Annotated in this window: 51 protein-coding genes, 2 tRNA genes and 1 pseudogene (2 of these 54 only partly in view); 29 read left to right on the top strand and 25 right to left on the bottom strand. The window is 67.2% G+C overall.

What is annotated here, in order from left to right; translation table 11 throughout:
• The 10 genes from ABDJ40_RS03755 to ABDJ40_RS03800 form a co-directional block, all read left to right on the top strand.
• On the top strand, positions 1-790 hold the 3' portion of the coding sequence (locus ABDJ40_RS03755; protein ID WP_347606254.1) for a PilW family protein. It extends 338 nt beyond the left edge of the window; the window shows 790 of its 1,128 coding nt (coding positions 339-1,128); its start codon lies off the left edge, out of view; the stop codon is at positions 788-790.
• Positions 791-866: 76 nt separating this feature from the next.
• On the top strand, positions 867-1,502 hold the full coding sequence (locus ABDJ40_RS03760) for a pilus assembly PilX family protein (protein ID WP_347606257.1): 636 nt from the start codon (positions 867-869) through the stop codon (positions 1,500-1,502).
• A gap of 51 nt (positions 1,503-1,553) precedes the next feature.
• Complete coding sequence (locus tag ABDJ40_RS03765) at positions 1,554-5,837, top strand: pilus assembly protein (protein WP_347606260.1); 4,284 nt, start codon at positions 1,554-1,556, stop codon at positions 5,835-5,837.
• 259 nt (positions 5,838-6,096) lie between these two features.
• Entirely contained in the window at positions 6,097-6,495 is a 399-nt protein-coding gene (locus ABDJ40_RS03770) for an energy transducer TonB (protein ID WP_347606263.1), read from the top strand.
• Between the two features lie 105 nt (positions 6,496-6,600).
• Positions 6,601-7,440 carry an ABC transporter ATP-binding protein gene (locus ABDJ40_RS03775; protein ID WP_347606266.1) on the top strand — a complete coding sequence of 280 codons (840 nt, stop codon included), beginning with the start codon at positions 6,601-6,603 and terminating at the stop codon, positions 7,438-7,440.
• The gene (gene mlaE / locus ABDJ40_RS03780) at positions 7,437-8,216 is read left to right on the top strand and encodes a lipid asymmetry maintenance ABC transporter permease subunit MlaE (protein ID WP_347606269.1); all 780 of its coding nucleotides are present in this window, start codon (positions 7,437-7,439) and stop codon (positions 8,214-8,216) included. Before ABDJ40_RS03775 ends, mlaE begins: the two co-directional genes overlap by 4 nt.
• Before the next feature lie 12 nt (positions 8,217-8,228).
• On the top strand, positions 8,229-8,705 hold the full coding sequence (gene mlaD / locus ABDJ40_RS03785) for an outer membrane lipid asymmetry maintenance protein MlaD (protein ID WP_183103636.1): 477 nt from the start codon (positions 8,229-8,231) through the stop codon (positions 8,703-8,705).
• Complete coding sequence (locus tag ABDJ40_RS03790; RefSeq protein WP_347606272.1) at positions 8,702-9,436, top strand: MlaA family lipoprotein; 735 nt, start codon at positions 8,702-8,704, stop codon at positions 9,434-9,436. The genes mlaD and ABDJ40_RS03790 overlap by 4 nt, the downstream gene beginning before the upstream one ends.
• A gap of 84 nt (positions 9,437-9,520) precedes the next feature.
• Complete coding sequence (locus ABDJ40_RS03795; RefSeq protein WP_347606275.1) at positions 9,521-10,162, top strand: MlaC/ttg2D family ABC transporter substrate-binding protein; 642 nt, start codon at positions 9,521-9,523, stop codon at positions 10,160-10,162.
• A gap of 17 nt (positions 10,163-10,179) precedes the next feature.
• Positions 10,180-10,485: an STAS domain-containing protein gene (locus ABDJ40_RS03800; protein WP_269631757.1), complete on the top strand. Its 306-nt coding sequence runs from the start codon at positions 10,180-10,182 to the stop codon at positions 10,483-10,485.
• Positions 10,486-10,560: 75 nt separating this feature from the next.
• Here ABDJ40_RS03800 and ABDJ40_RS03805 read toward each other — a convergent pair whose 3' ends face one another.
• Both ABDJ40_RS03805 and zwf read right to left on the bottom strand, forming a co-directional pair.
• Positions 10,561-11,421, bottom strand: coding sequence for a MurR/RpiR family transcriptional regulator (locus ABDJ40_RS03805; protein ID WP_269632127.1), 861 nt, complete (start codon positions 11,419-11,421; stop codon positions 10,561-10,563).
• 8 nt (positions 11,422-11,429) lie between these two features.
• The gene (gene zwf, locus ABDJ40_RS03810; protein ID WP_347606279.1) at positions 11,430-12,875 is read right to left on the bottom strand and encodes a glucose-6-phosphate dehydrogenase; all 1,446 of its coding nucleotides are present in this window, start codon (positions 12,873-12,875) and stop codon (positions 11,430-11,432) included.
• Between the two features lie 235 nt (positions 12,876-13,110).
• Here zwf and tal point away from each other — a divergent pair, with 235 nt between their 5' ends.
• The 3 genes from tal to ABDJ40_RS03825 are packed head-to-tail and all read left to right on the top strand — an operon-like array spanning position 13,111 to position 16,309.
• A complete protein-coding gene (tal, locus tag ABDJ40_RS03815; protein ID WP_347606283.1) occupies positions 13,111-14,061 on the top strand; it encodes a transaldolase in 951 nt (316 codons plus the stop codon).
• The gene (pgi, locus tag ABDJ40_RS03820; protein ID WP_347606286.1) at positions 14,061-15,686 is read left to right on the top strand and encodes a glucose-6-phosphate isomerase; all 1,626 of its coding nucleotides are present in this window, start codon (positions 14,061-14,063) and stop codon (positions 15,684-15,686) included. The genes tal and pgi overlap by 1 nt, the downstream gene beginning before the upstream one ends.
• 5 nt (positions 15,687-15,691) lie before the next feature.
• Positions 15,692-16,309: an HAD family hydrolase gene (locus ABDJ40_RS03825; protein WP_347606289.1), complete on the top strand. Its 618-nt coding sequence runs from the start codon at positions 15,692-15,694 to the stop codon at positions 16,307-16,309.
• Positions 16,310-16,329: 20 nt separating this feature from the next.
• Here the strand turns inward: ABDJ40_RS03825 and ABDJ40_RS03830 are convergent, their stop codons facing one another.
• From ABDJ40_RS03830 to ispB, 8 genes are all read right to left on the bottom strand, one after another.
• Positions 16,330-16,536 (bottom strand): DNA gyrase inhibitor YacG, encoded by a 207-nt coding sequence (locus tag ABDJ40_RS03830; protein WP_347606292.1) that lies wholly within the window; start codon positions 16,534-16,536, stop codon positions 16,330-16,332.
• A gap of 5 nt (positions 16,537-16,541) precedes the next feature.
• Positions 16,542-17,297 carry a cell division protein ZapD gene (gene zapD, locus ABDJ40_RS03835; protein ID WP_347607355.1) on the bottom strand — a complete coding sequence of 252 codons (756 nt, stop codon included), beginning with the start codon at positions 17,295-17,297 and terminating at the stop codon, positions 16,542-16,544.
• Positions 17,298-17,443: 146 nt separating this feature from the next.
• On the bottom strand, positions 17,444-18,034 hold the full coding sequence (gene coaE / locus ABDJ40_RS03840) for a dephospho-CoA kinase (RefSeq protein ID WP_347606295.1): 591 nt from the start codon (positions 18,032-18,034) through the stop codon (positions 17,444-17,446).
• Between the two features lie 22 nt (positions 18,035-18,056).
• Positions 18,057-19,001, bottom strand: a complete 945-nt coding sequence (locus tag ABDJ40_RS03845; RefSeq protein ID WP_347606297.1) for a prepilin peptidase — start codon at positions 18,999-19,001, stop codon at positions 18,057-18,059.
• A 3-nt stretch (positions 19,002-19,004) separates the two neighbouring features.
• Positions 19,005-20,234, bottom strand: a complete 1,230-nt coding sequence (locus ABDJ40_RS03850; RefSeq protein ID WP_347606300.1) for a type II secretion system F family protein — start codon at positions 20,232-20,234, stop codon at positions 19,005-19,007.
• An 82-nt stretch (positions 20,235-20,316) separates the two neighbouring features.
• The gene (gene pilB / locus ABDJ40_RS03855; RefSeq protein ID WP_430765588.1) at positions 20,317-22,005 is read right to left on the bottom strand and encodes a type IV-A pilus assembly ATPase PilB; all 1,689 of its coding nucleotides are present in this window, start codon (positions 22,003-22,005) and stop codon (positions 20,317-20,319) included.
• 358 nt (positions 22,006-22,363) lie between these two features.
• A tRNA-Pro gene (locus ABDJ40_RS03860) sits at positions 22,364-22,440 on the bottom strand.
• A 36-nt stretch (positions 22,441-22,476) separates the two neighbouring features.
• The gene (ispB, locus tag ABDJ40_RS03865; RefSeq protein WP_347607358.1) at positions 22,477-23,406 is read right to left on the bottom strand and encodes an octaprenyl diphosphate synthase; all 930 of its coding nucleotides are present in this window, start codon (positions 23,404-23,406) and stop codon (positions 22,477-22,479) included.
• A 321-nt stretch (positions 23,407-23,727) separates the two neighbouring features.
• Here ispB and rplU point away from each other — a divergent pair, with 321 nt between their 5' ends.
• The 4 genes from rplU (at position 23,728) to proB (ending at position 26,709) form a co-directional block, all read left to right on the top strand.
• The gene (gene rplU, locus ABDJ40_RS03870; protein ID WP_183103740.1) at positions 23,728-24,039 is read left to right on the top strand and encodes a 50S ribosomal protein L21; all 312 of its coding nucleotides are present in this window, start codon (positions 23,728-23,730) and stop codon (positions 24,037-24,039) included.
• A gap of 34 nt (positions 24,040-24,073) precedes the next feature.
• Positions 24,074-24,331, top strand: coding sequence for a 50S ribosomal protein L27 (gene rpmA / locus ABDJ40_RS03875; protein ID WP_269631747.1), 258 nt, complete (start codon positions 24,074-24,076; stop codon positions 24,329-24,331).
• 180 nt (positions 24,332-24,511) lie between these two features.
• On the top strand, positions 24,512-25,594 hold the full coding sequence (cgtA, locus tag ABDJ40_RS03880; RefSeq protein WP_347606308.1) for an Obg family GTPase CgtA: 1,083 nt from the start codon (positions 24,512-24,514) through the stop codon (positions 25,592-25,594).
• Positions 25,591-26,709: a glutamate 5-kinase gene (gene proB, locus ABDJ40_RS03885; protein ID WP_269631745.1), complete on the top strand. Its 1,119-nt coding sequence runs from the start codon at positions 25,591-25,593 to the stop codon at positions 26,707-26,709. The genes cgtA and proB overlap by 4 nt, the downstream gene beginning before the upstream one ends.
• A gap of 64 nt (positions 26,710-26,773) precedes the next feature.
• Here the strand turns inward: proB and ABDJ40_RS03890 are convergent, their stop codons facing one another.
• Positions 26,774-27,391, bottom strand: a complete 618-nt coding sequence (locus tag ABDJ40_RS03890) for an RNA pyrophosphohydrolase (protein ID WP_347606312.1) — start codon at positions 27,389-27,391, stop codon at positions 26,774-26,776.
• 157 nt (positions 27,392-27,548) lie between these two features.
• On the opposite strand from ABDJ40_RS03890, the gene ABDJ40_RS03895 reads away from it, so the two are divergent.
• Both ABDJ40_RS03895 and ABDJ40_RS03900 read left to right on the top strand, forming a co-directional pair.
• Positions 27,549-29,294: a proline--tRNA ligase gene (locus ABDJ40_RS03895; protein WP_347606314.1), complete on the top strand. Its 1,746-nt coding sequence runs from the start codon at positions 27,549-27,551 to the stop codon at positions 29,292-29,294.
• 7 nt (positions 29,295-29,301) lie between these two features.
• A complete protein-coding gene (locus ABDJ40_RS03900; protein WP_269631742.1) occupies positions 29,302-29,928 on the top strand; it encodes a lytic transglycosylase domain-containing protein in 627 nt (208 codons plus the stop codon).
• Between the two features lie 19 nt (positions 29,929-29,947).
• Here the strand turns inward: ABDJ40_RS03900 and ABDJ40_RS03905 are convergent, their stop codons facing one another.
• The 6 genes from ABDJ40_RS03905 to hemA all read right to left on the bottom strand — a co-directional run bounded on the left by ABDJ40_RS03905 (position 29,948) and on the right by hemA (position 35,088).
• Entirely contained in the window at positions 29,948-30,541 is a 594-nt protein-coding gene (locus tag ABDJ40_RS03905; RefSeq protein WP_269631741.1) for a UbiX family flavin prenyltransferase, read from the bottom strand.
• A complete protein-coding gene (gene grxD / locus ABDJ40_RS03910) occupies positions 30,538-30,852 on the bottom strand; it encodes a Grx4 family monothiol glutaredoxin (protein WP_269631740.1) in 315 nt (104 codons plus the stop codon). Before grxD ends, ABDJ40_RS03905 begins: the two co-directional genes overlap by 4 nt.
• 174 nt (positions 30,853-31,026) lie before the next feature.
• Positions 31,027-31,662, bottom strand: a complete 636-nt coding sequence (locus ABDJ40_RS03915) for a hypothetical protein (RefSeq protein ID WP_347606320.1) — start codon at positions 31,660-31,662, stop codon at positions 31,027-31,029.
• A 141-nt stretch (positions 31,663-31,803) separates the two neighbouring features.
• Positions 31,804-32,628: a peptide chain release factor N(5)-glutamine methyltransferase gene (gene prmC / locus ABDJ40_RS03920; RefSeq protein WP_347606322.1), complete on the bottom strand. Its 825-nt coding sequence runs from the start codon at positions 32,626-32,628 to the stop codon at positions 31,804-31,806.
• On the bottom strand, positions 32,625-33,707 hold the full coding sequence (prfA, locus tag ABDJ40_RS03925) for a peptide chain release factor 1 (RefSeq protein ID WP_269631737.1): 1,083 nt from the start codon (positions 33,705-33,707) through the stop codon (positions 32,625-32,627). Before prfA ends, prmC begins: the two co-directional genes overlap by 4 nt.
• A 91-nt stretch (positions 33,708-33,798) precedes the next feature.
• Complete coding sequence (gene hemA, locus ABDJ40_RS03930) at positions 33,799-35,088, bottom strand: glutamyl-tRNA reductase (protein WP_347606325.1); 1,290 nt, start codon at positions 35,086-35,088, stop codon at positions 33,799-33,801.
• Positions 35,089-35,234: 146 nt separating this feature from the next.
• On the opposite strand from hemA, the gene ABDJ40_RS03935 reads away from it, so the two are divergent.
• Complete coding sequence (locus ABDJ40_RS03935) at positions 35,235-35,507, top strand: hypothetical protein (protein WP_347606328.1); 273 nt, start codon at positions 35,235-35,237, stop codon at positions 35,505-35,507.
• On the opposite strand, the gene miaB is transcribed toward ABDJ40_RS03935, so the two are convergent.
• The 3 genes from miaB to ABDJ40_RS03950 form a co-directional block, all read right to left on the bottom strand.
• A complete protein-coding gene (gene miaB, locus ABDJ40_RS03940; protein WP_347606331.1) occupies positions 35,508-36,848 on the bottom strand; it encodes a tRNA (N6-isopentenyl adenosine(37)-C2)-methylthiotransferase MiaB in 1,341 nt (446 codons plus the stop codon). It abuts the gene before it with no gap.
• 122 nt (positions 36,849-36,970) lie between these two features.
• Entirely contained in the window at positions 36,971-37,393 is a 423-nt protein-coding gene (locus ABDJ40_RS03945; RefSeq protein ID WP_347606334.1) for a hypothetical protein, read from the bottom strand.
• Between the two features lie 257 nt (positions 37,394-37,650).
• A tRNA-Met gene (locus ABDJ40_RS03950) sits at positions 37,651-37,727 on the bottom strand.
• 148 nt (positions 37,728-37,875) lie between these two features.
• Here ABDJ40_RS03950 and ftsY point away from each other — a divergent pair.
• The gene (gene ftsY / locus ABDJ40_RS03955) at positions 37,876-39,087 is read left to right on the top strand and encodes a signal recognition particle-docking protein FtsY (protein WP_347606337.1); all 1,212 of its coding nucleotides are present in this window, start codon (positions 37,876-37,878) and stop codon (positions 39,085-39,087) included.
• Positions 39,088-39,155: 68 nt separating this feature from the next.
• Here the strand turns inward: ftsY and ABDJ40_RS03960 are convergent.
• A pseudogene (locus ABDJ40_RS03960) lies at positions 39,156-40,381 on the bottom strand (IS3 family transposase).
• 113 nt (positions 40,382-40,494) lie between these two features.
• The gene (ffh, locus tag ABDJ40_RS03965; RefSeq protein WP_347606340.1) at positions 40,495-41,874 is read right to left on the bottom strand and encodes a signal recognition particle protein; all 1,380 of its coding nucleotides are present in this window, start codon (positions 41,872-41,874) and stop codon (positions 40,495-40,497) included.
• A gap of 47 nt (positions 41,875-41,921) precedes the next feature.
• On the opposite strand from ffh, the gene ABDJ40_RS03970 reads away from it, so the two are divergent.
• From ABDJ40_RS03970 to ABDJ40_RS04005, 8 genes are all read left to right on the top strand, one after another.
• Positions 41,922-42,752, top strand: coding sequence for a cytochrome C assembly family protein (locus ABDJ40_RS03970; protein WP_347606343.1), 831 nt, complete (start codon positions 41,922-41,924; stop codon positions 42,750-42,752).
• 1 nt (position 42,753) lies between these two features.
• Positions 42,754-43,029 carry a PP0621 family protein gene (locus tag ABDJ40_RS03975; RefSeq protein WP_347606346.1) on the top strand — a complete coding sequence of 92 codons (276 nt, stop codon included), beginning with the start codon at positions 42,754-42,756 and terminating at the stop codon, positions 43,027-43,029.
• On the top strand, positions 43,022-44,836 hold the full coding sequence (locus tag ABDJ40_RS03980; RefSeq protein ID WP_347606349.1) for a sensor histidine kinase: 1,815 nt from the start codon (positions 43,022-43,024) through the stop codon (positions 44,834-44,836). The genes ABDJ40_RS03975 and ABDJ40_RS03980 overlap by 8 nt, the downstream gene beginning before the upstream one ends.
• Positions 44,833-46,365: a sigma-54-dependent transcriptional regulator gene (locus ABDJ40_RS03985; protein ID WP_347606352.1), complete on the top strand. Its 1,533-nt coding sequence runs from the start codon at positions 44,833-44,835 to the stop codon at positions 46,363-46,365. Before ABDJ40_RS03980 ends, ABDJ40_RS03985 begins: the two co-directional genes overlap by 4 nt.
• The gene (gene ampD, locus ABDJ40_RS03990; RefSeq protein WP_347606355.1) at positions 46,352-46,930 is read left to right on the top strand and encodes a 1,6-anhydro-N-acetylmuramyl-L-alanine amidase AmpD; all 579 of its coding nucleotides are present in this window, start codon (positions 46,352-46,354) and stop codon (positions 46,928-46,930) included. The genes ABDJ40_RS03985 and ampD overlap by 14 nt, the downstream gene beginning before the upstream one ends.
• 697 nt (positions 46,931-47,627) lie before the next feature.
• Positions 47,628-50,555: a ribonucleoside-diphosphate reductase subunit alpha gene (locus tag ABDJ40_RS03995; RefSeq protein ID WP_347606358.1), complete on the top strand. Its 2,928-nt coding sequence runs from the start codon at positions 47,628-47,630 to the stop codon at positions 50,553-50,555.
• Positions 50,556-50,817: 262 nt separating this feature from the next.
• On the top strand, positions 50,818-51,969 hold the full coding sequence (locus ABDJ40_RS04000; RefSeq protein ID WP_347606361.1) for a ribonucleotide-diphosphate reductase subunit beta: 1,152 nt from the start codon (positions 50,818-50,820) through the stop codon (positions 51,967-51,969).
• Between the two features lie 227 nt (positions 51,970-52,196).
• The gene (locus tag ABDJ40_RS04005) at positions 52,197-52,844 is read left to right on the top strand and encodes a histone (protein WP_347606364.1); all 648 of its coding nucleotides are present in this window, start codon (positions 52,197-52,199) and stop codon (positions 52,842-52,844) included.
• A 70-nt stretch (positions 52,845-52,914) separates the two neighbouring features.
• Here the strand turns inward: ABDJ40_RS04005 and ABDJ40_RS04010 are convergent, their stop codons facing one another.
• The 3 genes from ABDJ40_RS04010 to accC form a co-directional block, all read right to left on the bottom strand.
• The gene (locus tag ABDJ40_RS04010; RefSeq protein ID WP_347606367.1) at positions 52,915-54,207 is read right to left on the bottom strand and encodes a zinc-ribbon and DUF3426 domain-containing protein; all 1,293 of its coding nucleotides are present in this window, start codon (positions 54,205-54,207) and stop codon (positions 52,915-52,917) included.
• A 132-nt stretch (positions 54,208-54,339) separates the two neighbouring features.
• A complete protein-coding gene (prmA, locus tag ABDJ40_RS04015; protein ID WP_269632124.1) occupies positions 54,340-55,236 on the bottom strand; it encodes a 50S ribosomal protein L11 methyltransferase in 897 nt (298 codons plus the stop codon).
• Positions 55,237-55,397: 161 nt separating this feature from the next.
• On the bottom strand, positions 55,398-55,792 hold the 3' portion of the coding sequence (accC, locus tag ABDJ40_RS04020; RefSeq protein WP_347606370.1) for an acetyl-CoA carboxylase biotin carboxylase subunit. Its footprint extends 955 nt past the window's final position; only the last 395 of its 1,350 coding nucleotides appear in the window; its start codon lies off the right edge, out of view; its stop codon occupies positions 55,398-55,400.

Here is a 55,792-nt window from a genome sequence, read left to right on the forward strand (position 1 = left end):
GCGTGTCACGAAGAGCACGCCCTCGCGCTTCTCGATCCCGTCCCAGGTCACCGCCCCGCTGTTCAATCCTGGGGGTGGGGGCACGGTCGCCAACACGGTCACCGTGAAATCCAATATCGGCATTGCGGCGGGTGATCTGCTCGCAGCGGTTAGCGGGCCGGCCGATGTCAAGACCGGCGTGGGGACCTGCGTCGTCTTCCAGGCGACCGACGTCAAGGATGACCATCTGGGCATCGGACGGACAGTTGATGCTGCCTGGAATGCTTTGGCCACCTTGCCGGCGCTGTCCCTGGACCAATACGTCGTCAACCTGGGCGGCCTCGAGAGTTCAACCTACACGGTGGAGCCCGTCGCAGCCGGCAGCCCCATCTACGCCCTGCGGAACTCGCAGTTCACCTTGAAAGACCGGGCCGTCGTCACCCGCGTGGTGCAGAACGGCGTGGTCGACCTCAAGGCCTTCTATGGTGTGGACTCGGACGCTGACGGTATCGTGGACAAGTACGTGTCTGACACCCCCACCTCGGTGGAGGGCTGGCAGCAGGTGCGCTCGGTGCGCATGGCCCTGCTGACGCGCTCCGAGCAGTTCGAGAAGGACAAGGTGACCGTGTCTGAACCTCTGTGGGACGTCGGCAAGGTGGCCGATGTGCCCGGCACCGAGGACTGCGGCGCCAGCAAGTGCATCAAGCTGAACCCCAAGGTTGCGACCGACTGGGAACATTACCGCTACAAGGTCTTCGAGGTGGTGATTCCCATCCGGAATCAGCTGTGGCGCTCCGACCTGAAGAGCTGATTCGTTTCTCTCGGTTGCCTCACTGAGCGAATCTATGAAACTGGACTTGAACATGCCTCATCACCTGAATGCCCGCATGGGCCGGCGCCAGCAGCGCGGCGTGTCGATGATCTTTGCGCTCATCTCCCTGGTCGTGCTGACCCTGGGCGGCGTGGCCCTGGTGCGTTCGGTGGATACCGGCAGCCTCACGCTGGGCAACCTCGGTTTCCGCAAGGATGCAGTCACGGCGGCGTCTATTGGAACGGAAACTGCCATCTCCAAACTGGCGGGCCTCGGCCCCGCCAAGCTCGAGAGCGACGTTCTTGAACTCGGCTACTACGCTGTGGCCGTGGACAACCTCGCGCCCACACTGACCGAGCAGGACGCTGCCAAGGCCCTGTCCATGGTTGACTGGGCAGGCGACGACTGCGGTGGCATGGAGGTATCGGCCACCGCCGTATGTTTGAAGCCCAATCCGGTGGCCCTCACGGCGGGGAACTCCAAGGTGCGGTGGGTGATCACGCGCCTGTGTGCGGAGCCCGGCCCTGGCGGCAGTGGCCGCCCCTGCGCCCTGCCGATCAAGCTTTCCAAGGCCGTCAGCATGGACAAGGGCATGCTGAGCTACATGGGCAAAATCCTGCCCAAGACGACAACGACCTTCTACCGGGTGATCACCCGCGCTGAAGGCTCGCGACAGACGGTCGCCATCACCGAGACGCTGGTCCATTTCTGACCGCTTGGCGGTCCGGATCCCTGAACGGTTAACCCTGGTGTGGAGCATTCCATGAACCAACGCTTCCCTCATTCGCTGACCCGGCTGGCCATGGGGCTCTCCGCCCTGACGGCCACGGCAGCCTTCGCGTCGACGGACATTTCCACGGTGCCGCTGTGGGCCTCGATTGCCGTCAACGTCAAGCCCAACATCCTGTTCGTGCTGGATGACTCGGGCAGTATGGCGGACGACTTCCTGCCTGACGACGCCCAGTTCCAGAAGGTCACCAGCAATTCCACCTGGGCGCAGATGGGGCGGCTCTCGTCCCAGTGCAATGGCCTGGCCTTCAACCCCGCGCTGTCCTATCCTGCGCCGGTGAAGGGGGACGGAAGCCTCTATCCTGAGACGCCGACCTCCAGCGAGATCGACGCCCTGCTGTCCTCGACCAACGCGCTCAACTACTCGGGCCGTGCCCAGGGGGTCACTCAGCTCACGGCAGCTTCCGATGCCTACGTCTCCGTGCGCCTGGGCACCGCCGTGGCGGCCAACGCCTATGTTTCGGGGATGCCGGTCACGGTCTTCGACAACTCCAGCCGTGGCCGCTGGGTGGTCGGCACCGTGTCAGCCTGGGACTACGCCAGCCAGACGGTGACGGTGCGAGCGATCCAGACGCGCAGCCTGCCTGCGGGCGGCTACTTCTCCTCACCCTACATTTCCTATGGCACGCCGGGCAACCAGCTCTACTACACCTACAACAAGGCCAAGGGCGGCGAGGAGCCGGTCAACTACATCTACCCCACGGGCAGCGTCAGCAAGACCACGAACTTCTACAAGCAGTGTGCTCTGCCGCTCAACGACACGACCGGCATTCCTGATGGCCTCTTCGAGGTGAACATCGTCACGCCCAGCTCGGGCACGGACTTCATCGCGAAGTACTGGCGCTGGGCCACCTACTACTCGTATCGCATGGCCATGATGCGCTCGGCTGCCAGCCTGGCCTTCAAGCCCATGGATGACCGATTCCGCATCGGCTTCACGACCATCCTGGAGAAGGAGGTCACCGAAGGGTCGCGCATGCTGCATGTGCGGGACTTCGATGCCAAGCAGAAGGGCGATTTCTACACCAAGCTCTTCGGCGTGCCGCCCTCGGGCTACACGCCGCTCCGTGGCGCTGTCCAGAAGGCCGGCCGCTACTTCGCCAACAAGTATCCGGGTCAGGACTATGACCCGATGCAGTATTCCTGCCAGAAGAACTTCCTGGTGCTGTCGACGGACGGCTACTGGAACACCAATGCCGAGTACGTGGATTGGGATACCTCGAAGTCCGTGGACTACGGTCCCTACGACATCAATGGCGAGCTGAAGATCGGCAACCAGGACAGCCTGCCCACGCCGCGCCCGATGTTCGATGGCAGCAGCAGCACCGTGGTGAGCGTGGACACCTGGACGGACACCCACTACTTCGACCGCGTCTTGGTGTCCAACATCAGCTACAAGGAAACGACCACCAAGGTCAACACCGAATCTCAGACGCTCTATTCGCTGGTCAGTGACTCCTCTTGTTCGGCTGGCACCAAGCGCATCTGGGGACAACCCCAGACACGTTCCGCCACCTACACGCAGGTGATGACCGAAACGCTGCGGACGGACAAATTTAATATGAAGCAGCCGTGGAACTACACCAAGACCACGACCACGCTCAAGGACGGTGAAACGGTGACCACCGTCGTGGACGAGCCGGATCCGACCAAGGGCGCCGAGAGCGTCGTCGCCACGGTCAGCACCAGCTACAACTCCAGCACGGCTCCCTGGTCGAGCCCGACCTACGGTTCCTGGAAGAACGGAACCGCGACCAAGGGAGCTTGCTCCAGCGTAGCGCCCTCCAACCTTCCCCCGACGGTCGTCAGCACGTCCACCTCCGTGGCCAAGTCGGGCAGCCGCACGGCAGGCACCACGGTGTCCAAGACGGATGCCGAGACCTCCGTGGTCAAGAGCGCGGTGACGAACAAGACCACCACCACCAACGTGACCGGCACCTCGAACTCGCTGGCGGACGTCGCCATGTACTACTACAAGACCGACCTGCGGACCTCGGACTTGGGCAACTGCACGGGCTCCAAGGGCATCGACGTCTGCGAGAACAACGTGAAGGTGACCGAGGGCAGCAAGGACGACGCCAAGCACCAGCACATGACCACCTACACGCTGAGCCTGGGCAACAGCGGCATGTTGGGCTACGAGCTGGACTACGAGACCAGCACCGCGGGCGACTTCTACAAGGTCAAGACCGGCGTGCGCAACTGGCCGAACCCGTTCTCCTCGGAAGCGGCCAAGATGGACGATCTGTGGCACGCCGCCGTCAACGGCCGGGGCCGCTACTTCAATGCCAAGGACCCCTCGGGCCTTGCGCTGAGCCTGGCCACGGCACTGAACTCCATCGCCTCGGTGACGGGTACTGCCGCTGCGGCTGCCACCAGTACCCTGCAGCCGGTGGCGGGTGACAACGGCGCCTATGTGTCGCAGTTCACCTCGCCGGCATGGACGGGTGACCTGCGCAAGTACACCTTCGACAAGAACGGCAAGGTCGAGGCCACCCGCTACGACGAGAAGTCCGGCACCTTCGTCGACAACGCCAAGTGGAGTGCGGCAGACCAGCTCACCGCATCCACGGTTCGCAAGATCAAGTTCTTCCGCAAGAGCGGTTCCTTGCCCACCACGGGCAGCCTGGTCAACTTCGACGCGGCCTCGATGACCGCCGATGAGCTGGCCCTGTTCGCCAAGGCCTGCGACAAGCCGTCGACGGACCGCCCTTCGCAGTGCGCCTCCGCGAGCGCGGATGAAATCACGGCGCTGAACGATCCCGCCACCATGGTGGCCTACCTGCGGGGCGTGGAGAAGCCGGGCTACCGCTCGCGCAGCCGGATCCTGGGTGACCTGGTGAACTCCTCGCCGGTGTTCGTCGGCCAGTCCAAGTACCAGTACACCGAGAACGGCTACCAGACCTGGGTGAAGTCCAAGGCCATTGCCGAGCGCAAGCGCATCCTGGTGGTGGGCGGCAACGACGGCATGCTGCATGCCTTCAGCGAGACGACTGGCGAGGAGCTGTGGGCCTATGTGCCGTCCAGCGTCATGTCCAAGATGTACATCCTGTCGGACAAGTCCTATGAGTCCAAGCACACCTACTTCGTGGACGGCTCGCCCATCGTGTCCGACATCTATGTGGACGACGCCTGGAAGACCATCCTGATCGGCGGCCTGGGTGCAGGTGGCCGCAGCTACTACGCCCTGGACGTGACGGACACCGAGAACCCCAAGCCCCTGTGGGAAATCAGCCCCGACACCATGCCCGCGGGCGAAGGCGACCGCCTGGGCCTGGCCTTCTCCAACCCGGTGGTCACCAAGCGTGCTGACGGCACGTGGATCGTGGCGCTGGCCAGCGGCTACAACAACCCCTCCGGCGGCGCTTACCTCTTCATCCTGAATGCCAAGACGGGCGAGCTGCTGCAGACCATTCCCACGGAAGTGGAAGGGGTCAACGTGGGCGAGGGCCTGGCCAAGGTCAATGCCTGGATCGACAGCCCGGAGGAAAACCTGGCGCTGCGCTTCTATGGCGGCGACATGCTCGGCAACCTGTGGCGCTTTGACATCGACGGTCTGCTGGAACCCAAGAAGAAGGCCCTGCGCCTGGCCGTCCTGAAGAACGGGGACGGACAGCTGCAGCCCATCACGACCCTGCCCAATCTGGCCGAGTTCGATGCCAACGGCGGCCGCCGGCGCGTGGTCTACGTGGGCACCGGGCGCTACCTGGGCAAGACGGACATCCCGACCGAGGCCACGCCAGCCCAGCAGCAAAGCATCTACGCCATTGCCGACGATCTGTCTGACAAGGGCTTGGATGATGTCCGGGGCGGCAAGCTGCTGGTCGAGCAGAAGATCGACACCAGCACGACGCCCTATACCGTGGGCAGCACCGAGACCATGGTCGACTGGTCCAAGAACAAGGGCTGGTTCGTGGATCTCAAGAGCAAGTCCGAGCGGGTCAATATCGACATGCTGATGGTGGCGAACACCCTGGTTGCGGTCGGCAACATCCCGGGTGCCGCCTCGACCTACTGCGAGGCACCTGAGGCCAACCAGGCCAGCTTGTACATGTTCAACATCATCACCGGTGGCGGCACCGTGCAGGGCCTGACCGAAATGCAGGCCGGTATCAGCGCCATCATGGATGAGTCCGGCAAGTACAAGACCGTGAAGACGGGCGTGAAGTCGGGTGTGAATCAGCCGCAGGAAGAAATCACGCCAATGACCGTCAGTTCGGGCGCCCCGCGCCGCAGTACCTGGCGTGAGCTTCATTGAGCGAGGTCGGGTCGGAGGGCGGCCGCCCCAAGCAGCTTGGGCGGCCGCAGCAGTCCTGCATCTGAGCGTGCTGCTGGGCCTTGGCCAGCGCTCGCTCACCCTGGGGGAAGGCGGTTCTGCGCATCAGCGTGAGCCGGCTTCCCTTTCTTTTCGTGTGCTGCAGCCGGCTACTGCCGGCACTGGGCCCGCCACCGCGCCAGCAAGCCTTGACACTGCGGTGACGGCGTCTTCCACGCAGACAGCCCCTCAGGTGGCAACGGTGGGGGCGTCTGCGGCGGTGTCCAGCGAGTCCGCTGAAATTCCTGTGGCGCAGCTGGCCGGCTTCAATCTGCAGGACTACCTGCCCCGCAGGGCGGTGGACGAGGGGCCGCGCGTCCAGGGGCAGGTGAACCTCCCCTGGCCCGAGGGCTTCCCCGGCCGCCAGATGCACAAGGGCCGATTCCGGGTCTACATCGATGAGCATGGGCGGGTCCGGCGCGTGGCGGTCGAGGCGCTGGAGATGGCCCCTCCGTTTGTCGAGCTCACCCAGCAGGCCTTTCTGCAGGCGCATTTCGAGCCGGGCAAGCTGGGCGGCATGCCGGTCAGGACCTGGATCCTGATCGAAGTCGTCTACGAGGACTCCGGCGTCGTCTTCACCCAGGTGCTGTCCGAACAGTGAAGTGCGGCAGAGTGGGCAGAAATGCCCGGCCGCCGCGAGCATTTCCGTGTTTCCCCTATGATGTGGCCTCTTTTGTCTGGGCAGGTGCCCAGCCGCCACTGGCCCATGCCTGCCCAAAGACTACAGACCACTGATCAAGTGACGCCCCTGATCGAGCTGCGCGACGTGAGCTGCGGCTATGCCGGGCGCGCCATCCTGCAGGGCGTGAACCTGCAACTCAAGCGCGGCGCCGTGCTGGCCCTGATCGGCACCTCGGGTGGCGGCAAGACCACGCTGCTGCGGGCCCTGAGCCGCCAGATCACGCCCATGGCCGGACAGGCCTTCTTCGACGGGCAGGACATGGCCGACCTGGACCAGGCAGGCCTGTTCGCCGTGCGCCGGCGCATGGGCATGCTGTTCCAGTTCGGCGCCCTCTTCACCGACCTCAGCGTGTTCGAGAATGTCGCCTTCCCCTTGCGCGAGCACACCCGCCTGCCCGAATCCATGATCCGGGACCTGGTGCTGATGAAGCTCAACGCCGTCGGCCTGCGCGGTGCCCGCGACCTGATGCCCAGCGAGATCTCCGGTGGCATGGCGCGTCGCGTGGCCCTGGCGCGGGCCATCGCCTTGGACCCCGACCTGGTGCTGTATGACGAACCCTTCGCGGGCCTGGATCCCATTTCGCTGGGGGTCACGGCCCGCCTGATTCGCGACCTCAACGACGCCCTGGGCCTGACCAGCGTGATCGTGTCGCACGACCTCCACGAGACTTTTGCCATCGCTGACCATGTGGCCATGGTGGCCAATGGCCGCGTGGTGGCCCAGGGCTCGCCGGAGGAGCTCCGTCACAGCCAGGATCCGCTCGTGCAGCAATTCGTCGGCGCCCAGCCGGACGGTCCGGTCCGCTTCCACCAGCCGGCCGTGCCCGTGCTGCAGGACTTCGGCCTCAGCGGGAGGTCGGCATGAATCGCCTTTCCCTGCACATCGGTTTCACGCTGCGCAGCAAGCTGGCCCAGGTCGGGCAGGCGGCCCGGCTATTCATGCAGCTGCTGGCCTGCAGCCCGCGCGCCCTGATGCGCTTCTCGCTGATCCGGGAACAGGTCTACTACCTGGGCAACCGATCCTTGTCCATCATCGGCGTCTCGGGCCTCTTCGTGGGCTTTGTGCTGGCCTTGCAGGGCTACTACACCTTGCAGCGCTACGGCTCTGCCGAGGCGGTGGGCCTGCTGGTGGCGCTCAGCCTGGTGCGCGAGCTGGGCCCGGTGGTGAGCGCCCTGCTGTTCGCCGGACGGGCCGGCACCTCGCTGACGGCCGAGATCGGCCTGATGAAGGCCGGCGAGCAGCTGACGGCCATGGAGATGATGGCGGTCGATCCCGTGACCCGCGTGCTCGCGCCGCGCTTCTGGGCGGGCTTCATCGCCATGCCCCTGCTGGCTGCGGTGTTCTCCGCCGTGGGCGTCATCGGGGGCTGGCTGGTGGGCGTGGTGCTGATCGGCATCGACGCCGGTGCCTTCTGGTCCCAGATGCAGGGCGGTGTCGACGTCTTTGCCGATGTGGGCAATGGCGTCATCAAGAGTCTGGTCTTCGGCCTGACGGTCAGCTTTGTGGCCCTGCTGCAAGGCTATGGCTGCAAGCCGACGCCGGAAGGGGTGTCTTACGCCACGACCCGCACGGTCGTGGTTTCATCGCTGGCTGTGCTTGCACTGGATTTCGTGCTGACGGCCATGATGTTCTCGATTTGATGGGAGAAGAGGATGCAAGCCTCTCGACATGATGTGTGGGTGGGTTCCTTCGTGCTGCTGGGCGCGGCGGCCCTGCTGTTCCTCGCGCTGAAGGCCGGCAATCTGCTGAGCCTCAACTTCGACGACACCTACACGGTGGTGGCCAAGTTCGACAACATCGGCGGCCTGAAGGCCCGTGCCGCGGTGAAGAGCGCCGGCGTGGTCGTGGGCCGTGTGGAGTCCATCAGCTTCGATGACAAGAGTTTCCAGGCTCGCGTGGTCCTCAAGCTCAACCAGGGGGTGGCCTTTCCCAAGGACAGCTCGGCCAAGATCCTGACGGCCGGCCTGCTGGGCGAGCAGTACATCGGCCTGGAGCCTGGCGCCGATGAAAAGAACCTGGTCGCCGGCGATGTGATCAAGCAGACGCAGTCCGCCGTGGTGCTGGAAAACCTGATCGGGCAGTTCCTCTACAACAAGGCCGCGGACAGCGGCAGCGGGGAGAAAAAGTGAGTTGGACCCAACGCGGCGCCGTGCTGGCGCTGAGCCTGAGCCTGGTGGCCTGCGCCTCGCTCAAGGGACCGGGCGCCCCGGGCCAGAAGCTGGACCCCTGGGAGAACTGGAACCGCAAGGTCTTCGCTTTCAACGAGGACCTGGACTCGCACGTGCTCAAGCCCGTGGCCACCGCCTACAGCGAGGTCGTGCCCAGCCCGGCCCGCACGGCGATCGACAACTTCTTCAGCAATGTGGGCGACGCCTGGTCGGCCATCAACCTGACGCTGCAGGGGCGCTTCAAGCTGGCCGCGCAGCAGGCCTTCCGCTTCGCGGTGAACTCGACGCTGGGCATCGGCGGCCTGATCGACCTGGCCGGCGAGGCCGGCGTGGAGCGCAACAGCCAGGACCTGGGGCAGACCTTTGGCCGCTGGGGCTTCGGCACCGGCGCCTACATCGTCTGGCCTCTGTTCGGTCCGTCCTCGGTGCGAGACTCTCTGGCCCTGCCCTGGGACCGCACGGCCAGCCCGGCCCTGTATTTCCAGGACGGCCGCAGCAAGGTCTCGATCTACCTGCTGCAGACGGTCAATGCCCGGTCCAACTTCCTGCGGGCCGGCGAGATGCTCGATGGCATCGCCCTGGACAAGTACACCTTCATCCGCGACGCCTACCTGCAGCGCCGGGGCAGCTTCGAGACGGACGACGAATTCGAGGTGATCACCCCGCCGCCTGCTGGCGAGGGCAAGCCCTGACCCTCCTGTGAACCGCCGGGCCTCCTGCCGCGTTGAGAGGTCCATGGTGACGGCCGCCGTCACCCGCTACTGAAAGGAAACCGAATGATTCTGTCGACCAAGCGAACCGCCCTGAAGGCCCTGTTGGCCGCCGCCTCCCTGGCACTGCTACCGATGGCCAGCCATGCCTTGGACGCCAGCACGCCTGACGGCCTGATCCGCCAGCTGTCTATCGAGACCATCGAGGCCGTGAAGTCCGACAAGGCCATCCAGGGTGGCGACGTCAGCAAGATCGTGACCCTGGTGGACACCAAGGTCATGCCGCATGTGAACTTCCAGCGCATGACCTCGTCTGCCGTGGGCCGCTTCTGGCGCCAGGCCAGCCCCGAGCAGCAGAAGCGCCTGCAGGAGGAGTTCAAGACCCTGCTGATGCGCACCTATGCCGGCGCCCTGGCCCAGGTCAAGGACCAGACCATCGCCCTGAAGCCGCTGCGCGCCAGTGCCGAGGACACCGAGGTCGTGGTCAAGACCGAGGTCCGCGGCAAGGGTGATCCCATCCAGCTGGACTACCGCCTGGAGAAGGCCGGCGCCGTCTGGAAGATCTATGACGTCAACGTGCTGGGCATCTGGCTGGCGGACCAGTACCGCAACAGCTTTGCCCAGGAAATCGGTGCCAATGGCATCGACGGCCTGATCAAGGCCCTGGCCGACAAGAACCAGAAGGCGGCCACCGGCGCCAAGAGCTGAGCGGGGTGAATGCTGCCATGCTCAAGCTGCCCGCCAGCATCCGGCTGCCCGAGCTGCCCCTGATCTGGGCCGAGCTCGACGCAGCCCTGCGCGCCGAGGCTGCGCAGGTGAACGCCGCGGCGGGCACCATGCTCAGGCTCAATGCGGTCGACCTCAGCGAATTCGATTCCGGCGTCCTGACGCTGCTGCTGAGCGCGGTGCGCCTGAGCGAGCAGCTGGGTCTGCAGCTGCAGATCCATGAAGTGCCGGCCAAGCTCCAGGAGCTGGCCCGGGTCTATGGCGTGGACGCCGCACTCTGGCCCGAGCTCGCTCCCCAGCTCTGAGCCTGGCTCGCATCATGGAAACGGCGCCCTCGGGCGCCGTTCGTCTTTGTGCGCAGGTGGGTGCGCGCGTCGGGCTCAGGCCGCGTAGCGCTTGCTGCGCAGATTGCGCTTGATCTCCTGCAGTACCGGCCGCAGCTGCTGGCCCAGGCGCAGGGCCACGCCGGTGGTGAGGATGTCCACGGCGGTGAGGTGCAGCAGGCGCGAGACCATGGGGCTGTAGCGGTCGTAGTCCTCCGGATGGTCCACTGCCAGCAGCACCTGCCCCGGGGCCTGGCCCAGCTGGGCGAGCGGCGAGCCGCTGGCGGTGATGATGATGGTGGTCGCCCCCTTCTTGCGGGCGATCTCCGCGGCGTCCAGCAGGTCGCGGCTGCGGCCGGAGTTGGAGATGATCACGGCGCAGTCGCCCGGGGCCAGCATGGTGGCGCTCATCAGCTGCACATGGCCATCGCTGCAGGCGATGGTGTGCACGCCCAGGCGGAAGAACTTGTGCTGGGCGTCCTGGGCCACGATGCCGGAGTTGCCCACGCCGTAGAACTCGATGCGCCGGCCCTGGCGGGCGGACTCGGTCAGGGCGGTGATGGCGCGCTCGAAGGCATGGCTGGCGGCGTCGTTGCGGTAGTGCAGCAGGGCGGCCACGGCGTTGTCGACCACCTTGACGATGAGATCGCCCGGCTTGTCGTCCTCGTCCACCGCGCGGTGCACGAAGGGCACGCCCTCGTTGACGCTGCCTGCCAGCTTGAGCTTGAAGTCGGCCAGGCCGTCATAGCCCACGCTGCGGCAGAAGCGCACCACCGTGGGCTTGCTGACATGCGAGCGGTCCGCGAGCTCGCTCACCGGCAGGTTGGCAAAGGACCGAGGGTCGGCGATCAGCAGCTTGGCCACCCGCTGCTCGGCCGGGGGCAGGGCGGGCAGGGCCGCCTTGACGCGTTCCAGGATGCTCATGCTCACTGCTCCTCGGCCCAGCTGAAGCCGTCACGGGCCACCAGGGCGCTGGCGGCGGGGGGGCCCCAGCTGCCGGCGGTGTAGGTGCGCGGGCCGTTGCTGTCTGCGGCCCAGGCATCCAGGATGGGCTCGACCCAGCGCCAGGCCTGCTCTTGCTCGTCGCTGCGCACGAAGAGGTTGAGCTTGCCGGCGATGGCGTCCAGCAGCAGGCGTTCGTACGCACCCACGCGGGCGCTGCCGAAGGCCTTGTCGAAGTCCAGGTCCAGCGAGACCGGCGCCAGCGACTCCCCGTGCGAATTGCCCTTGGCGGCCAGCAGCTGAAGCTCCAGGCCGTCCTCGGGTTGCAGCTTGATCACCAGGCGATTGGGCTGGTTGGCACCCGGGAAGATGGGGTGGGGCACCGGGCGGAAGTTGACGACGATCTGCGCGTCACGCGCCGCGAGGCGCTTGCCGGTACGCAGGTAGAAGGGCACGCCGGCCCAGCGCCAGTTCTGCACCTCGGTGCGCAGGGCCACGAAGGTCTCACAGGGGCTGTTCGCGGGGATCTTGGACTCGTCCAGATAGCCCACCACGGACTTGCCGTCCACGCTGCCGGCGCGGTACTGGCCGCGCACCACATCGCGGACCACGGATTCCGGCGTGAAGGGCTTGAGCGAGCGCAGCACCTTGAGCTTCTCGTCACGGATGGCGTCGGCGTCGTTCGTGGAGGGCGGCTCCATGGCGATCATGGTCAGCAGCTGCAGCGCATGGTTCTGGATCATGTCGCGCAGCGCGCCGGTGCCGTCGTAGAAGGGGCCGCGCGTGCCCACGCCCAGTGATTCGGCCAGGGTGATCTGGATGTTGGCGATGGCCTGGCGGTTCCACAGCGGCTCGAAGAGCGCGTTGCCGAAGCGCAGGGCCATGAGGTTCTGCACCGAGGGCTTGCCCAGGTAGTGGTCGATGCGGAAGGCCTGCGATTCGGTGAAGACCGAGCGCACTACGCGGTTGATGTGCTGGGCGCTGGCCAGGTCATGGCCCAGGGGCTTCTCCAGCACCACGCGCACCTGCGGGCCGTTCAGCCCCGCGGCGCCCAGCTGCTCGCAGATCTGGGTGAAGAGGTGGGGGCTGGTGGCCAGGTAGAAGACCACGGTGTCTGCGTTGCGCTCGCCCAGCCATTCCTTGAGCCTCGCGTAGTGCTCGGGCTGGGAGAGGTCCATGCGGCGGTAATGCACCAGGGCCGCGAAGCGCTCGAACTCCTCGTCGCTGGGGCGCTTGGCGCCCTCGACTTCCTGGAAGCGCTCCTTGAGCCAGTCGCGGTAGCGTTCGTCGGGCATCTCGTCGCGGGCCACGGCCAGGATGCGGCCGCCCTCGGGCAGCTTGCCGTGGCGGAAGGCCTGGAACAGAGCCGGCATCAGCTTGCGCCAGGTGAGATCGCCAGTGCCACCGAAGAAGACGAGATCGAATGCCATGCCAGGGTTCCGGTTGAGGCTCGAGCAGATGGTGCTGCTTGAACTCTTGATGTAACAAAGTTTCCTGATTTATGATGCACGAGTTTCGTAACCCGGTCAATCCGGACCGCCGTCCGCAGGCCTTGCCCTCTGGGAAAGCCTGGATCCTTGCGTCGCGCGCTTGTAACCCTGTTGGGGCCGCGGCGGGCCGGGGAGCGGTTCTAATAGCGGCCTGCACGAACTTCGGGGTTTCCCTATGCATCAGCTCGAACAACTCAAGGCCTTCACCACCGTCGTCGCCGATACCGGCAACTTCCTGCAACTGGCGCAGTTCACGCCGCGCGACGCCACGACCAATCCCTCGCTGATCCTGAAGGCCGTGCAGTCGCCCGACTACGCACCCCTGCTGAACGAGACCGTGGCCGCCCACAAGGGCAAGCCGCTGGACGAGATCGTGGACCAGGTGCTGGTGCGCTTCGGCCTGGAGATCCTGAAGGTCGTGCCGGGTCGCGTGTCGACCGAGGTCGACGCCCGCCTGAGCTTCGACACCGCCGCCACCATCGCCCGCGCCAAACGCCTGATCGGCCTGTACGAAGCCGCCGGCATCGGCCGCGAGCGCGTGCTGATCAAGATCGCGTCCACCTGGGAAGGCATCCAGGCGGCGCGCGCGCTGGAGCTCGAGGGCATCCGCTGCAACCTGACCCTGCTGTTCTCCTTCTGCCAGGCCGTGGCTTGCGGTGAAGCCGGCGTGCAGCTGATCTCGCCCTTCGTCGGTCGCATCTATGACTGGTACAAGAAGGCCGCCGGCAGCGCCTGGGACGAGGCCGCGCAGGCCGGCGCCAACGACCCCGGCGTCAAGTCGGTCAGCCAGATCTACACCTACTACAAAAAGCACGGCATCCGCACCGAGGTGATGGGTGCCAGCTTCCGCAACATCGGCCAGATCCAGGCCCTGGCGGGCTGCGACCTGCTGACCATCAGCCCGGACCTGCTGGCCCAGCTGCAGGCCAGCGAGGCGCCGCTGAACCGCGCCCTGGATGCCGCCGCGGCCGCCCGTGCCGAGGTGCCCAAGGTCTCTTACAACGAGGCGGCCTTCCGCTTCGCCCTCAACCAGGATGCCATGGCCACCGAGAAGCTGGCCGAGGGCATCCGCCTGTTTGCCGTCGATGCCGGCAAGCTGGACCAGATCATCGAAAGCCAACTCTGATGCAGCACCCGCGTTGCGACCAAAGCCCGGCCTGGGCCCTCTTGCAAGCACAGTACCAATCCAGCGGCGCCGCCTTCGACCTGCGCCAGGCCTTTGCCGAGGAGGGATCGCGCTTCGAGCGCTGGTCCTTCGAGGCTCCGGAGCTGTTCGTGGACCTGTCCAAGAACCGCATCGATGCGCCCACGCTGGCACTGCTGCTGCAACTGGCCCGGGACTGCGGGCTTGAATCGCAGCGCGAGGCGCTTTTCAAGGGCGAGCCCATCAACCACACCGAGGGCCGCGCCGTGCTGCACACGGCCCTGCGCGCGCCGGCGGGCGGTGCGCCCTACAGCGACGAGGTCCAGGGCTCGCTGGAGCGCATGCTGGCCTTCGCCGAGAGCGTGCGTGCGGATGCGGGCATCACGGACGTCGTGCACATCGGCATCGGCGGCTCGGACCTCGGGCCGGCCATGGTGGTGCAGGCGCTGCAGCCTTACACGGACGCGCATCGCCGCCTGCATTTCGTCTCCAATGTCGACGGGCATGACCTGGCCCCCGTGCTGCAGGGCCTGGACGCGCGCAGGACGCTGTTCGTGATCGCCTCCAAGACCTTCACGACCCAGGAGACCCTGGCCAATGCCGAGGCCGCCAAGGCCTGGTTCCTGGCGCAGGGGGGCACCGACATCGCCCGCCATTTCGTGGCCACCAGCAGCAACACCGCGGCGGCGCAGGCCTTCGGCATCCACACCAGCTTCGGCTTCTGGGACTGGGTGGGCGGGCGCTACTCGCTGTGGTCGGTGATCGGCCTGCCTATCGCCATCGCCATCGGCGCCGCGGCCTTCCGCGAGCTGCTCGCCGGTGCTCATGCCATGGATCGCCATTTCGCCGAGACGCCGCAGGAGCGCAATGTGCCGGTGCTGCTGGGGCTGCTGGACCTCTGGTACCGCAACTTCCACGGCTTCACGAGCCGCAGCGTGGCGCCCTACCACCAGGGCCTGCGCCGCCTGCCGGCCTACCTCCAGCAGCTGGAGATGGAGAGCAATGGCAAGGGCGTGGACCGCGAGGGTCAGGTCTTGCCCTATGGCACCAGCCCGGTCGTGTGGGGCGAGGCCGGCACCAATGGCCAGCACGCCTATTTCCAGATGCTGCACCAGGGCACGGATGTGATCCCGGTGGAGTTCATCGCCGTGAAGACCCCGCAGCATGGCGCCCATGTGCAGGGCGAGCTGGCCGAGCGCCTGCGGGACCAGCACCAGAAGCTGCTGGCCAACTGCCTGGCGCAGTCGCAGGCGCTGATGCAGGGCAAGACGGTGGAGCAGGCGCTGCATGAGAAGGCGCCCACGGCCTCCGCCGCCCTGGGCAGGCTGACCGTGGCCCGCCATCGCAGCTTCCCCGGCAATCGACCCAGCACCACCATCGTGCTGGAGCAGCTCACGCCGCGCAGCCTGGGGGCGCTGATCGCGCTCTACGAGCACCGCGTGTTCGTCAGCGGTGCGCTGTGGGGCATCAACAGTTTCGACCAGTGGGGCGTGGAGCTCGGCAAGGCCTTGTGCAGCAGCCTGCTGCCCCGCCTGGCCAGCGGCGATACGCAGGGCCTGGACGGCTCCACGGCCGGCCTGCTGACGAAGCTGAGAAGCGGAGGCTAGTGCCCATGCGTGTGGTCTTCGACTTCGGCGGTGTGCTGTTCCGCTGGCACCCGCCCAGCTTCCTGGCCCGTGTGTGGCCGCATCGCTGTCCTGACGAGGCCGCGGGGGCCGACGCGGCCCGCGAGTTCTTCACTCAGTACAGCGGCGACTGGGGCGCCTTCGACCAGGGGCTCATCGGCCCCGAGGCCGTGATCGAGCGCATCGCGGCGCGTACCGGCTGGCCGCAGGTCGAGGTGCGTGCCGTGGTGGACGCCGTACCGGACGAGCTGCAGGCCGTGCCGGGTACCGTGCGCCTCATCGAGGCCGCGCAGGCGGCCGGGCATCGAACGCATTACCTCTCCAACATGCCGGGCATCTACGCCGATTACCTGGAGCGGCACTATCCGCTGGACCGCTGGTTCGAGGGCGGGATCTTCTCCAGCCGCGTCAGGCAGTCCAAGCCGGGCGCCGAGATCTTTGCGTTGATGGAAGCGCAGCTGGGCGTGCCGCCACAGGACATCGTCTTCCTTGATGACCACCCGGCCAATATCGAGGCCGCGGCCGCACGCGGCTGGCAGGCCCTGCTGTTCACCACGCCGGAAGCGGCGGAGCAGACGCTGCGCGTGCGCGGCCTACTCGGCTGAAGCGGGCCTTCGGACCGCCGTCAGTGCGGCAGCGGCTCGTTGTCGTCGGTGGGCGGTGCGGCGGCCACGCGGAACGATTCGCTGGCCCAGGCACCGAGGTCCATCTCCCGACAGCGTTCGCCGCAGAAGGGCCGGTAGCGGTTGCTGGGCGCGAAGACGGCATCGCCACCGCAGTGGGGGCAGGGCACCAGGCGTTCGCCCTGGGCATTCTTCTTGGATGTGCTCATGGGACTCAGGCGCAAAGCGTCAGTTCAAAGCTGGCGTCCTGGTTGGACAGCTTGAGCCGGCCCTCCTCGTCTTGGCGCATCAGGCGGATGGCCACCATGAGGCGGTGGCCGCTGATCTCGGGGATCAGCCCCAGGCTGGGGTCGATGCGCATGCGCAGCAGCTGGTAACTGCGGCCCTGGGGCAGGCTCTGCTGGTACTGGCCGGCCTGGGCCGCGACCTTGTGCGGCGCGCCGGAGTCGCGCAGCAGGCCCAGCAGCACCTGCAGGGCCTCGGCCAGCGGCATCAGGGACTGGGTCCACTGCATCAGGTCATTGCGGCGGCGCACCGGCAGGAACTGCTGCCAGGTGTAGTAGGCCGGCAGGTCGAACTCGCAGGTGCCGCCGGGAATGCTGATGCGGCTGCGGATGCTCATCAGCCATTCGTTGCTGGTGAGCGCATGGCCCGCCTTGCCGGACAGGGCGTTGAGCTTGTTGAAGGCCGCATCGATGCGCTGGATGACGTTGTCCAGAGCTGCCTCGGAGATGGCCGGATTGCCGCGGTAGCTGTTGAACTGCGCCTTGTGGCGCTCCAGCTCCTTGAGCAGGTCGGACTTGAGATCGGCCCGCGAGGCCACGTCCATGATCTCGAAGAGGGTGACCAGGGCGAAGTGGTGGTCCAGGGACGTCTCGCGGGCGATCAGCTGGCCCAGCCGATCGAACAGGTGCTCCAGCCGCAGCATTGTTCGAATGCTTTCGTTGAACGGGTACTCGTACAAGACCAAGGCGGACATCCCAGGGCAATTGGCGTTGTGGGCGCGCAGGCCGGCTCAGTGGCCGGCAGGCGGATGGCGGATTGTTTCACAGCCGGCCGTCCTCCCTGAAGCCCGCTGCACCGAAATGGCGGGCATGGGGACGGGGCGGTGGCCCATCAGGCCTGCCAGTGTGCGGCAAGCTGCCGGACTTCCAGGGCCAGCGCGGCCAGGTCCAGGCCTTCGTTGCAGATCACCGCATCGGCTGCCGCGCGGCGCTGCTCGCGCGTGGCCTGCTGCGCGAGCACGGCCAGCACGGCCTCGCGCGTCCAGCCATTGCGGGCCATCACGCGCAGCACCTGCGTCTCGGGTGCGCAGTCCACCACCAGCACCCGGTCCACGCGCTGGCGCCACCGGCCGGATTCCACCAGCAGGGGCACATCGAAGACGATCCAGGGGCTCCCTGCCGCCGCGAGCTCCTGGCGGCGGGTCTCCTCGCCGATCATGGGGTGCAGGACGCCTTCCAGCCGCTTGCGGGCCTCCGGATCGCGGAAGGCCAGCTCGCGCATGAAGCTGCGGTCCAGGGCGCCGTCGCCGGCCTGTGCCTGGGGTCCGAAGGCTGCCACGAGCGCGGGCATCGCCGCCCCGCCGGGTGCCGTCAGGCGGCGCGAGATGGCGTCGGTGTCGATCAGGGCAGCCCCGAGCTCGGCCAGGCAGCGCGCCACCGTGCTCTTGCCGCTGCCGATGCCGCCCGTCAGTCCGATGCGCATGCGCTGATCCCGCGGCGTTCGTTCAATACCCGCCCAGCCACCAGGTCATCAGCCGTGCCGGGCCGATCAGCAGCACAGCCAGCCCGCCTCCAGCGAGGAAGGGCCCGAAGGGCACATAGCGGCCCTCGCGCAGGCTGCTGGTGAGCTTCATGGCGATGCCCACGATGGCGCCGATCACCGAGGCGCTCAGCACGATGGGTAGCACCATCTGCCAGCCCAGCCAGGCGCCCAGCGCGGCCAGCAGCTTGAAGTCACCGTAGCCCATGCCTTCCTTGCCGGTCAGGAGCTTGAACAGCCAGTACACCGACCAGAGGCTCAGATAGCCCGTCAGTGCCCCGATCAGGGCCTGGTCCAGGGGCAGGGTCCAGCCCAGCAGGGCGGCCCACAGGCCGGCCCATAGCAGGGGCTGGTTGATGCTGTCAGGCAGCAGGGTGGTGTCCCAGTCGATGGCCGCCAGGGCGATCAGCGCCGCCGCGAAGCCGCACCACAGCAGGGCCTGGGCCTGCGGGCCGAAGCGCCAGGCGATGAGGGCGAACAGGGTGCCGGTCAGGGCCTCGAGGAGGGGGTAGCGGAAGGAGATCGGCGTCTTGCAGGACGCGCAGCGCCCCCCCAGGCGCAGCCAGCCCAGCAGGGGCAGGTTCTCGTGCCAGGCCAGCTGGTGGCCGCACTTGGGACAGCGCGAGCGGGGGCGGGACAGGCTGAACGGCGCTTGCTTCTCCACGGCCTCGCCCAGCCGGCGGATCTGCTCGGCCAGCGGGCCGGACTCGGCCGCCGGCAGGCCGGCGCTTCGTTCCAGCACCTGGGCGTCACCGAGGTGGGCCGAGGCGTCCAGGGTCCAGTCACGTTCCATGATGCGCGGCAGGCGCAGCACCACCACGTTCAGAAAGCTGCCAATGCACAGGCCCAGCAGGCCCAGGGCCCAGGGACTGAGCAGGTGCTGCCAGTCCGGCGAGATCACGAGAGGCATGCGTCAGACCACCTGACCCAGCTTGAAGATGGGCAGGTACATGGCGACCACGATGCCGCCGATCATGCCGCCCAGCAGGACGATGATGAAGGGCTCCATCAGGCTGGACAGCGCCTTCACGGCTTCATCCACTTCCTCTTCGTAGAACTCGGCGGCCTTGGCCAGCATGTGATCCAGGGAGCCGGACTCTTCGCCGATGCCGGCCATCTGCAGCACCATCACGGGGAACAGGCCGGTGGACTGCATGGACGCGGTGAGCGCGGAACCCGTGGAGACATCGCGCTGGATCTTCTCGGTGGCCTCGGTGAACACGGCATTGCCGGAGGCGCCGCCGACGGAGTCCAGCGCTTCCACCAGAGGAACGCCCGCGGCAAACATGGTGGCCAGGGTGCGCGTCCAGCGGGCGAGGGCCGACTTGAAGAGCAGGTCGCCGAACACCGGGATCTTCAGCAGCAGGCGGTCCATGGTCTTCTGCATCTTCTCGGAGCGCTTCCAGCTCTGGAAGAAGAAGTAGAGCCCGCCACCGATGGAGCCGAAGACCAGCCACCAGTAGGACACGAAGAACTCGGACAGCGCGATGACGAACAGCGTCGGTGCCGGCAGGTCGGCGCCGAAGGACGTGAACACGCTCTTGAAGGAGGGCACCACGAAGATCATGATCACGGCCAGCACCACGAAGGCCACGACCATCACGGCGATCGGGTAGGTCAGTGCCGACTTGATCTTCTGCTTGATGGCCACGGTCTTTTCCTGGTACATGGCCAGGCGGTCCAGCAGCTGCTCAAGGATACCGCCGGCTTCGCCGGCCTCCACCAGGTTGCAGTACAGGGCGTCGAAGTAGATCGGGTGCTTGCGGAAGGCCGAGGACAGGCTGGTACCGGTCTCGACATCCTGGCGGATGTCGTTGAGCAGCTTGGTCAGGCGTGGATTGGTGGCGCCGCGGCCGACGATGTCGAAGGCCTGCAGCAGCGGCACGCCCGCCCGCATCATGGTGGCCAGCTGGCGGGTGAAAACGGCGATGTCCTTCTGCTTGATGGACTTGCCGCCGCTGGCCCGGCGCTTCTTGACCTTGCTGACCAGGATGCCCTGGCGGCGCAGCGAGGCGCTCACCATGGCCTCGCCGCCGGCGCGCATCTCGCCGCGCACGACCTTGCCATTGCGGTCCTTGCCTTCCCACTCGAAGACCTGCTCGTTCACCCCCTTGGTGGTGGTGGGGCTCGCGCTTGTCGCCATATTCACTCCCGGGCGTCAGAGGCCCTGTTGTCGTTGCCGCCGCTGCGGGCAGCGGTACTGCTGTCGGTGTTGGGCTGGGTGGCTATTCGTTGGTGGCCGCCAGGACTTCTTCCAGCGTGGTCACTCCGGCCCGGACCTTGACCAGCCCGGACTGGCGCAGGTCCCGCACGCCTTCCTTGCGGGCCTGGTCGGCGATGTCCATGGCGGTGCCCTGGCTGAGGATGATGCGCTGGATGGCCTCTGTGATGGGCATGACCTGGTACAGGCCCACCCGCCCTTTGTAGCCGTTGTTGCAGGCCGAACAGCCCACGGCGCGGTAGGGGCGCCAGGAACCGTCCAGGTCATCTTCCTTGAAGCCAGCGCGCAGCAGGGCTTCACGGGGATAGTCAGCCTGCGCCTTGCAGTTTTCGCACAAACGGCGGGCCAGGCGCTGTGCCGTGATCAGCAGCACGGAGGATGCAATGTTGAAGGGCGCCACGCCCATGTTCATCAGGCGCGTCAGCGTCGTGGGGCCGTCATTGGTGTGCAGGGTGGACATCACCATGTGGCCGGTCTGGGCGGCCTTGATGGCGATATCGGCGGTCTCCAGGTCCCGGATCTCGCCCACCATGATCACGTCGGGATCCTGGCGCAGAAAGGACTTCAGGGCCGCGGAGAAGGTGAGGCCAGCCTTGTCGTTGACGTTGACCTGGTTGATGCCGGGCAGGTTGATTTCGGCGGGGTCCTCGACCGTGGAGATGTTGACCCCGGGCTGGTTCAGGATGTTCAGGCAGGTGTACAGCGACACCGTCTTGCCCGAACCCGTGGGGCCGGTGACGAGGATCATGCCGTAGGGCCTGTTGATGCAGGCCATCAGGCGGTCCTTCTCGGCCTTTTCATAACCGAGGGCATCGATGCCCAACTTGGCGGAAGACGAATCCAGGATACGGATCACGATCTTCTCGCCGAAGAGCGTGGGCAGCGTCGAGACCCGGAAGTCGATGGACTTGGAGCCGAACTTCAGCTTCATCCGGCCGTCCTGCGGCACGCGGCGTTCGGCGATGTCCATGCGCGAGATCACCTTGATGCGCGAGGCCAGCTTGTCCTTGATGGCCACCGGTGGCTGCGTGATCTCGCGCAGCTCGCCGTCAACGCGGAAACGGACGCGGTAGTTGTACTCGTAGGGCTCGAAGTGAAGATCGGAGGCGCGCATGTTGATCGCGTCCACCAGCATCTTCTGCAGGAAGCGCACGACGGGCGCGTCCTCGACGTCGGCGATCTCGGGCGTCTCTTCCTGCGGGGCGGCGTCTTCCTCGGCGATGTCGAAGTCGAAATCGCCACCAGCGATGGACTCCAGGGCCTCGACCGTATTGGTGGTCGCACCCTGCAGCATCTTCTGCAGCTTGTCATGCTCGACGATCACCCATTCCGGCGAGAGCTGCGTGGCGAACTTGATGCGCTCGACGACTTCCGGTTCGGTCGGGTCGGCGCCGCCGATGAAGAGCCGGTTGCCGCGGCGGCCCAGGGCGATCACCTGGTACTGGCTGGCCAGCTTGCTGTCGATGATGTTGTGCGGGAGCCGCTGCGCATCGAGGGCGCTGAGGTCCAGCAGGGGCACGGCCAGCGCGCTGGACAGCGTGTGCGCCAACTCGCTGGGCGAGATCAGGTTGGCACCAATGAGCGCGTTGACGAAGCTGATCTTCTTCTCGCGCGACTGGCGTACGAGGTCCTCGGCCTGCTTGGCGGGCAGCTTGCCGGCGTGCACGAGCACGCGCGCAACCCCGGACAGCATGGATGATGGATCGACCAGCGGTGATTCGGCTTGCATGACGAGCGGTGAGCTTCCCAACGAATATCAGCGTAGGCCTTTTTGAGCGATTGCGTGCATGGGCACGCAGGCGCAAAGACTGCAACTGGCACTGTAAACCGAGCCCGGACCCTCTGCGGCACTGGAAAGCCCGGGAATTCCTCGCAATCACACCACATTGGCCGGAGATTTGCGACCAGTTGTGTCTCGTGAGTCCAAACGAAAACGGCGCCCGAAGGCGCCGTTTGATGTCGTTGGCTGATTGTGCTGAGCTTGCTGCCCGGTGAGCCTTGTGGCCCGATCCGGAAACAGCGGGGCTCAAGCCCCATCAAGTCAAAAATTCTGGTCGGGGTGAGAGGATTCGAACCTCCGGCCTCTACGTCCCGAACGTAGCGCTCTACCAGGCTAAGCTACACCCCGATGTTCTGTCATGTCTGGCTGGCTAGGTCTCGCTTTTCAGTTTGACCTGTTCACCGACAGAAACGCGAATTCTAGCAGAGCTTCCTGCCACTTGTTAAGGGGTAGCAGAGAAAGTTTTTCGCGGGCATGTTCTGCCTCCTGTCGTGCGGCCTCGCGGGTGGCCTCCAGGGCGCCCGTGCTGCGCACGATCTCGATGATGTCCGGCAGGCGCTCGACCTCGCCGTGCTGGATGGCGTGGCGGATCAGCTCCCGCTGTGCGGCGCTGCCGCGCTCCATGGCGACCAGCAGGGGTAGGGTCGGCTTGCCTTCTCGCAGGTCGTCGCCCACGTTCTTGCCGAGGGACTGGGTGTCGCCCTCGTAGTCCAGGACGTCGTCGATCAGCTGGAAGGCCGTGCCCAGGGCTCGCCCGTAGGCGGCGCAGGCGTCCTCGATCTCAGGCGTGGCGTCCGCCAGCACGGCGCCGAGGCGGGCACTGGCCTCGAAGAGCTTGGCAGTCTTGTAGCGGATGACGCGCAGGTAGTCCTCGACGGAGATGTCGGGGTCGTGCATGTTCATCAGCTGCAGGACTTCGCCCTCGGCAATGATGTTGGTGGCTTCGGCCAGCACGTCCAGCACGCGCATCCGGTTGGTCGAGACCATCATCTGGAAGGCGCGCGAATAGAGGAAATCGCCTACCAGCACGCTGGCTGCGTTGCCGAAGAGGGCGTTGGCGGTCTGCTTGCCCCGGCGTAGCGAGGATTCATCGACGACGTCGTCATGCAGCAGGGTGGCGGTATGGATGAACTCCACCACGGCGGCCAGCTCGAAGCGCTCGGGTCCCTGGAAGCCCAAGGCGTTCGCGAACAGCAGCACAAGCTTGGGTCGCATGCGCTTGCCGCCTGCATGGACGATGTAGCCGGCGATCTGGTTGACGAGGGCGACGTCGGAGGTCAGGCGACGGGCGATGACGGCATCCACCTCGCGCATGTCCGCGTCCAGCGCGGCAAGAACCTCTCGAAGGGGGGACGAGGCAGACAGGGCGTGCACTCTGGGCTCACTTTCGGGCGAAGCTGGGATTATAGGAAGCACAGAGGGGGTGTCGGGCTTGAGTCGCGCCGGTCCTGCTGCCGTCGGGAGCTTCCCACGGCAAGTTGGGGCCACTTGAGTAGGGGTAAGCGATCATGTTATAGTCGCCGGCTCTGCGCGCATTGCGTGCGGAGGATTAGGCCTGCGGGCCTGGTGCTGCGAGCTGCTCTTGATGAGTGCCTGGTGGCGTCGGCGGCAGGTGGTTTCATTGAAAGGGCTGATATGTACGCGGTCATAAAAACCGGTGGCAAGCAATACAAGGTTGCTGCTGGCGAAAAGATCAAGGTAGAACAGATTGCTGCGGAAGTTGGCCAAGAGATCGTGATCGATCAAGTTCTCGCCGTGGGTAACGGCGCCGAACTGAAGATCGGCACTCCCTTGGTTGCTGGCGCGAGCGTCAAGGCCACTGTCGTGGCCCAGGGCAAGCACGACAAGGTGCGCATCTTCAAGCTGCGTCGTCGCAAGCACTACAAGAAGAGCCAAGGCCATCGCCAGACCTACACCGAGCTGGAAATCAGCGCGGTTAACGGCTGATCCCTCGCTCTCGCAACAGTTCAAGGAGTAATCCATGGCACAGAAAAAGGGCGGCGGCTCGACCCGAAACGGCCGCGATTCCAAACCGAAGATGCTGGGCGTGAAGGTGTACGGCGGCCAGGCCATCTCGGCTGGCTCCATCATCGTGCGTCAGCGCGGTACCAAGTTCCACGCCGGCACCAATGTCGGCATGGGCAAGGACCACACCCTGTTCGCTCTGGTGGACGGCACCGTGTCCTTCACCACCAAGGGCGAAGCCAATCGCTCGACCGTGGTTGTGACGCCGGTCTGAGTCTTCTGACCGGACCGAATAAACGATGCGCTGGCAGCAGCCGGCCATATCGTTCACACTGAGCGTTCAGACTGAGCCCCGGCATGCCCGGGGCTTTGTTTTTTCGGCTGCAACCCAGGTGAGACCCCTTCAGCGGGCCTGCCTTACCATGGCTCCTTCCGCGAGCCCGAGAAGCAAGACATGAAGTTCGTAGACGAAGCCACCATCGACGTAGTGGCCGGCAACGGTGGTGCCGGCTGTGCCAGCTTTCGCCGCGAAAAATTCATTCCCTTCGGCGGCCCGGACGGCGGCGATGGCGGTCGTGGCGGCAGCGTGTTTGCTGTCGGCGACCTCAACCTGAATACCCTGATCGACTACCGCTATGCGCGCCGCCATGAGGCCCGCAATGGCGAGGCCGGGCGTGGTTCCGACCAGTACGGTGCGGCGGCCGACGACATCGTGCTGCGCATGCCCGTGGGCACCATCATCACTGACGTCGAGACGGGTGCCGTCATTGCCGAGCTGCTGGAGCCCGGCGAGAAGATCATGATCGCCAAGGGGGGTGACGGCGGCTTTGGCAACCTGCACTTCAAGAGCAGCACCAACCGTGCTCCTCGTCAAAAGACGCCCGGCTGGCCCGGCGAGGCCAAGAAGCTGAAGCTCGAACTGCGCGTGCTGGCGGACGTCGGCCTGCTGGGCCAGCCCAATGCAGGCAAGTCCACGCTGATCACGGCGGTCTCCAATGCCCGCCCCAAGATTGCCGACTATCCCTTCACGACCCTGCACCCGAACCTGGGCGTCGTGCGCGTGGCGCCCGAGAAGAGTTTCGTCGTGGCCGACATCCCCGGTCTGATCGAAGGTGCCGCCGAAGGTGCGGGGCTGGGCCATCAGTTCCTGCGCCATCTGCAGCGCACCCGCCTGCTGCTGCACGTGGTGGACCTGGCCCCCTTCGATCCAGAAGTCGATCCCGTGGCCGAGGCCAAGGCCATCGTCGCCGAGCTGAAGAAGTACGACGCCTCGCTGTATGAGAAGCCGCGCTGGCTGGTGCTCAACAAGCTGGACATGGTGCCGGCGGAAGAGCGGGCCAAGCGCGTCAAGGACTTCATCAAGCGCTACAAGTGGAAGGGCCCGGTCTTCGAGATCTCGGCGCTGACCCGCGAAGGCTGCCAGCCGCTGATCCACGCGATCTACGACCACGTGGCCGCCGAGCAGAAGCACCATGTGGAGCCCGATGTGCGCTTCACGTCGGAAGAGGGTGAGGGCGGCGAGGCGAGCAAGTCATGAATGCCGTGCTGCGGGACGCGCGACGCATCGTCGTCAAGGTAGGCTCCAGCCTCGTGACCAACGAAGGCCGGGGCGTGGACGCCGAAGCCATCGGCAACTGGTGCCGCCAGCTGGCCGCGCTGACCCAGCAGGGGCGCGAGGTGGTGATGGTGTCCAGCGGCGCCATCGCCGAAGGCATGAAGCGCCTGGGCTGGGCTTCGCGGCCCAAGGAAGTGCACGAGCTGCAAGCCGCTGCCGCCGTGGGCCAGATGGGTCTGGCTCAGATGTACGAGAGCAAGCTGCGGGAGCAGGGCCTGGGCAGTGCGCAGGTCTTGCTGACGCATGCCGACCTGGCCGACCGCGAGCGCTACCTCAACGCGCGCTCCACGCTGCTGACCCTGCTCCAGCACCGCGTGCTGCCGGTCATCAACGAGAACGACACCGTCGTCAACGACGAGATCAAGTTCGGTGACAACGACACCCTGGGTGCCCTGGTCGCCAATCTGGTGGAAGCCGATGCGCTGGTCATCCTGACCGACCAGAAGGGCCTGTACTCGGCTGACCCGCGCAAGGATCCGGACGCACGCTTCATCGACGAAGCCATCGCCGGCACGCCGGAGCTGGAGGCCATGGCGGGCGGTGCGGGATCCAGTATCGGTCGAGGCGGCATGATCACCAAGATCCTGGCCGCCAAGCGCGCAGCGGGCAGCGGTGCCAGCACCGTCATCGCCTGGGGGCGCGAGCCTGATGTGCTGCTGCGCCTGGCCGCGGGCGAGTCCATCGGCACGGCTCTGCTGGCCAGCACGGCGAAGCAGGCGGCGCGCAAGCAGTGGATGCTGGATCATCTGCAGATGCGGGGTGCCGTCATCGTGGATGCCGGTGCGGCGCTGAAGCTGCGCGAGGAAGGGAAGAGCCTGCTGCCCATCGGGGTCCGCGAGGTGCAGGGCGAGTTCCATCGCGGCGACGTGATCGCGGTGCGTGATCCGGCCGGCGCGGAGCTGGGCCGCGGGCTGTCCAACTATTCCAGCGCTGAGGCCAGGCTGATTGCCCGCAAGCCCTCCTTCGAGATCGGGGCGGTGCTGGGTTATGCGGCCGAGCCGGAGCTGATCCACCGCGACAACCTCGTGCTGCGCTGAAGCGCTGCGCGATGACGCCACAAGACAAAGGCCCGCTTGGCGGGCCTTTGTCATTGGCGAGCATTCAGTGCTCTGCGGCGTCCTTGCCAGGGTCCTGCGGCACTTCCGTGGCGCTGTCGTCGTTGGCGGATGGGCCGCGTCCCGGCCCGTGGTCGTGACGGTGCTGCTGCGGCCGCATGCCGGCGCGCAGGTAGCGGTTGTGGTGGCTGGTCCGGGGCAGGAAGCGTGCGAGCTCCGTGAGGGCCATCTGGTAGACGCCGCGCTTGAACTCGATCACGGCCTCCAGCGGCACCCAATAGTCGTTCCAGCGCCAGGCGTCGAACTCGGGGTGGTCGGTGGCGCGCAGGTTCATGTCGCTGTCGCGGCCCATCAGCTGCAGCAGGAACCAGATCTGTTTCTGGCCCCGGTAATGGCCACGGGCGTCGCGGCGTATGTAGTGCTCGGGCACCTCATAGCGCAACCAGTCGCGTGTGCGCGCGATGATGCGCACATGCTCTGACCTCAAGCCCACTTCTTCGTGGAGCTCTCTGAACATCGCCTGCTCGGGCGTTTCGCCATGCTTGATGCCCCCTTGCGGGAACTGCCAGGAGTGCGTGCGAATGCGCTTGCCCCAGAACACTTCGTTCCGGTGGTTGAGCAGGATGATGCCGACGTTGGGCCTGAAGCCTTCACGGTCGAGCATAATCAACCTCAAATCTTTAGTTGGATTGATTATTGCATCGGGCCTCGCCCCTTGCATGATCCTCGCTAACCCCAAGCCCAGGCGCGCCAGCCGGGCGCCCGCTGTCAGGTGGGTGCCAGGAAGGCGCGCTGCCGGTTCTTACTCCGCTGTCTCCGCGATGAAAGCCTCTCAGTTCTTCGTCTCCACGCTCAAGGAAGCCCCCGCCGACGCCGAAGTCGTCAGTCACAAGCTCATGATGCGAGCCGGCATGATCAAGCGCCTGGGCGCCGGCATCTACAACTACATGCCCATGGGTCTGCGTGTGATCCGCAAGGTGGAAGGCATCATCCGCGAGGAGATGAACCGCGCCGGTGCCGTGGAGCTGCTGATGCCGGTGGTGCAGCCCGCCGAGCTGTGGCAGGAGACGGGCCGCTTCGACAAGATGGGCCCCGAGTTGCTGCGCGTGAAGGACCGCCATGGCCGCGACTTCATCATCCAGCCCACCAGCGAAGAGGTGGTGACGGACATCGCCCGTCAGGAACTGCGCTCCTACAAGCAACTGCCCAAGAACCTGTACCACATCCAGACCAAGTTCCGTGACGAGCGCCGCCCCCGCTTCGGCGTGATGCGTGGCCGCGAGTTCACCATGAAGGACGCCTACTCCTTCGACCGTGACGTGGAAGCCGCCGGCCGCAGCTACGAGAACATGTTCCAGGCCTACTGCAAGATCTTCGATCGCCTGGGCCTGGAGTACCGTGCCGTGGCCGCCGATACCGGTGCCATCGGCGGTGACCGTTCGCATGAGTTCCAGGTGATCGCGGAGACCGGCGAGGACGCCATCGTCTACTGCCCCGACAGCGACTACGCCGCCAACATCGAGCTGGCAGAGGCCCTGCCCCTGCTCGCCAGCCGTGCCGCCGCGGCCCAGGCCCTGACCAAGACGCCCACGCCGGGCAAGAGCACCTGCGAGGACGTGGCCGCGCTGCTGAGCCTGCCCCTGTCGCAGACCGTCAAGTCCCTGGTGCTGGCCACCGACGAACTCAACGAGCACGGCGAAGTGGTCAAGACCCAGGTCTGGCTGCTGCTGGTGCGTGGCGATCACGAGCTCAACGAGGTCAAGGCCGGCAAGGTCGAGGGCTTGAAGGGTGGTTTCCGTTTCGCGACCGTCGGTGAGATCGAGGCGCACTTCGGCTGCAAGCCCGGCTACCTCGGCCCCATCGGCATGAAGCAGCCGGTGAAGGTCATCGCCGACCGCACGGTTGCGCAGATGGCTGATTTCGTCTGCGGTGCCAACGAGGCCGACTTCCACTTCACCGGCGCCAACTGGGGCCGTGACCTGCCCGAGCCCGACGTGGTCGCCGACATCCGCAACGTCGTTGCCGGCGATCCCTCGCCCGACGGCAAGGGCCAACTGGCCATCCAGCGCGGCATCGAAGTGGGTCATGTGTTCTACCTGGGCACCAAGTATTCGGCGGCCATGAACGCCACCTTCCTCGATGAGACCGGCAAGCCCAAGCCCTTCGAGATGGGCTGCTACGGCATCGGCGTGACCCGCATCCTGGGCGCCGCCATCGAGCAGAACCATGACGATCGCGGCATCATCTGGCCCGATTCCATCGCTCCCTTCACCGTGGCGATCTGCCCCATCGGCATGGACCGCAGCGAGGAAGTCAAGGCTGCCGCCCAGCAGTTGTACGAGCAGCTCCAGGCCCTGGGCGTGGACGTGCTGCTGGATGACCGTGGCGAGCGTCCCGGTGCCATGTTTGCGGACTGGGAGCTGATCGGCGTGCCGCACCGCGTGGTGCTGTCGGACCGCGGCCTCAAGGAAGGCCAGGTCGAGTACCAGGGGCGCCGTGATGCCGAGGCGACCAAGCTGGCCCTGGCCGAGGTGGTGGCGCATCTGCAGGCCCGCCTGAAGGCCTGAGGCGCCGATGCAGCCAGCATCCCGCGCCCGGCGCGGCCTTCTCGCTGCATCGCTGCTGAGCTTCCTGCCCGTGGGCCGGGCCTGGGCGGGTGCCCAGGTCGAGGAGCCCCTGGCGGATTCGGTGCGTTCGGCGCTGTCGGCCTCGATCCGCAACAGCGCGCCGCCGCGGCCCCGCTTCGAGAAGATCGAGGACCGCCTGGCCTATCTGCGCTGGCTGGGCACCATGAGCGATCGACTGCGGCCGCGCAAGACCGAATCGCAGACCCGCATCGAATTCCTTGAGACCCTCTGGTACGAGGCCACGCGTGCCGGCCTGGATCCCAGCCTCGTCCTGGGCCTGGTCGAGGTGGAGAGCGGCTTCCGCAAGTACGCGATCAGCGTCGTCGGTGCCCGCGGCTACATGCAGGTGATGCCTTTCTGGGCCCGCCTGATCGGGGATGGCCAGGCTTCGCGCCTTTTCCACATGCAGACCAATCTGCGCTTCGGCTGCGTGATCATGCGCCACTACCTCGACCGGGAGGACGGCAATCTCTTCATGGCCCTGGGCCGCTACAACGGCAGTCGCGGGCGGCCGGAGTATCCCAATGCCGTGCTGGGCGCACGGCGCAAATGGCTGATGCCGGGCGAACGCTGAGACGGGCGGCGGCCCTGTCTCAGCGCGCCTCGCGCAAGCCCTGCCAGCGCTGGGGCTGGGCGCCGGCAATGCCGCAGAGGTCCAGCACCCGCTCCACGCCTTCGCTCACCAGCTCGTCCACGCTCTGCGGCTTCAGGTAGAAGGCCGGCAGGGGCGGGAAGATGATGCCGCCCATTTCCGTGACGGCCGTCATATTGCGCAGGTGCGCCAGGTTGAAGGGCGTCTCACGCACCATCAGCAGCAGGCGGCGGCGTTCCTTGAGCGTGACGTCGGCTGCCCGGGTGAGGAGGTTGTCGCCAAAGCCATGCGCAATGGCGGCCAGGCTCTTCATGGAGCAAGGCGCCACCACCATGGCCGTGGCCCCGAAGCTGCCGCTGGCCACGCAGGCGCCGATGTCGCCCGGCGCATGAGCCTGGGTGGCCTCCGCCTCCAGGGCATCGCGGTCCAGGCCCAGCTCATGGTGCACATTGAGCAGGCCGGCGGGCGTGGCGATCAGGTGGGTGTGCACCCCCAGCTCCCGGCATCGGCGCAACAGCTGCAGGCCATAGGCAGCGCCGCTGGCACCGCTGATGCCCACGATCAGGCGCTGCGGCGATGCGGGCGTGGCGCTCACTGGCCGCCCAGCGCCTGCTGCAGCTCGCCGCTCTCGTACATCTCCATCATGATGTCCGAGCCGCCGACGAACTCACCGCCGATGTAGAGCTGCGGAATGGTCGGCCAGTTGGCGTACTCCTTGATGCCCTGGCGCACTTCCTCGTCTTCCAGCACATTGAAGGTCTTGAGGTCCGTCACGCCGCAGGCCTTGAGGATCTGCACGGCGCGGCCGGAGAAGCCGCACATAGGGAACTGGGCATTGCCCTTCATGAAGAGCACCACCCGGTTGTTCTTGACCAGGTCGTCAATGCGTTGCTGAACGTCGCTCATGGCTTGATTCCTTGATGAAAAGCTGTGGCCGAAACTGCCTGGGGCGCTGCCCTCCGGCCTTGGCGTGATTATCGGGCACAGTGCATGCCCGGCGCCGCGCAAGGGCGTCTTGCGCCCGGCTTCGCCCCGGGAAGGGCCACTTTCTGACGCCGCTTGCTGATGCAGCTCAGGACTTCAGTAGCTGTAGCTGAGACCGAACTGCAGCACGGGCATCAGGCGGTTGTCGCGCAGGGCCTCATCCACGGAGCCCAGGCTGTTGCCCAGGCGCAGGCTGTTGCGGTTGATGAGGCCGACGTCGGCGCTGAAGCCCCAGCCGCCCCGCGTGGAGATGCCGCTGTAGCCGATGCCGATGTAGGAGAGCGTGCTGCCAGGATCGCCCCGGTCCGCCGTGGAGCCGACGGCGCGCAGGCCGATGGCCAGGGACTGCCCCAGGCTCATGGATTGCGGGCTCAGCGTCAGGCCGGAGCCGCTCTGCGTGATGCTCAGGGACCCCATCATCAGGCCACCCGTGGCCCGCAGGCCGCCGCGCACGCCTTCGCCGAGCCCGGAGCGGGTGAGGTAGTAGTCACCCAGCAGGGCGGCGCTGAGGGACCGTGAGCTGCGGCCGGTGCTGGTATCCAGGCCATCCACCTGGCTCAGCTGCACGCGGGCCTGCCAGCGCAGGCCGGGCGCCTCGGTGCCGGTGGGATGGCCCATCAGCGGGGCCTGGGCCTGGGCTGGGGCCGCCATGGCAAGGGCCAGGGCGCTCACCACCAACCAGCCCATGGCCGTGGGCCAGCGGGATCCAGAGGGGGTGGGCAGGCTGCGCATGATGATCTCCTTGCAGCCGAGCGGGGGTGGAGATTGCCGCTCGGAGAACCATGCTACGCCGCGCGGGTAAATTTGTGCAGGATCAATTACCTGGTTTTACAGACATTGACTGAGGCCTGCGCCCCGCCTAGGAGGCAGCCATCAGGGCTTGAGCGCCGCGCTGCAGCGGGGCTGGCCCCCCAGGTCGCGCTCGCAACCCTGATAGTGCAGGCCGGCGCCGCGTAGCAGATCCGCCACGGCCTGCTCCTGGTCGTAACCGTGCTCCAGCAGCAACAGACCGCCCGGCAGCAGGTGGGCGGGCGCACCCTCGATGATCTGCCGGAGGTCTGCCAGCCCTTGCTCCGGTGCGGCCAGGGCACTCAGGGGCTCGTGGCGCAGCGCCGGCAGGTGCTCGTCCTGGGGGGCGATGTAGGGCGGATTGCTCATCACCAGGTCGAAGCGCTCCGCGCCCAGCGGCTGCCACCAGGCGCCCTGCAGGAAGCGGACTTCCAGGCCCAGCCGGCCGGCATTGGCCTCGGCGACGCCCAGGGCCTCGGCACTGAAGTCGGTCGCCGTCACGCTGGCCCGGGGATGGCGCTTCTTCACGGCCAGGGCGATGGCACCGCTGCCGGTGCCGAGGTCCAGCACCCGTGGCGCCGCCAGGCCGCAGCTGGTCAGCCAGCGCAGGGCGGCGTCGACGAGCACCTCGGTGTCGGGCCGCGGCACCAGGGTGGCCGGACTCACCTGGAGGCGCAGGCCGTGGAATTCCTTGTGTCCGGTGAGGTAGGCGAGGGGCACCTCGTCCAGCCGCTGGCGGAGCCAGTTCTCGAAGCGGTCGCTCGTGCCGGCCGGCAGCGGGTCCTCGTCATGGCTGATCAGCCAGCTGCGGTCCCGGTCGAGCAGCGCGCACAGCAGCAACTGGGCCTCCAGGCGAGGCAGGCCGGCCTGCAGAGCACGCTGCTGGAGCTCGCGAACGGTGCAGCTCATCCGCGCCCTTCGAGGGCGGCCAGCTGCTCGGCGGCCTGGGCCTGCTGCAGTCCGCTGATGACGTCGCCGAGGTCGCCGTCCATGATGGCGCCGAGCTTGTAGAGCGTCAGGTTGATGCGGTGGTCGGTCAGCCGGCCCTGCGGGAAGTTGTAGGTGCGGATGCGGTCGCTGCGGTCGCCGCTGCCGATGAGGCTCTTGCGTGTGGCGGCTTCCTTGGCGGCGCGCTCGCTGCGTTCCTTGTCGCGCAGCCGCGCCGCCAGCACGGCCAGGGCCTTGGCCTTGTTGCGGTGCTGGCTGCGGTCGTCCTGGCATTCGGCGACCAGGCCGGTAGGCAGGTGGGTGATACGGATGGCGGAGTCCGTCTTGTTGACGTGCTGGCCACCGGCGCCGCTGGCGCGGAAGGTGTCGATGCGCAGCTCGGCGGGGTTGAGCTGGATCTCCTCGGCCTCGTCCGGCTCGGGCATCACTGCCACGGTGCAGGCGCTGGTGTGGATGCGCCCCTGCGATTCCGTCGCCGGCACGCGTTGCACGCGGTGGCCGCCGGACTCGAACTTGAGCCGGCCGTAGACCTGCTCGCCCTCGAGGCGCAGCACCAGCTCCTTGTAGCCGCCCAGGTCCGATTCATTGGCGGAGAGCGTCTCCGCGCGCCAGCCCTGCGACTCGGCATAGCGCAGGTACATGCGGGCCAGGTCGGCGGCAAAGAGCGCACTCTCGTCGCCGCCGGCGCCGGCCCGGATTTCCAGGAAGGCCGGGCGGACGTCATCCGGGTCCTTGGGCAGCAGGGCCAGCTGCAGCTCCTCGTGCAGGCGCGCCATGTCGGCTTCCGCGCCGGCGATCTCCTCGCGTGCCATCTCGGCCATCTCTGGATCCGACAGCAACTCGCGGGCGGCCGCCAGGTCCTGCTCACGCTGCAGGTAGCGCTGGTAGCGGGTGACGAGATCGGAGACCTCGGCCTGCTCGCGCGTCAGGGCGCGGTAGCGCTTCATGTCGGCGGCGATGCTGCCGTCGGCCAGCGTGGTGTCGAGCTCATGCAGCCGATGGCCCAGGCGTTCGAACTGCTGGCGCAGACTGTCTTTCATGGGAAGGATTCACAAGGAGAGAGGGCCAGGCCGCGGGCATGCAAGGGGCATGCGCGGGGCCTGGACGGACGAGCCAGGGCGAAGCGTAGCGCTAATGCTCGGCCGGGTCCTTGGCGCTCTTGCGCAGGAAGAGGCGCGAGACCGTGTGGGCCAGGGCCACACGATGCTCGCCGTCGGCGGCGTGCAGCTCGGCGAGGGTGCCGTGCAGCATCTTCTGGGTCAGGCCCTTGGACAGGGCTTCGAGCACGGCCTCGACATCCTCGCCACGCGCGAGCAGCTTGCGGGCGCGTTGCAGCTCGGCGCTGCGCCAGTCGTCCGCCTGCGCATGCAGGGCCTGGATCAGGGGCACGGTGTTGCGCTGGCCCAGCCAGTGCACAAAGCTCTGCACGCCGGTCTCGATGATGGCCTCGGCCTGCTGCACGGCGGCCTGGCGCTTCTCGCCGGCGGACTGCACCAGCTGGGCGAGGTCGTCCACGGTGTAGAGGTAGACGTCGTCCAGCTGGGCGACTTCCTGCTCGATGTCCCGCGGCACGGCGAGGTCGACCATGAACATGGGCTTGTGGCGGCGCTTCTTCAGCGCGCTCTCCACGGCGCCCAGGCCGATCAGGGGGAGGCTGGAGGCCGTGCAGGAGATCACGGCGTCGAATTCATGCAGGCGCTGGGGCAGGTCGCTGAGGCGCAGGGCCTCGGCTCCCAGATGGGAGGCGAGCTTCTCGCCGCGCTCCAGCGTGCGGTTGGCCACGGCCATGCCCTGGGGATTACGGGCCGCGAAATGGGTGGCGACCAGCTCGATCATCTCGCCGGCGCCCACGAAGAGCACCCTGATACGGGCCAGGTCCTCGAAGAGCTGCCCGGCCAGGCGTACGGCCGCGGCGGCCATGCTGATGGAGTGTGCGCCGATCTCGGTGGAGCTGCGCACTTCCTTGGCCACCGAGAAGCTGCGCTGGAAGAGCTGGTGCAGGGTGGTGCCCAGGGTGCCGGCTTCGTCGGCCTCACGCACGGCCTGCTTCATCTGGCCCAGGATCTGGGGCTCGCCCAGCACCATGGAGTCCAGGCCGCTGGCCACGCGGAAGGCATGGCGCGCGGCTGCGCTGCCTTCCTTGACGTAGGCATGGTTGAGCAGGGCATTGGAGGCCACGCCGCCGACCTCGGCCAGCCACTCGACCGTGGGCTGCACCAGCTCACGGCCACCGGCCACATAGAGCTCGGTGCGGTTGCAGGTGGACAGCATGGCGGCCTCGGCGCCGATGCGGGTGCGTTGCTTCAGCTGCTCGCGCAGGCCCAGCAGGGCGGGCGCCAGCTGTTCGGCTGAAAGGGCGAACCGGCCGCGCAGATCCAGGGGCGCGGATTCGTGATTCAAGCCGAGGGCAAAGACCGACATGGTGCGATTATAAAATTCCAGGGCTTGCAGACAGGGCGGCTTGCTGCGTTGTCCGCATAGAAATACTTGATAAGCATCAATCCGTGCCGCTTTTGGCGCTGGCCCCTGCGCACCGGGCCGCCCTGCGGCCTCCTGGCGGGAATCCTGTGAGCCCTCTCGACGCCTTCTGGCACCTCGGCAATTTCCTTCTGCCCGCCTGGTTCGTGGCCGGCGTGGTCGCGGCGCTGATAAAGCTGCTGTGGCGCGCCGAGCTCAAGAGCCGCAGCGGGCGCCAGCTGTGGCTCTGGGGAGGCGCGGGCGGCACGCTGGGCCTGCTGCTGGCGCTGGTGCTGCTGGGGCACGACGGCAAGATGCTGGGCTACGGCCTGATGCTGCTGGCCATCGCGCTGCCGCAGGCCTGGCTGAGCCTGCGGCGCTGATCAGGCGCCCGCCGTCTCGCGGGTGAGCACCTCGCCGCGCAGCGAGTGCGCGAAGGCCTCGGTGATGCGCACGTCGATCAGCTGGTGCATCAGGCGGGCCGGGCCCTTGAAGTTGACGATGCGGTTGCACTCCGTGCGGCCCATCAGCTCGCTGGGGTCCCGCTTGGCGTGGCCGCAGACCAGGATGCGCTGGGTCTGGCCGACGAGGGTCTTGCTGATCGAGACGGCGTTCGCCTCGATGGCGGCCTGCAGCTCCTGCAGCCGGCGCACCTTGGTCTCGTGGGACGTGGTGTCTTCCAGGTTGGCCGCCGGCGTGCCGGGGCGCGGGCTGTAGATGAAGCTGAAGGAGGCGTCGAAGCCGACGTCGTCCACCAGCTTCATCAGCTTCGCGTGATCGTCCTCGGTCTCGCCGGGGAAGCCGACGATGAAGTCGCTGGCGATGCGGATGTCCGGACGGATGGCGCGCAGCTTGCGGATGATGCTCTTGAACTCCAGCGCCGTGTAGCCGCGCTTCATGGCCATCAGGATGCGGTCGCTGCCATGCTGCACGGGCAGGTGCAGGTGGTTCACCAGCTGCGGCACGCGGCCATAGGCTTCGATCAGGCGCGGGCTGAACTCGTTCGGGTGGCTGGTGGTGAAGCGCAGGCGCTCGATGCCCGGGATCTCCGCGCAGTACTCGAGCAGCAGGGCCAGGTCGGCGATTTCGTCGGTGCCGCCCATCTTGCCGCGATAGGCATTGACGTTCTGGCCCAGGAGGTTGATCTCCTTGACGCCCTGGTCCGCCAGACCGGCGATCTCGGTGAGCACGTCGTCGAAGGGGCGGCTCATCTCGGCGCCGCGGGTGTAGGGCACCACGCAGTAGGAGCAGTACTTGGAGCAGCCTTCCATGATGGACACGAAGGCGCTGCCGCCCTCGACCTTGGCCGGCGGCAGGTTGTCGAACTTCTCGATCTCGGGGAAGCTGATGTCCACCTGGGGCTTGGCCGCCTCGCGGCGCGCGGCCAGCATCTGCGGCAGGCGGTGCAGGGTCTGCGGACCGAAGACCACGTCCACGTACGGCGCACGCTCGATGATGGAGGCGCCCTCCTGGCTGGCCACGCAGCCGCCCACGCCGATCAGCACGCCCTTGGCCTTCAGGTGTTTGATGCGGCCGAGGTCGGAAAAGACCTTCTCCTGGGCCTTTTCCCGCACGGAGCAGGTGTTGAACAGCACCAGGTCGGCTTCATCGACGTCGGTGGTGGGCTCGTAGCCCTCGGCGGCGCGCAGCACGTCGGCCATCTTGTCCGAGTCGTACTCGTTCATCTGGCAGCCAAAGGTCTTGATGAAAACTTTCTTGCTCATGGCGGGCTCCAGCGCCCCGTGGCTCGGGGCGCGGCAAATCGGGGAGAGGTGTCTGAGGGGAGGTCGGGGCGGGCCTGCCGGGCTTCGGGCAGGCCTCGGCTCACGCGCAGATCATGCGCAGCTCAGGGCTTGGTCCAGACCTGGGAGGCGAAGTCGAAGCTCCAGCTCGCGGCCTGCTCCGGCGTGCGGGGCCAGGTCTTGTTGGCCAGCTCGGCCTCGTTGAGCAGCCAGATGTCGCGCACCACGCCGGCGAAGTCCTGCGTGTAGTGCACGGTCAGCTTCTGGCCCACGAGGGCGGAGGCGAACACCAGGAGGTTGTCCGCGCCGCGGATGCGGCTACCGGGCGCCATGCGGGCGTCCTTGCCGTCCAGCTGAAGGTCGGGCGGCGTGCTGATGAGCATCTCCGCACGCAGGGCGTCGGCGGGGAACTGGCGGTGGGTCTGGGCCTGGACGCTCGAGGCGCCCAGCGCGGCCAGCCCGGCAAGCCCCATGAAGGCCAGGCGCAGGGCCAGGCGGCGGGGCAGGGGGGGTGCACAGCGGGACATGGTATCAATCCAGTGGCTGCGGGGCAGGGCGGGAACCCGACCCGGGTTGAACAAGGGCTGCATCATCGCACGCGGCGCCAGGCGGGCGGAGCGACCTTCTGCCGCGCCAACTGGTGCCAGGTCTTGCTTCGGCAGCCGCCGAGTGGCCTGCATCGGCCGGGGGCCTCCCGCACGGGCTGGCGACGCGAACAATCAATGCCGGCCCTGCTGGACCAAGAAAAAACCCAGCAAACTTGCGCTTGCTGGGTTTTCTTGTCTGGTGGCGCTTCAGGGATTCGAACCCCGGACCTGCGGATTATGATTCCGTCGCTCTAACCGGCTGAGCTAAAGCGCCTTGCGAAGACCGCTATTCTAGACAGCTTTTGGGCGACAATGCAAGTGTTGCTCGAAAAAAGTTTCTGAGGCGCGCCAGTGGGCCTCCCGCGGACACTTTCTCGCGAGCCGTCGCCGGGCGTCATCGCGGCCCGACCAACCCATCTGCCATGTTCAGTTTTTTCAAGAAGAAATTCGGTGGCGGCGCCGCCAGCCCGGCGCCGGCACCGGCTGCGGAGGCGGCGCCTGCGGTCCCTGAGACCGCAGCGGCCGCGCCCGTGGCTGCAGAGCCCTCGGTGCCGCCCTCGCCGGTGCCTGCGCCCGCCGTGGCCGGCGCAGCCCCCGTCGTGCCGGCTCCCGCACCTGAGAAGGTGGAGGTGCCGGTCGCCGTGTCGCCTGCCGTGGCGCCCGCAGCCGCGTCCGTCCGGCCTGCAGAGGTCGCGACCGCCATCAGCCCGGCTGCGCCCGTCGCCGAGCCGGCGCCGCGCAAGAGCTGGCTGGACAAGCTGCGCCAGGGTCTGCGCAAGACCGGCAGCAGCATCGCCCAGGTCTTCACCGGCACGCGCATCGATGACGAGCTCTACGAGGAACTGGAGGCTGCGCTGTTGATGGCTGACACCGGCGTCCGGGCCACGGAGTTCCTGCTGGAGGACCTCAAACGCCGGGTCAAGGAGTCCAAGGCCACCGATCCCCAGGCCGTGCGCAGCCTGCTGGTCGCGGCCCTGGCCGAGCTGCTGAAGCCGCTGGAGAAGAGCCTGCGGGTGGGCGAGCACACGCCCACGGTGATGATGGTGGTGGGCGTCAACGGCGCCGGCAAGACCACCAGCATCGGCAAGCTCACCCGTCATCTCGCCGAGGCCGAGCAGCGCGTGCTGCTGGCCGCGGCCGACACCTTCCGCGCCGCCGCCCGCGAGCAGCTGGCCGTGTGGGCGGACCGCACGCGGGTCGAGATCGTCAGCCAGGAGGGCGGGGATCCCTCCGCCGTCACCTTCGACGCCGTGGTCGCAGGCCGTGCGCGCGGCTGCGACGTGGTGATCGCCGACACCGCCGGCCGTCTGCCCACGCAGCTGCACCTGATGGAAGAGCTGAAGAAGATCCGCCGCGTGATCGGCAAGGCCCAGGAGGGCGCGCCGCACGAGGTGCTGCTGGTCGTGGACGGCAACACCGGGCAGAACGCGCTGAACCAGGTCAAAGCCTTCGACGACGCCCTCGGGCTGACCGGCCTCGTGGTGACCAAGCTGGACGGCACGGCCAAGGGCGGCGTGCTGGCGGCCATCGCGCGCGAGCGGCCCATCCCCGTCTACTTCATCGGCGTGGGCGAGAAGCTGGAAGACCTGCAGACCTTCAGCGCGCAGGAGTTCGCGCAGGCGCTGCTGGAGTGAGCGCCGGATCTGCCAAGTGACCCGTCCTGAATTGGGTTGACACTCAGAACGGTTGAACAAGGCCGGCGTCAGCTGGCCATCGACGCCCGATGCACTGCATCGGGCGTCTGCATTTTCAGCGACAGATGTGGCCGCTCGTGGTTGTAGATCTGTACCGACTGGCCCACCATGCGCCGGGCCTCAAGGAGGTCGGCCGGTCGGCTCAGCAAGAACTCGCCCTTGAGAATGCCGTTGACGCGTTCAGCCATGGCGTTCTGGTAGCAGTCATAGCCGTCCGTCATTGAGCATCGGACGCCGTGACGCCGATGCAGCTCCTGGTAGTAGTTCGAGCACTATTGAAGGCCGCGATCCGAGTGATGCACGAGCTCCAGCTGCGTTTTGCGGCTCTTGAGCGCCATCTTCATGGCCTGCGCGACCTCTTCGGTCTGCAGGCTCGCGCGCACGTGCCAGCCCACGATCTTGCGTGAATGGGCGTCGGTCACCAGGCTCAGGTAGACAAACTTGCCGTCTGTGGGCAGCTACGTGATGTCGGCCACCCCGCGTTGCTCGCGGCCCGTGACCTGGATCTGGTCGGGGCCCGCCTTGACCAGGTTCGGATGACGACGGAGGTGATGATGGCTGTTTGTCGTCTTGTGATACGCCCGAGGCGTCCGCACCAGGAGTCTCGCGTTGCGCAGCACGTCAAACATCGCGTCCCTGCCTAGCGTTGCTCCGCGCCGCTCCAAAGCTTCGCGCAGCATGTGGTGCAGCTTGCGCGTTCCCACCTTCGGCTGGCGCATTCGCTGTTCGCTGACCAACTGCACGACTGTCTCGGCTCGCTGCGCGCGGTCCGAGCTTCTTTGGCGGCCTCGGTAGTGTGCCTGCCGGCTGATGCCCATGAAGTGGCAAGCCATCGTCACGCTCAACCCTTTGACGAGGTCTTGCGCGATGACTTGCCCACAGGCTTTCTTACGACACCCACCCCATAGTCCTTCTTCAGCACGTCGACGACGGCTTCGAAGAACTGGGCTTTCTGTTGCGCCTGCTTCAGCTGCACCTGCAGCGCCTTGATTTGCTGCTCCGGCGTGAGCGGCGTCGGGTCTTTGTCGATGGGCATAGCCGCCGATGATGCCGCCCGTCCCCAGCCCTGGCGACCGTGCTTGCGCAGCCACTTCAAAACGGTCGATCGACCCTGAATGCCATACTGGTCCTGGGCCTGCTTGTACGTCAGCTCGCCCTTTTCCACCGGCTCGACCACCGCCAACTTAAAGGCCATCGTGTCGTCGCGCTGGGTGCGCTTGATCCCTGTATCCATCACATCTGCCCTCTCTCGGGTGCAAATGTGTCAATGCTGGGCAGGACGGGTCAGAGACATAAAAAGGGCCGCTGTTCAGCGGCCCTTTTTGTTTGGCGATGGGCGAGGCGGGCTCAGAGCCCCAGGCCCTTCATGCCCTTCATGCCGCCCATGCGCTTCATCATCTTGAAGAGGCCGCCGCCCTTCATCTTCTTCATCATGCCCTGCATCTGGTCGTACTGATTCAGGACGCGGTTCACTTCCTGGATCTGCACGCCCGCGCCCGCGGCGATGCGGCGCTTGCGGCTGGCCTTGCTCTTGTCGTCCAGCAGCAGGCGCGGGTGGGCGCGCTCCTTGGCGCTCATGGCGTTGAGAATGCCTTCCATGCGGCGCATGTCGCGCTCGGCGCGGTCCATGTCGCCCTGGCCGGCCTTGCTGGCGATCTGCGTGGGCAGCTTGTCCATCAGGCTGGAGAGGCCGCCCATCTTCTTCATCTGGGAGATCTGGGCGAGGAAGTCATTGAGGTCGAAGCCGTCACCGGACTTGAGCTTCTCGGCCAGCTTCTGGGCCGCGGCCATGTCCACGCCCTTGGTGACCTCCTCCACCAGGGCCACGATGTCGCCCATGCCCAGCACGCGGCCGGCATGGCGCTCGGCGTCGAAGACCTCCAGGCCGTCGATCTTCTCGGAGACGCCCGCGAACTTGATCGGCGCCCCGGTGACCTGGCGCACGGAGAGGGCCGCGCCGCCGCGCGAGTCGCCGTCGAGCTTGGTCAGGATCACGCCGGACAGGGGCAGGGCCTCCTTGAAGGCGCGCGCGGTGTTCACCGCGTCCTGGCCCTGCATGGCGTCGACGACGAACAGTGTCTCGATCGGATTCAGCGTGGCGTGCAGCTCGCGGATCTCGGCCATCAGCGCTTCGTCGATGGCCAGGCGGCCGGCGGTGTCGACCAGCAGCACGTCGAAGTAGTGCTTCTTCGCGTAGTCCAGGGCGGCCAGGGCGATGTCGCGAGGCTTCTGGTCCGGGCTGGAAGGGAACCACTCGCCGCCGGCCTGGGCCGTGACGGTCTTGAGCTGCTCGATGGCGGCGGGGCGGTAGACGTCTGCCGAGACCGTCAGCACCTTCTTCTTGCGCTTCTCGATCAGGTGCTTGGTCAGCTTGCCTGTGGTGGTGGTCTTGCCAGCGCCCTGCAGACCGGCCATCAGGATCACGGCGGGCGGCTGGGCGGCGAGGTTGATGTCGGCCACGCCCTCGCCCATGGTGGCGGCGAGTTCCTTGTGCACCACCGAGACCAGCACCTGGCCCGGGTTCAGCGAGCCCACGACCTCCTGGCCCAGGGCCTTGTCCTTCACGCGTGCGATGAAGTCGCGCACCACCGGCAGGGCCACGTCGGCCTCCAGCAGGGCCATGCGCACTTCGCGCAGCATGTCCTGCACATTGCTTTCGGTGATGCGGGCCTGGCCCCGCATCGTTTTCACGAGCTGGCTCAGGCGGTCGGTGAGGGTGGATGCCATAGGGACGGCCTCACCGCGGAGGTGAGCGCGCAAATTACACTGTGCTGATGATTTTATCGTCCGTGTCTGCAGCGACCGCGAGCGGGGCCCTGACGGCCGCTTCGGCCGTCGCCCTGCTGAGCTATGCCGTCGTGGCACTTCGCGCGCAGTCCCACGCGAACCGGCTGCATCCCCTGCTGCCTCTGGCCTTCGCCGCCCACCTGGTGGCGCTGCTGATCGACATCGCCGGGCTGGGCCTCGATCAGCCGGGCGCGCGCTTCGGCTTTGCCCCGGCGCTCTCGATGACGGCCTGGCTGATCCTGGCCGTCTACCTGGTGGAGAGCCGGCTGCTGCCGCTGCCCCAGCTGCGCCGCGTGCTGTCGCTGCTGGCGGCGGGCGCGGTGGCGCTGGCCTGGGCCTTCCCGGGTGAAAGCCGTCCCGCTGCGGCCTCGCCCTGGGCGCCCCTGCACTGGGTGCTGGGTCTGGCGTCCTATGGTCTGTTCGGTGTGGCGGTGCTGCATGCGGCCCTGCTGAACCGGGCCGAACGGCAGATGCGTCAGATGGGCCAGCACAAGGGGCAAGGCCTGACCCTGGGTCTGCCGCTGCTGCGCCTGGAACGGCTGACTTTCCAGTTCGTCGGAGCGGGCGTGGTGGTGCTGTCCCTGGCCATCGTGCTGGGCTGGCTCTTCACGCCGCAGTGGCGCTGGGACCACAAGACCCTGCTGTCCGTGCTGGGCTGGCTGGTCCTGGTGGGCCTGCTGACCGGCCGGCGCGTCTTCGGCTGGCGGGGCCGCCGCGCGACGCGCTGGCTGTACCTGGGCGCGGCCCTGCTGCTGCTTTCGTATGCCGGCACGCGCTTCGTGCTGGAAGTGGTGCTGCAGCGCCCCGCGGGAGTCTGAATTGAAGTACCTGCTGCTCCTGCTGGTCGTGATGGGCCTGGTCTTTCTCAGCGGTGTCCGCAAGGGCCGTGCGGGTGGCGGCAACGGGCCAGGCTCGGGCCGGGGGCCGGATACCCGGCCGCGCGACCCGCACCAGGGGGCGGAGGCCGCGATGATGGTGTCCTGCGCCGAATGCGGCACGCATCTCCCGCAGTCCGAGGCCTTCCCTGGCCGGGGCGGGCACTTCTGCAGCGCCGAGCACCGGCAACGCCACGAGGCACGCCAGGGCCATGGCTGATCGCTCCCTGGCGCCCGACACCATCTCCTGGTTCGGTCCGCACCAGGACAGCGGCTGGGATGCCGCTGACGCTGCGACCTCGGGCTCCGATCCGCATTTCTTCGACCGCCGCGCCGCTGCCGGCAGCACGACCTTCCAGCGCATGCTGCGGGCCTTCCTGGCCGCACGTGCCGCGCTGGGCCTGGCCCTGGTGGCCGCCCTGCTGCTGGGGCAGGTGCTGGGCTCGGCGACGCCGCTGCGGCTGCTGGGCCTGTGCGTGGCCTACGCCCTGGTGGCTGTGCTCACCTGGTGGTTCGTGGGCTTCAGGGCGCAGCCCGTGCCGCGGCAGCTCGCCAGCCCGGTCCACCTGCTGTGGTGGAGCAGCGTGGGCCTGGACCTGATCAGCTTCGGCCTGCTCAATGTGCTGGATGCCAGCGCCGGCGTGGGCTTCAGTGCGCTCTTCATCCTGCCGGTGCTGATGGCGGGCGTGCTGTCGCCACGGCGCATGGCCCTGGCCACGGCGGCGGCGGCCTCGCTGCTGCTGCTGGGGCATGCCGGCTGGCGGGTCTGGGCGGGTCAGGAAAGCGGCATCCGCTTCAGCCAGCTGGGCCTGGTCAGCTGCGGCTTCTTCGTGATCGGCTTCCTGGCCTCGGAGCTGGCCGGCCGCCTGGCCCGCGAGGAGCGTGCCGCCCGCGGCAGCCTCGAATTCGCGCGCCAGCAGGCCGAGCTGAACCGGCTGGTGATCGACGAGATGCAGGAGGGCGTGCTGGTCGTGGACCGCCGCGGCCGCGTGCGAGCCGCCAATCCCGCCGCGCAAGCCCTGCTGGCGCATGGCCAGCATGCGCCGGCCGCGCCCTTCCAGCTGCGCAGCGTGGCCGCCTGGTCCGGCCTGGTGGCAGCCGTGGAGGAGGCCTTCTCGCGCGGCGGCTGGCCGGAAGGCGGGCAAGACGTGACCCTCACCTTCGAGGGCGGCGGCCCGCGCAGCCTGCGCGTGCGCATGCGCTTCACGCGGCGGCGCGAGTCCAGCGCGGAAGAGGACCTCTGCGTGCTGCTGCTGGAGGACAACCGCAAGGTCATGGCGCGCAACCGCCAGGAGAAGCTGGCCGCGATGGGGCGCGTCTCGGCGGGCATCGCCCATGAGATCCGCAACCCGCTGGCCGCCATCGACCAGGCCAATGCCCTGCTGTCCGAGGACATGCCCGACCCGCGCTCGCAGCAGCTGACGCGCATGGTGGCGTCCAATGTGCAGCGCCTCAAGCGCATCGTGGACGACGTCATGGAGGTCGCGCCCGGCGTGGCGCCCGAGCCGGTGGCCTTCGACGCGGCCAGCCTCGTGCGTGCCTGCTGCGAAGACTGGATCAGCACCAACCAGCTGCCCATGGGCGGCATGAGTCCCATGAAGCTGGACCTGCCCAGCCAGCCGGTGATGGTGCTGTTCGAACCCGAGCACCTGCGCCGCGTGCTGGTCAATCTGCTGGACAACGCCCTGCGCCATGCGCCCTCAGGGGCGGACACCGTGCGCGTGCGCCTCGATGCCCATCCCGGCCATGAGGAGCGGCCGGTGCTGCTGAGTGTCTTCAGCCTGGGCGAGCCCATTCCCGCGGACATCGAGCGCCACCTCTTCGAGCCCTTCTTCTCGACTCGCAGCCGCGGCTCCGGCCTGGGGCTCTACATCTGCCGTGAACTGTGCGAACGTTACGGCGCCCGCATCGACTACCGCAGCCACCGTGGCGGCGGGCGGGGCGGCAACGAGTTCCGTGTCCAGCTGCGGCGGCCCAGCCTCGCAGAGGGCACGATTCCCGCGGACCTTTTCTCTCCGACTGCATGAGCGCTTCCACACCCTACAGCCTCCTGGTCATCGACGACGAGCCGGACCTGCGCACCCTCTACGAGCTTACCCTGGTGCGCGAGGGCTACGAGCTGGAGACGGCCGGCTCGGTGGAGGAGGCGCTGCAACGCCTGCAGCTGAGGCGCTACAGCGCCGTCATCACCGACATGCGTCTGCCCGACGGCAGCGGCCTGGACGTGCTGGCCTGGCTCGAGTCCCAGGGCCGGCGCGAGAAGGCCATCGTGATCACCGCCTTCGGTTCCTCGGAGAACGCGGTGGAGGCCCTGAAGGCCGGTGCCTTCGACTACCTCACCAAGCCCGTCGACCTGCGCCAGTTCCGCATGGTCGTGGCCTCGGCGCTGGGCCGCGTGCCGCAGCAGCCGCCCTCCGTCGTGCCCTCGCGACTGCCTTCCGAACGCGGCGGCAGCGAAGCGCCACTGGTCACGCTGCCGCCCTCGCCGGCCAAGCCGCCGGCGGAAGCCGTCACGCCGCGGCGGGTCGCCGAGCGCCTGGCCGGCGACTCCATGGCCATGCAGCAGGTGCGTGACCTCATCGAGAAGGTGGCGCGCAGCATGGCCCCGGTCCTGCTGCAGGGCGAGTCCGGCACCGGCAAGGAGCTGGTCGCGCGGTCCATCCATGAGGCCGGCTCGCGCGCGGGCGAGAAGTTCATCGCCGTCAACTGCGGTGCCATTCCCGAGCAGCTGCTGGAGGCGGAGTTCTTCGGCTACCGCAAGGGCGCCTTCACGGGGGCCAATGAAGACCGCGAGGGCTTCTTCCAGGCTGCGCACGGCGGCACGCTGTTCCTGGACGAGATCGGCGACCTGCCCCTGGCCATGCAGTCCAAGCTGCTGCGGGCCATCCAGGAGCGCTCCGTGCGGCCGGTGGGCGCGGTGAGCGAGCTGCCGGTCAATGTGCGCATCCTGAGCGCCACGCACAAGGACCTGGCCAGCGAGGTGGGCGCCGGGCGCTTCCGCCAGGATCTGTTCTACCGCCTCAACGTGATCCAGATCCGCGTGCCGCCGCTGCGCGAGCGCATCGAGGACCTGGGGGCCATCGCCTCGCGCGTGCTGCGCCGCATCGCGCAGGATGCCGGCGTGAGCCCCGCCCCGCAGCTGGATGCCGAGGCCATGCAGCTGCTGCGGCGTTACAGCTTTCCCGGCAATGTGCGCGAGCTGGAGAACATCCTCCATCGCGCGGTGGCGCTGTCCGGCGGCGAGTGGATCCATGCCGACGAGCTGGACCTGCCCGACCAGGAACTCGAGGCCGGCGGGCCGGCCGTGGACCTGGAGATCGATCTCGACCCAGCTGTCGTCAGCCCGCCGCTGCCGGGGCAGGCCGAGGCGCCGCTGCCCTCGGACCTGGCCGCCTACCTCGACGCGGTGGAGCGCGACATCCTCGTGCGGGCGCTCGAGCAGCATCGCAACAACCGCACCGCCGCGGGCGCCAGCCTTGGCCTGTCGCTGCGGCAGATGCGCTACCGCATGGCGCGGCTGCAGATCAGCGTGGGTGAGGGCGGTGACGGGGCCTGAGCCGGCACGTTGGGAGGGCGGCTGGCTGTCCGGCGCCCGCGCCGTGCCCTCGCCCAACTTCGGCCCGCGACCCGGGGCTGAGCGACCCAGCCTGCTGGTGCTGCATTCCATCAGTCTGCCGCCGGGTGTCTTCGGCGGCCCGGAGATCGAGGCCCTGTTCACCAACTGCCTGGACTGCAGCGCGCATCCCAGCTTCGAGGCTCTGCGTGGCCTGGAGGTCTCCGCGCATTTCCTGATCCGTCGCGACGGCGAGCTGCTGCAGTTCGTCAGCGCCGACGAGCGGGCCTGGCATGCAGGGAAGTCCAGCTTCCGGGGGCGCGAGCGCTGCAATGACTTCTCCCTCGGCGTCGAGCTGGAAGGCCTGGAGGGCGGCGTCTTCGACGAGCGGCAATACCTGGCCCTGGGCCGGCTGCTGCCGCAGCTGCGCGAGCGCTATCCGCTGGTGGCGGTCGTGGGCCATGAGCACATCGCGCCCGGGCGAAAGGCGGACCCGGGGCCAGGTTTTGACTGGCTGCGCCTGCGCCAGGACCTGGGCTGGGAGACCCAGCTGTTTCCGTTTGTTTAGCCCCTGTCCCTTCCACAAGGGATAGCTGTTCGGCCAGCGCCCCGATTGACGGAGCGCCTGCCCGCACCAGCCCGGCAAGGCCTGACCCCGGTCCCCGATTCAGCCGCTGCCGGCATCGCGATCCCATGCGGGCCCGGAGCCCGAATCGCCCCGCGAGCCCGCGCCATTGCTGGATCTGCGACCGCGATGCCCCTGTTCATGGGGGCTGTGCGCCGATCCGGGTGTTGCCTGGGCCCGCCGATGCCCTTTTCTGGACGGTCCGCTTAGTCATTTGCGTCGGCCCGGTCAATGGGGGTAGGACGCTATCGGTAGTGCTTGAAGAGGGTGGGTGCCCTAGATATAGTGTCCTTTCATGCTATCCTGCTGACTTGGCAAACCACTGAAATGCCTCGCGTTCATGCCCTGTCAATCTTCGTCGCCGCTTCCCTGGAAGCCGGCTTCGAGGACTTCACACCAGGGCTCGCAGGATGCCGCCGGAGTTCGCTCCGCATGGCATCGGCCGGAACGGAAAGCGCAGTGGAGCCCAGTCGCCAGCGGCGGCAGGGCGGGCATACCGGCTGCATGAGCCGGCCCGTCGTGACGCAGCTGTCGGCATCTGGGCGTGAGCCATCCAAACCAAAAAAAGAATCTTGGGAACGCTGAGGCGGGCCCGGGCTTTTTGTTCTCTGCAGTAACGATTTCCAGACAAGGACACTTCATGCAAACCGTTGTCGCCAGCACGCTCGCCGAAGGCGCCGTGGCCCACGCTGCCACCGCTGACACGCCTCGTCAGTCGGCCTACCAGGCTTACCAGATCATCCGCCGCAATGGCGCTGTGGTGTCCTTCGAGCCCAGCAAGATCGCCATTGCGCTGATGAAGGCCTTCCTGGCCGTGCATGGCACCAGCGGTGCGGCATCTGCCAGCGTGCGCGAGACGGTCGACGCCCTGACCGAGGCCGTGGTGCGCGCCCTGCTGCGCTCGCGCCCGAGCGGCGGCACCTTCCATATTGAAGACGTGCAGGACCAGGTCGAGCTGGGGCTGATGCGCGGTGGCCATCATGAAGTGGCCCGCGCCTATGTGCTGTACCGCGAGCGCCGCTCGCAGGAGCGCCTGCGCCAGGGCGAGGTGGCCCAGGCGGCCGCGCCCGAGACCGCCCTGATGGTCACCGACGGCGGCCACCGCGTGCCCCTGGACCTGGGCCAGCTCACTGCCCTGATCCGCTCCAGCTGCGAAGGCCTGGGCGCCGACGTCAAGCCCGAGCCCATCCTGGCCGAGACCAAGCGCAATCTGTACGACGGCGTCCCCATCGACGAGGTCTACAAGGCCTCCATCCTGGCCGCCCGCACGCTGATCGAGAAGGACCCGGGCTACAGCCAGGCCACCGCCCGCCTGCTGATGCACACGATCCGCAAGGAGATCCTCGGCCAGGAAGTGACGCAGGCTGAGATGCACACGCGCTACGCCGACTACTTCCCGCAATTCATCAAGAAGGGCATCCAGGCCGAGCTGCTGGACGAGAAGCTGGGCCAGTACGACCTGGCCAAGCTGGGCGCGGCCCTGAAGGCCGAGCGCGACTTCCAGTTCGACTACCTGGGCCTGCAGACCCTGTTCGACCGCTACTTCCTGCACACCGAAGGCAAGCGCATCGAGATGCCGCAGGCCTTCTTCATGCGCGTGGCCATGGGCCTGGCGCTGAACGAGATTGACCGCGAGACGCGCGCCATCGAGTTCTATGAAGTGCTGTCCAGCTTCGACTTCATGAGCTCCACGCCCACGCTGTTCAACTCGGGCACCCGCCGCTCGCAGCTCTCCAGCTGCTACCTGACGACGGTGGCTGACGACCTCGACGGCATCTACGAGGCCCTCAAGGAGAACGCGCTGCTGTCCAAGTTCGCCGGCGGCCTGGGCAATGACTGGACCCCCGTGCGCGCCCTGGGCTCGCACATCAAGGGCACCAACGGCAAGTCGCAAGGCGTCGTGCCCTTCCTGAAGGTGGTCAACGACACGGCCGTGGCCGTGAATCAGGGTGGCAAGCGCAAGGGCGCCGTCTGCGCCTACCTGGAGTCCTGGCACCTGGACATCGAGGAGTTCCTCGAGCTGCGCAAGAACACCGGCGACGACCGCCGCCGCACCCACGACATGAACACGGCGAACTGGATTCCCGACCTGTTCATGAAGCGCGTGGTCGAGGGCGGTGACTGGACCCTGTTCAGCCCCTCCACCTGCCCGGACCTGCACGACCTCTTCGGCCAGGCCTTCGAGAAGGCCTACGTCGAGTACGAGGCCAAGGCCGACCGCGGCGAGATCAAGCTCTTCAAGCGCATGCCCGCCAAGGACCTGTGGCGCAAGATGCTCTCGATGCTGTTCGAGACCGGCCACCCCTGGATCACCTTCAAGGACGCCTGCAACGTCCGCTCGCCGCAGCAGCACGTGGGCGTGGTGCACTCGTCCAACCTCTGCACCGAGATCACGCTGAACACCAATGACAGCGAAATCGCCGTGTGCAACCTGGGCTCGGTCAACCTGGTCCAGCACCTGAAGGACGGCCCGGATGGCAAGAAGGTCATCGACCACGACAAGCTGAAGAAGACCGTCCGCACGGCCATGCGCATGCTGGACAACGTCATCGACATCAACTACTACGCCGTCAAGAAGGCGCGCGACTCCAACCTGCGTCACCGCCCGGTGGGCCTGGGCCTGATGGGCTTCCAGGATGCGCTGTATGCGCTGCGCACGCCCTACGCCTCGGCCGAGGCGGTGGAGTTCGCCGACCGCTCGATGGAAGCCATCTGCTACTACGCCTACTGGGCCTCGACCGAGCTGGCGGAAGAGCGCGGCCGCTACAGCAGCTACCGCGGCTCGCTGTGGGACCGCGGCATCCTGCCGATCGACTCCCTGGACCTGCTGCTGCAGGAGCGCGGCGGCCATGTCGAGGTCGACCGTTCCTCGTCCATGGACTGGGACAGCCTGCGCCAGCGCATCGCCACCTACGGCATGCGCAACAGCAACTGCGTGGCCATCGCCCCGACCGCGACCATCTCCAACATCATCGGCGTGGACGCCTCGATCGAGCCCTGCTTCGGCAACCTCTCGGTCAAGTCCAACCTGTCCGGCGAGTTCACGGTGATCAACGAGTCCCTGGTGCGCGACCTCAAGCAGCTGGGCCTGTGGGACGACGTGATGGTCATGGACCTCAAGCACTTCGACGGCTCGCTGCGCCGCATCGACCGCGTGCCGGAGGAGCTGAAGTCCCTCTACGCCACCGCCTTCGAGGTGGAGCCGGTGTGGCTGGTCGAGGCCGCCTCGCGCCGCCAGAAGTGGATCGACCAGGCGCAGAGCCTGAACATCTACATGGCAGGCGCATCGGGCAAGAAGCTGGACGAGACCTACAAGCTGGCCTGGCAGCGTGGCCTCAAGACCACCTACTACCTCCGCACGATCGGCGCCACGCACGCTGAGAAGAGCACGGTCAGCAAGGCGGGCCAGCTCAACGCGGTGCCAGGTGGGATGTCGGGCATGAACGCCGCGCCCGTGGCGGCAGCCCCGGCGGTGCAGGCCGCGCCGGCCGTCGAGGTGGACAACACCCCGGCCACCGACATCAAGTTCTGCTCCATCGACAACCCCGATTGCGAGGCCTGCCAGTAAGGCTTGCAGCAAGTCCGCGCCGGTCAGTCCGGCGCGGACGCATTCAGAAGCGAGCGTTCATCGCTGCCCGCGTTCGGCGGGCATCCGTGAATGCTTCAGCACCGGACCGCGGCGTCATCGCACGCTGCCCGAGGCCGAAATCGCCACGCACATTTGCGGCGTTAGCGATGCGGTCCAGCAACAGCGCATTTGTGTCGCTGTCAAGAAGTCCTTGGTGTTTTAGACACAACACTCCGATAATCCGCAAGATAGGAAGTCCACCATGTTGGTTTGGGAAGAAGACCGTAAGCCTGCGCCTAGCGCCTCGAATCATGGCCTGAGCGCCACCCACTCCAGCGGCCTGCAGCAGGCCGTGGCGGCGCCGACGCCGCCGGCTTCTGCCGCCACCGCCAGCGAGCGCCGCGTCAACATCGCCGACAAGCGCATCATCAACGGCCAGACGGACGTCAACCAGCTCGTGCCCTTCAAGTACAAGTGGGCCTGGGACAAGTACCTCGCCACCTGCGCCAACCACTGGATGCCGCAGGAGGTGAACATGTCCCGCGACATCGCCCTGTGGAAGGACCCCAACGGCCTGAGCGAGGACGAGCGCCGCATCATCAAGCGCAACCTGGGCTTCTTCGTGACGGCCGATTCGCTGGCCGCCAACAACATCGTCCTGGGCACCTACCGCCACATCACCGCCCCCGAGTGCCGCCAGTTCCTGCTGCGCCAGGCCTTCGAGGAAGCGATCCACACGCACGCCTACCAGTACATCGTCGAGTCCCTGGGCCTCGATGAAAGCGAGATCTTCAACGCCTATCACGAGGTGGCTTCCATCCGTGACAAGGACGAGTTCCTGATCCCCTTCATCGACGCGATCATGGACCCGAACTTCCACACGGGCACGCTGGCTGCCGATCAGACGCTGCTCAAGTCGCTGATCGTCTTTGCCTGCCTGATGGAAGGCCTGTTCTTCTACGTGGGCTTCACGCAGATCCTGGCCATGGGCCGCCAGAACAAGATGACCGGTGCCGCCGAGCAGTACCAGTACATCCTGCGCGACGAGTCCATGCACTGCAACTTCGGCATCGACCTGATCAACCAGATCAAGCTCGAGAACCCGCAGCTGTGGACGCCCGCCTTCAAGGCCGAGATCAAAGCCCTGTTCCTGAAGGCCGTGGAGCTCGAGTACCGCTATGCCGAGGACACCATGCCGCGTGGCGTGCTGGGCCTCAATGCCGCGATGTTCAAGGGCTATCTGCGCTACATCGCCAACCGCCGTGCCACCCAGATCGGTCTGGAGGAGCTCTTCCCCAACGAAGAGAACCCCTTCCCCTGGATGAGCGAAATGATCGACCTGAAGAAGGAACGCAACTTCTTCGAAACCCGCGTCATCGAGTACCAGTCCGGTGGCGCCCTGTCCTGGGATTGAGCGGGCTGCCTGGTCAGCGGCCTGTGTCCCTTTGAGTGCTCGTCAATGAGATCAAGACAAGCGATGCAAATGAACCGTCAGACGCGGAAATGCGCGGCGGTGCATCGCGACCCCATTCACCGTACCGTGGCGCTGCTCCAAAGCGACTCTCGGGCGGTGGATAGCTGCGCTGAGGTGGACCGGTCCGCCGCAGGCAGTGCTTTGTTCACTTGATCAAGGAGAAAACCATGGCAACTGCAAAGACCCCGGGCAACAAGGCCCCTACCGCCAAGAAGGCCGCTCCGGCCAAGAAGGCCGCTGCTCCGGCGAAGAAGGCCGCTCCGGCCAAGAAGGCCGCTGCTCCGGCGAAGAAGGCCGCTCCGGCCAAGAAGGCTGCTGCTCCGGCGAAGAAGGCCGCTCCGGCCAAGAAGGCCGCTGCTCCGGCGAAGAAGGCCGCTCCGGCCAAGAAGGCCGCTGCTCCGGCGAAGAAGGCCGCTCCGGCCAAGAAGGCCGCTGCTCCGGCGAAGAAGGCCGCTCCGGCCAAGAAGGCTGCTGCTCCGGCGAAGAAGGCCGCTCCGGCCAAGAAGGCTGCTGCTCCGGCAAAGAAGGCCGCTCCGGCCAAGAAGGCTGCTGCTCCGGCAAAGAAGGCCTCCGGCACCAAGAAGCCGCCGATCAAGGCTGCTCCCAAGGCCGCTGCCAAGGCCGCCAAGCCTGCCGCCAAGCCCGCTGCCAAGGCCGCCAAGCCCGCTGCCAAGGCTGCGAAGCCGGCCGCCAAGCCCGCAGCCAAGAAGGCCGCCGCTGCTCCCGCAGCTGCCAAGCCTGCCGCTGCACCGGCTGCCAAGACGGCCCTGAGCCCGCAAGCCGCGTGGCCCTTCCCGACTGGCAACAAGCCCTGAGCTTGAGCCCAGGGGATCACCTTCGGGTGCTCCCCGTCAAAGAAGAAAACCCGGCCTCGGCCGGGTTTTTTCATGGGTAGAAGATCTCGACTGTGTAGCCGTTGACCCGCTGTCGCCCGGTGCTGAACACCAGCTGCAGGGCCTGCTCGCTGTTGGCGCCCGTGCTGGCGCGGCCGTTGGCGAAGTCCTCGGGCTTGAGCGCCTTCTTCATCAGTACCTTGCCGTTGCCGTCGTTGAGGCTCAACTCCACCCAGGGCGTGGCCAGCTCCCAGGGGCTCTTGTTGCGCAGGCTGAGGCTGAACTTGTAGTGGTTGCCGCTGGCGGCTTCCGACAGGCCCGTGCTCTCGACGCTGAAGGCATCGAGGCGGCGCCAGGGCTGCAGCTCGCAGCCCAGCTTCTCGCAGGCGCCACCGAGCCATTGCCGGGCCAGCGGGGACTGCGTGGACAGGGCGTCGCGGTAATGCCAGCCCAACTGCGCGGCCGCCGTCAGCAGCAGCAGCACGCTGCCGAGCCCCAGGGCCAGGCGCACGCCGGGGCGCTGCCAGCGCGCCTCGCCCTCGGCGCGGCGCAGGAAGCCTGGCTTGCGGGCCGGCGCGTCAGGCATGGTGCTTGCGGCGCTGGCAGCTGCAGGCGCCGATTCCTGTGCCGCCTTCGCCTGGGCCTGTGCCGTCTTAAGGCGCGGTGAGAGCACCACGTCGGGGCCCAGGTCCGGGCTTGCGGCAGCCGCGGGCTGCGGCGCAGCGGGCGGGCGGGCCACCATGGGCGCAGGGGCTTCCTCGAGCGGCTCCGGCGGTTCGAACTTCAGCCCCTTGGGTTCGGGCAGGTCCTCGCGGGCATCCAGCGGCGCAGCCGGCGTGGACGGCTCCTCCCAGAAGGGCTCGCGACGGTCTCCCGGGCGCTCGCCGCCGGCAGACCAGGCGGGCGCCTGCAGCGGCTGACGGGCCTCTTCATGCGCGACGGTACCGACGCCTGCCGATGGCGGCGTCGCCGGGGCCATCGCCGCGGCTTCGCGGGCCATGGGGCGGGCTGGCGGCGGTGGCGGGGGCGCGGGTGTGGGTGTAGGTGGACGGGCGAGCGGCGGCGCCGCATGCGCCGCAGGCTGTGCCGGTGCGACCACCCGCGGCGCAGGCGCCGGGGGCTGTGCGGGGGCGAAGGCCTCCTCGGAGGCGACGTCGATCATCGACTCCGGGCCGGCAGGCGGCCACGGGGGCGGTGCTTCACGATCCAGGTCGAAGAGCTGTTCACGGGCGTCGAAGACCTCGGCGCAGCGGCCGCAGCGCACCCAGCCCTCGGACACGCGCAACTGGTCCTGCACCACGCGGAAGATGGTGCCGCAGGCGGTGCAGCGGGTAGCAAGACTCATGGGGCAGGATCATGCCACGAAGGCCTGGCCGCACAGCGCGCGCTCACCCCTAGAAACATCAGTATCGGGCGCGCTTGCAGGGGGCTTGCGCGGCGGTGGGGGTCAGGCCTTGCCTGGCTCTTCGCGAAGGACTCAGGCCGGACGCCGCGCCGTCATCAGGATCCAGCCTTCCTCGCTGTCGCTGACCTCGAGGGCCAGCCAGGGCGCGTAGGCGTCCTTCAGCTCCTGGGCCTGGCGCTCGAGGATGCCGGCCAGCACCAGATGCCCGCCGGCGCGCACATGGGCGCACAGCAGCGGTGCCAGCAGCTTCAAGGGCGTGGCCAGGATGTTGGCCAGCACCACCGGATAGTCACCCTGGGCGGCATCCGGCAGCGCGGCGCGCAGCGAGACCTGGTTGGCCTCCGCATTGGCCTGGGAGGAGATGATGGCGGCGGGGTCGATGTCCACTGCATCGATGTTCTTTGCGCCGTGCAGCGCGGCGCCGATGGCCAGGATGCCCGAGCCGCAGCCGTAGTCCAGCACGCGGTCCCAGCCGGCGGCCTCGGCGCCGTGGCGGGCGATCCAGCGCAGGCACATGCGCGTCGTGGGGTGGGTGCCGGTGCCGAAGGCCAGGCCGGGGTCCAGGCGCATGATGCGCGTGGCCTGGGCCGGCGCCTCATGCCAGGACGGCACGATCCAGAACTCGGGCGTGATCTCGACGGGCGCGAACTGCGACTGCGTCAGGCGCACCCAGTCCTGCTCCTCCACGGCCTGGATGGTCTGCACGTGCACGTCCTGCGCCCAGTCCTGGGCCAGCAGCAGGGTGGCGGCCTCGGTGGCCTCGGCCTCGCTGGCGAACAGGGCCTTCACGACGGAACGTTCCCAGCCCGCCTTGGGCGCGGGCATGCCGGGCTCGCCGAACAGGGCTTTCTCGGAAGCGGTGTCAGCGTCGGCATCCTCCACCGAGACGGCGAGCGACTCCACTTCCATCAGCGCGTCACTGACGGTCTCGACGTCGTCCTCGCGGCAGATGAGCACGAGCTCGTGCAGGTCGGGGGTGCTGGGGGTGTTGCTCATGGGGAAACCTTCAAATGCACATCAAAAGCACAAGCCCTGGGCGGCATGGGCCGCGCCAGGGCTGTGGCGGGTGCGTATGCGTCAGACGCGAATGATAGGGCGTCGCTCGCGTGCGGCGCTGGTCCGGCGCCTGTTCAGCGCTTGTGTTGGTTCATCCAGCCTTCGAGGTAATGGATGGACGTGCCGCCTTCGATGAACTTGGCATCGGCCATCAGTTCGCGGTGCAGCGGGATGTTGGTCTGGATGCCTTCCACCACCGTCTCCGACAGAGCGATGCGCATGCGGGCCAGGGCCTGCTCGCGGGTGTCGCCGTGCACGATGATCTTGCCGATCATGGAGTCGTAGTTGGGCGGCACGAAGTAGTTCGTGTAGGCATGCGAGTCCACGCGAACGCCGGGGCCGCCGGGCGGGTGCCACATGGTGATGCGGCCAGGCGAGGGCACGAACTTCACCGGATCCTCGGCATTGATGCGGCACTCGATGGCATGGCCGCGCATCTCGATATTGCGCTGGGTGAAGGGCAGCTTCT

The sequence above is a fragment of the Roseateles flavus genome, from assembly GCF_039872765.1.
Lineage (GTDB): Bacteria > Pseudomonadota > Gammaproteobacteria > Burkholderiales > Burkholderiaceae_C > Roseateles_B > Roseateles_B flavus.

Excerpts from the sequence above, each read along its gene's own strand:
- ABDJ40_RS03760 (WP_347606257.1), top strand. The coding sequence starts at position 867 with ATGGGCCGGCGCCAGCAGCGCGGCGTGTCGATGATCTTTGCGCTCATC.
- ABDJ40_RS03765 (WP_347606260.1), top strand. The coding sequence starts at position 1,554 with ATGAACCAACGCTTCCCTCATTCGCTGACCCGGCTGGCCATGGGGCTC.
- ABDJ40_RS03775 (WP_347606266.1), top strand. The coding sequence starts at position 6,601 with ATGCCTGCCCAAAGACTACAGACCACTGATCAAGTGACGCCCCTGATC.
- mlaE (WP_347606269.1), top strand. The coding sequence starts at position 7,437 with ATGAATCGCCTTTCCCTGCACATCGGTTTCACGCTGCGCAGCAAGCTG.
- mlaD (WP_183103636.1), top strand. The coding sequence starts at position 8,229 with ATGCAAGCCTCTCGACATGATGTGTGGGTGGGTTCCTTCGTGCTGCTG.
- ABDJ40_RS03795 (WP_347606275.1), top strand. The coding sequence starts at position 9,521 with ATGATTCTGTCGACCAAGCGAACCGCCCTGAAGGCCCTGTTGGCCGCC.
- ABDJ40_RS03800 (WP_269631757.1), top strand. The coding sequence starts at position 10,180 with ATGCTCAAGCTGCCCGCCAGCATCCGGCTGCCCGAGCTGCCCCTGATC.
- zwf (WP_347606279.1), bottom strand. The coding sequence starts at position 12,875 with ATGGCATTCGATCTCGTCTTCTTCGGTGGCACTGGCGATCTCACCTGG.
- tal (WP_347606283.1), top strand. The coding sequence starts at position 13,111 with ATGCATCAGCTCGAACAACTCAAGGCCTTCACCACCGTCGTCGCCGAT.
- pgi (WP_347606286.1), top strand. The coding sequence starts at position 14,061 with ATGCAGCACCCGCGTTGCGACCAAAGCCCGGCCTGGGCCCTCTTGCAA.
- ABDJ40_RS03825 (WP_347606289.1), top strand. The coding sequence starts at position 15,692 with ATGCGTGTGGTCTTCGACTTCGGCGGTGTGCTGTTCCGCTGGCACCCG.
- ABDJ40_RS03830 (WP_347606292.1), bottom strand. The coding sequence starts at position 16,536 with ATGAGCACATCCAAGAAGAATGCCCAGGGCGAACGCCTGGTGCCCTGC.
- coaE (WP_347606295.1), bottom strand. The coding sequence starts at position 18,034 with ATGCGCATCGGACTGACGGGCGGCATCGGCAGCGGCAAGAGCACGGTG.
- ABDJ40_RS03845 (WP_347606297.1), bottom strand. The coding sequence starts at position 19,001 with ATGCCTCTCGTGATCTCGCCGGACTGGCAGCACCTGCTCAGTCCCTGG.
- ABDJ40_RS03850 (WP_347606300.1), bottom strand. The coding sequence starts at position 20,234 with ATGGCGACAAGCGCGAGCCCCACCACCACCAAGGGGGTGAACGAGCAG.
- pilB (WP_430765588.1), bottom strand. The coding sequence starts at position 22,005 with ATGCTGTCCGGGGTTGCGCGCGTGCTCGTGCACGCCGGCAAGCTGCCC.
- ispB (WP_347607358.1), bottom strand. The coding sequence starts at position 23,406 with ATGCGCGAGGTGGATGCCGTCATCGCCCGTCGCCTGACCTCCGACGTC.
- rplU (WP_183103740.1), top strand. The coding sequence starts at position 23,728 with ATGTACGCGGTCATAAAAACCGGTGGCAAGCAATACAAGGTTGCTGCT.
- rpmA (WP_269631747.1), top strand. The coding sequence starts at position 24,074 with ATGGCACAGAAAAAGGGCGGCGGCTCGACCCGAAACGGCCGCGATTCC.
- cgtA (WP_347606308.1), top strand. The coding sequence starts at position 24,512 with ATGAAGTTCGTAGACGAAGCCACCATCGACGTAGTGGCCGGCAACGGT.
- proB (WP_269631745.1), top strand. The coding sequence starts at position 25,591 with ATGAATGCCGTGCTGCGGGACGCGCGACGCATCGTCGTCAAGGTAGGC.
- ABDJ40_RS03890 (WP_347606312.1), bottom strand. The coding sequence starts at position 27,391 with ATGCTCGACCGTGAAGGCTTCAGGCCCAACGTCGGCATCATCCTGCTC.
- ABDJ40_RS03895 (WP_347606314.1), top strand. The coding sequence starts at position 27,549 with ATGAAAGCCTCTCAGTTCTTCGTCTCCACGCTCAAGGAAGCCCCCGCC.
- ABDJ40_RS03900 (WP_269631742.1), top strand. The coding sequence starts at position 29,302 with ATGCAGCCAGCATCCCGCGCCCGGCGCGGCCTTCTCGCTGCATCGCTG.
- grxD (WP_269631740.1), bottom strand. The coding sequence starts at position 30,852 with ATGAGCGACGTTCAGCAACGCATTGACGACCTGGTCAAGAACAACCGG.
- ABDJ40_RS03915 (WP_347606320.1), bottom strand. The coding sequence starts at position 31,662 with ATGCGCAGCCTGCCCACCCCCTCTGGATCCCGCTGGCCCACGGCCATG.
- prmC (WP_347606322.1), bottom strand. The coding sequence starts at position 32,628 with ATGAGCTGCACCGTTCGCGAGCTCCAGCAGCGTGCTCTGCAGGCCGGC.
- prfA (WP_269631737.1), bottom strand. The coding sequence starts at position 33,707 with ATGAAAGACAGTCTGCGCCAGCAGTTCGAACGCCTGGGCCATCGGCTG.
- hemA (WP_347606325.1), bottom strand. The coding sequence starts at position 35,088 with ATGTCGGTCTTTGCCCTCGGCTTGAATCACGAATCCGCGCCCCTGGAT.
- miaB (WP_347606331.1), bottom strand. The coding sequence starts at position 36,848 with ATGAGCAAGAAAGTTTTCATCAAGACCTTTGGCTGCCAGATGAACGAG.
- ABDJ40_RS03945 (WP_347606334.1), bottom strand. The coding sequence starts at position 37,393 with ATGTCCCGCTGTGCACCCCCCCTGCCCCGCCGCCTGGCCCTGCGCCTG.
- ftsY (WP_347606337.1), top strand. The coding sequence starts at position 37,876 with ATGTTCAGTTTTTTCAAGAAGAAATTCGGTGGCGGCGCCGCCAGCCCG.
- ffh (WP_347606340.1), bottom strand. The coding sequence starts at position 41,874 with ATGGCATCCACCCTCACCGACCGCCTGAGCCAGCTCGTGAAAACGATG.
- ABDJ40_RS03970 (WP_347606343.1), top strand. The coding sequence starts at position 41,922 with ATGATTTTATCGTCCGTGTCTGCAGCGACCGCGAGCGGGGCCCTGACG.
- ABDJ40_RS03980 (WP_347606349.1), top strand. The coding sequence starts at position 43,022 with ATGGCTGATCGCTCCCTGGCGCCCGACACCATCTCCTGGTTCGGTCCG.
- ABDJ40_RS03985 (WP_347606352.1), top strand. The coding sequence starts at position 44,833 with ATGAGCGCTTCCACACCCTACAGCCTCCTGGTCATCGACGACGAGCCG.
- ABDJ40_RS03995 (WP_347606358.1), top strand. The coding sequence starts at position 47,628 with ATGCAAACCGTTGTCGCCAGCACGCTCGCCGAAGGCGCCGTGGCCCAC.
- ABDJ40_RS04000 (WP_347606361.1), top strand. The coding sequence starts at position 50,818 with ATGTTGGTTTGGGAAGAAGACCGTAAGCCTGCGCCTAGCGCCTCGAAT.
- ABDJ40_RS04005 (WP_347606364.1), top strand. The coding sequence starts at position 52,197 with ATGGCAACTGCAAAGACCCCGGGCAACAAGGCCCCTACCGCCAAGAAG.
- ABDJ40_RS04010 (WP_347606367.1), bottom strand. The coding sequence starts at position 54,207 with ATGAGTCTTGCTACCCGCTGCACCGCCTGCGGCACCATCTTCCGCGTG.